The sequence below is a fragment of the Reyranella sp. genome (assembly GCF_030651995.1).
Taxonomy (GTDB): Bacteria; Pseudomonadota; Alphaproteobacteria; order Reyranellales; family Reyranellaceae; genus Reyranella.
The window spans coordinates 1-44469 of record NZ_JAUSBN010000060.1 but is presented as its reverse complement, the minus strand read 5'-3'; the positions used below and the strand labels follow the sequence as shown (position 1 = coordinate 44469).

Genomic DNA, 44469 nt, shown 5'->3' with positions numbered 1-44469 from the left:
GACGTGCTGAACGGCGGCGGCGGCAAGGACGTGCTGGATGGCGGGGCGGGGATCGACACGGCCGTCTTCAGCGACAAGGCGGGCCCGGTCGTGGTGACGCTGGCCGGTGCAACGCCCGTTGCCGTGACGGTGAACGGCGTCGTCCAGGACACGATCAGCAACATCGAGAACCTGATCGGCGGATCAGGCAACGACCTGCTGACGGGCGACGGCTTGGCCAACCGTCTCGAGGGTGGTGCAGGTGACGACGTGCTGAACGGGGGCGGCGGCTCCGACGTGCTGCATGGCGGGGCGGGCGTGGACACTTTCGTCTTCAGTACGGCGTTATTGGGAACCGATATCAATGTGATTCTTGACTTCACTTCGGGCATCGACCGGATCGCTCTCGATGATGCGATCTTCGCCGAATTCGCAGGACAGAGCTTGGTCGGCTCCTCCGCCTTCCATATCGGCGGCGCGGCACAGGATGCGAACGATCGTCTCATCTATGATTCCGCAAGCGGAACGATCATGTACGATGCAGACGGTACGGGCGCCGGAAGCGCTAAAGCGTTTGCTGCTCTTGCGATCGGCCTCTCGCTCACGGAGAACGATTTCCTCATTGTCTAGGCGAAGTGGGGCCGAGATTTCGAGTCGGCCTGGGACTGGCCCGTCGTCGTCCGAGCGGCGTTCTCTAACCCCCGTCGCTCTCGACAAGGGCGCGCTTGAGGGCGGCAAGACCCTCAGCAGGCGGCGTTCCGTTCGCACAAGCCCACTCGATCCCGTCGACGGCGTGGGCGATGGACGGCGCGCCGAACTGGGATGCCAGTCCGGCCAGCTTGTGGGCGTGTTTCTGGATTTCCATACGAGGGTGGTTCGATTCCACGAGGTCGATCAGTTCGGACGTCCGCTTCGAAATCTCCTGGTTTGCTTCGCGTGCCAGCCTGGCCATCTCGGCCTCGAAGTCATCGCGGGCCGACACAGCTTCCATGTCGCCGCACGCCCGGACAATCGCCGTGCGCAGATCCGCGGCGGCGATCGGCTTGCGCAGGACGGTGCCTCCCGCATGCGTCACGCGATCCTCTGTCTCGCGCGTGGCGGCGGCGGTCAGCACGATGACCGGCGGTCGTCGACGTTCCAACGGCCACCGTTCGACAAGCGACAGGCCGTCGCCGTCAGGGAGATGGAGGTCGAGCAGCAGAAGGTCAAAGCTGTGCCGCCGGGCCATCTCGAGCCCCTGTGCCAGGGTTTCAGCTTCGATCAGCTCATGACCATCATTGCCCAGCAGCCGTACCATCAGCCGGCGCACAAGAGACGTGTCCTCCACGATCAGGATCGTGAGGCGGCGCCCGATCGTCTGTGGGACCTTAGGCGGCAGGGCAGAGGCGGCGGGGTTTGCGGCGAACGACAGAACGAAGCGGGTGCCGCCCGTCGGGCGATTCTCCGCCGTCAGCGATCCTCCCATGCGCTCCGCGATCCGGCGCGACAGCAGGAGACCGAGGCCTAGTCCTTTGGCATCTTGTCGGCCGGCACGGTCGAACGGCTCGAAGAGATGGGAGAGGCGCTCCTCAGGGATTCCGGGTCCTGTGTCCTCGACCGCGAGTCGAACCATTGCGCCGGACCCGTCATCGACAGTCGCCCGCAGCACGACGTTGCCGTGGTCGGTGTACTTGACGGCATTCGACAGCAGGTTGCGCACCACCTGGCGCAGCCTGTGGGGATCGAGCTCGAAGTATTGTCCATGCACGCCGACGAGATCCGAGGAGAGCAAGAGCCCCTTCTGGCGTGCGCTCTCGTGCACCAGCGCCAGCTCAGACCCCAACAGCGACGCGAGGTCGGTTGGCCGCAGGTTGAGGGGGGCTTCCGCTCCGAGTGCGCCCAGCTCGATTAGATCGTCGACGACGGTTCTCAGGCTGCCGAAGACCTCGCGGATCTCGCCGACATCGATCTCCCCCGGACGCTCGGCGGCGAGGTCTAGCAGCCCCTGTATTGCCTGCATCGGTGTGCGCAGTTCGTGGCCGACCTCGGCAAGGAAGCGCGACTTGGCCCGTTCGCCACGCTGCGCCATCGCCGACTGCGCTTCCGCTTCCGCCAGCTGAGCCCGGATCGAGGCATCGAGCTGGGTCACGTGGTACATGGCGAGCTTGCCCAGCGCCCCCCAGGTGGACCAGGTCGTCACCGCGACGTCCCGAAACCGCTCGTGCGCGGCCTTGTCGCCCAACTCGCGTGCGGCAACACTGGCGCATTCCGCCGCCAGGCCCAGTTCGAGGCGTGACGAACCACTCCGCATCGCCTCGACGGCGGCGGCATAGCCAAGCAGACAGTCTTTTTCTCCCCGACGATAGGAGCGTTCGGCGCGCAGCAGCAGAAGCTTGCCGAGTTGGTCCGTCGGGTTGGCCCGGGCAGCACGCTCGATGAACCTGAGGTCCGAGCGGTCGAGCGGCAGACCGGTCTTCAGGCGCGCGAGATTGTCATGGAAGCGCCAGCTCACGCCGACCGGATGGGAATCGAGCGTATGGCGCTTGTTCCTGCACGCGGCGGCGATGCGCAGGATGGCCGGCCAATCCTCAACCAGGCTGAGATACTCGACGGCCACCATCGGCGGGTCGTCGATCTTTCCTGCAATGAACTTGTCGAGCAGGCTGGACGACAGTGGCTCCGGCCGTCGCAGCCGCTGAACGAGCTCGGCCAGCAGCGCCATCTCGGCGATGGCCCGCGTGGCGCCAAGACGCACGGCCTTGCTGTCGCAATCCACGAGCTTTGCCGCGACTTCCTCCAGAGTCGGCGCACTGCGCCAGGTCCACACGGCTTCGTTGAGAAGCGCATTGGCCGCACTGATCAGGTCGCTTTCGACGATGCACAAATCGTAGATGCGGCGGTTGCTGTCGATCAGCGACGCGCGCGGGTCGCGCCACATCTTGCCGAAATACACGGCGCGGTGGAGCGTCGACCCGCGTCCGACCTGTAGCTCCTCGAGGCTGGCCAAGGCCTGGTCACCGAAGGCCGCCGCGGCGCGATAGTCCTTGAGAACGGCGGCGATCAGCGCATCGGCACTCAGCCAAAGCGCGGAGTTGTAGCCCATCAGACGCGCGCGAATGGCGAGCTGGATGGACATATAGGCGACGTGGCGCGGGCTGCGTTCCCAGACGGTGTAGCCAGCAGAGCTGGCAAAGGAAGCGAGCGCTTGCTCCGTTCTCGCATCGTGCCGGAGCATCCGACGCGCCTTTCGTCCGACCAGCCGCCAGACGATCGAGGCCAGGACGATGTGCAAGTGGCCGACGCGATCGGGCAGGCGGACGCCAAAACGTGCGAGCCCTTCGCGACAGAAGACCCAGGCGTCGGCGGACGTTCCCGTCACGCGCATGGCGATGACGCTCCGTTCATAGGCATCGGCCGCCTCCGCGTCATCGACCGTCGCGGCGATCATCTGCACGCAGCGCTGCCGCGTCGTCTCGACCTGGCGGTTGTGTGCCGCAGCGAAGCAGGCCTCGCGCAGCACGCTCAGCCGCTGTCCGCGATCCGGGTCGGCGACGCGCTGGAAGATCGACCAGGCCGCCTCGCCGAAATCCGCGGCCAGGTCGAATTGGGCGGCGAGCCGCGCTGATGCCGACTCGGCAGCGAACAGGGCGGCAAGCCGGGCGTCGCGCACCTCTTCCAGTCCGCCGAGCAGCTTCAGCCGCAACGCGGTCTGCGTGTGGGCGCCCGCATTCCCACTCAGTACGACGTCGGCCATGGCGTGGGCGAGGGCGATCAGTTCCGCGCGCTGCGGCACCTCCAGCAGGCTGGTCCGGATCCGGTCGTGCGGGAAGGCGATCTCTTCGCCTTCCAGGCGCAGAAGCCCGTTGGCTTGCAGGATTTCCGCCGCCGACCTTGTGGCCGCGAGCGACAGGGCGAGACAGCTGCCAAGCCGATCGAGGGGCGCGCGATCGCCCCAAAGGGCGGCAGCGATGCCGAGACGCAGGATTTCCGGCGGCAGTGCTCGGGCACGCTGGACGATCAGCCTGTTGACGTCGCGATGGTCGATGGCGGCCGCGCGCGCGAGATCGATGCGATGCGCCTCGCCGGTCCCGACAAAGGCCCGCGTGCGCTCGAGCGCGAGCGCAATCTGGCAAAGGTCGAACGGGAGGCCGCTCGACCCGTCACCCAGCCAGTCCATCATCGCCTGTGCGCGCCCCGGGTTGCCCAGCAGGCCGGTCAGAAGCTCGAACTGCTGGTTGGCGCCGAGCGGCGCGAGTTGCAGGATGGAGGCGGTTGCTGGATAAGCGGCGGCGCCTTCGCCGCGCGCCGCGAGGACAAGCTTGAGCTGGCTGGTCTCGCCGCGCTGGCTGCAGGCATGGACGAAGCCTACTGCCTCGTTGGGCGCGCGGTGCCAGTCGTCGATGAACAACACGACCGGCAGGGCAAATCCTTCGAGCCACTGCAGCACGCGCACCAGCGCATCAATCAGACGCACCGTGCCTTCATGGCTCAATAGCGCGGTGGTCGCCGGTGGCGCAGCGCCACGGGTCAATCCTCCGGCATCGAATCCCGCCGCGACAAGGGTGCCGTACTGTACGCCCAGGAGTTTGCGCAGCGAAGCCGCGCCGGAGGCCGGATCGTAGAGGCGGCCAAGGGCCGCATCGACCGCCTGCGAGAGCGCATCGACGACCGGCCGCAACCCCGTGCTGACCGCCTGTTCGGCATACTTGGCACGACCCAGGATCGGTTGTGTCTGCGCTATGTCGTGCAAAGCGTGCTCGATCAGCGCCGTCTTGCCTACTCCGGACGGCCCGCGCACGATCAGCAGCTTCGACTCGCGGCCCTCGAGTGCCAGACGAAGGAACTGTCTCTCGCGCTGACGGCCGGCAAAGCCCGTCACATTTCCTCGGGCGGAGTCGCGAGGCGATAGCCGAAACCTGGGGCCGTGACGATCACGTTGCCGTTGTCCAGTTCGCTGAGCTTGCGTCGTAGCCGGCTCACCAGTGCATCGACCGATCGGAGGTCGGACTCCTGGGGCGAGCGGCTGATCACCGATTGCAGGGCCTCGCGGGCGACGATCTTGGTGCCGGCTTGCATCAGGCGGGTCAAGATGTCGAACTCGCCGCGCGTCAGGTTGGCAGACTCGCTGCCGTTGCTGACGGTGCGTGCATCGAGGTCGACGGTGCAGTGTCCCAACCTCTTGCGCCGCCCGTGCTCGCGGCTCGACCGGCGCAGCACGCTGCGGATGCGGGCGGCCAGTTCGCCGTAGTCGATGGGTTTGACCAGGTAGTCGTCCGCCCCGAGATCGAGCGCCGCGATCCGTGTCTCCGCCGCCGACTGGCGGGTAACGACGATCAGCCCAACCTGGGAGCCGCTGCGCAGCTCGCGCACGAAACTCATTCCGTCGAGGCCGGGCAGGCCAAGGTCGAGTACGACCAAGTCGAGGCGCTTCTGGCGAAGCAGAGCCCGGCAGGCTAGGGCGTCACTTGCCTCATGCACCGTATAACCGGCCTGTCGCAGGGACAGGGCGGTCGCTTTGCGTGCCAGCATCTCGTCTTCGACAACGGCGACGTCGTACAAAATGCTCCTCCCCCACGGTTCGAGACCTACCCTGCCGTACGCGGTTTTCCAATGGTTTCGTCATTCTGACGACGTCGTCGATCAACATCCCGTCAACATTGGCTCTGGCAAAAGGGATACCGGCCCAGGGGCGCCGGAGACATGCAGTCCATGAAGAGCCTGTCGAATGCTGGTCCGGCGGACGCAATCGCTTGCGTGATGGCATTGCCTGGATCCTGGTCGAAGGGAGCTATCGAGTTACGGCTTTGCCTTCAGGCGGCGACTGGCGCGTCTGTTCGCACCGGCGTCCTCGGAGGCGCTACACTTGCTCTGCAAAGCCTTGGAACATCATGCCGACTGAAGCTGTCGCACGTTCATCCAACTCATTGAACTTTAAGAGTTTGCTTGGCTCGTCTTGGGGCACCATTTCCAAAAATTCGACGTCCAGGCCACGAGCCTGATCATCGTATCGCCGTCGAGGTCGAGGTGGCTGCTGGAGAAGTGGAGGGGCCGACTCCCCACGATACGCCGCCTCACCTCGTCACGACGTCACCAACCTCTGCCCATGGCTCACTTTTGACTCTTGAAGGTCAAGTACATGAGCACCAGGTAGACGGTTGGCATGAGCACTACCACTATCGCCTGGACGAAGCCGGGAGCTTGGCAAGCGGTGGCAAACATCTGGTAGGCAATCCAAACGTCGGCAACGACCACAATTGCGAGGCCGATCAGCCACGGCATCAAGACACTGCGCTTCTTGGCTTCTTCCATGACACCACCCTGTTCAAACGAGAACTGAGACGGCTTTATCCGTTCAGATCACCAGAGGCGGGTGGCCAAGCCGCGACGTTCACCGGCCTCTCCGGCGTTCCCTGGCGTGTAGCGGTCGTGCGTCCCTTGGTCTGCCCGGGTCGCCGCCTCGACCTGTCTCGCGCTCGAGGCAGCGCTTGAATGCCGGCAGGTGCCGCTCCTGCGACGCTCGTTGGAGCCGGCGCATCACCGTGGAGGCCGCGGGGTCGTTGATCTGTCCGAGGAGCCGTTCGTACATGGCCTCGTTTTCGATTTCAGACTGTACGGCCACCCGACAAGCTTCAAGCAGCGAGGTTGATGCGGCGACACGCTCAGGCCATGTGTCCGGTGGCGGCTCGACCCCGAAGCGCGCGAACAGGGCGAGCAGCGCCTTGACGTGTCGATCTTCAGCTTCGACGATGTTGGCGAATGGGCGGACCGGCCCGAAGGCCTTGATCACCATACGGTACTTCGCTCGCGCCTTGTATTCATCGTCGAGTGCTTCGCGCAATGCCTCTATGGTCTTTGTGTCTGGGGGCATGGACCACCGAGCTGTGACCGGATTTTGGTGAAGGCGGCCTGGGATCAGGCGGCGGCTTTGGGCCGATGATCGGCAGTGTCGACCTCGACCCGGTTTCTGACCTTGGCACCGAGGACGAACTTCGGGAACCGGTTGTGCCCGTCGAGTCGTCGCCCGCTCTTCTGCGATCCACATTTCCCTCCTCGACACGGGCCTTGAATGGGCGCGCCTACGCCGGATCCAGGTCGACCGCGACACCACCCTGGCGATGTCCCTGTCGGTCCCGCTGTCCCTGACCAAGGTGCGGCATGTGCAGCCGGCCCGGCACGGGTCAACGAACCGACGCGGATCCTTCATGGCCCGGCAACACGTCCGGCATATGGGTTTTCGCGTGGTGTCCCGGAGTCGTAGCATCCTCGACCAGCACAGGTCGTCTCTCGCCTGCTGGATGTTCGTCGCCGCCGTGCTGGCCGGCGCCGCGATCGGCCGTGAGGCGAGCTTCGCAATATACCTCGTCAGCTTCGTCTATTACGGCCTCTACTGGTACGCCTTCGCCTGGGGCGTCGACTCGTTCCGCGTCTTCAAGCGGGACGCCCTCTTGTTGAAGGCCCTCTCGGTCGTCGCGCTCGCCTTCGTCTATCTGCAGGCGCCGCCCGACTTCCTTTCCCTGGGCGTGATCGCGCTCGGCATTCTGCTCAACGCCCGCGCCGCCTCGGTGCTGGGGATCGACCGGACCTATTACGGCCACGAGCTGGCCGGCCTGGCCGCGCGGCGGATCACGGAATTTCCCTATTCCCTGATGTCCCACCCGATGATCGTCGGAAACGTGATGGCCTTCGGCGGCACGCTGCTCAACCCGGAATTCCGGGCCGCATGGTGGCCGCTCGCCACGATTCATGTCGTGTTGAACCTCGGCCTGCTCGCGATGGAACAGGCCGGACCGCGACGCCGACCGGCCATAAGGCTGGCCGGACTCCTCGTCCTCGCGGCCACGGCGGCGACGGCGACGGTCGCCGCAGCCGACGACACCGTTTCGAGCCGCCTCAGCCAGGAAATCTCGTGACCGACATTCTCGACTCCCCCGCCCCGGACTCGACGCGGGGCGCGGTCTCGACCCTGTTTCCCGCCACGATCGGCCGCTTCGAGGCGCCCGACGATCGCGCCCTGATCGACGGCCTGTCGCGGTGGGTCGAGGATCATTTCCGCGAGGAACTCGGCCAGCGGCCCTCCTGCCACGTCTATGTGGAGACGCTTCCCGCCGAGATCGTCGCCCGGATCGACCGGCTGCGCGACAGCCCGGTCATCCGCGAGCTGATCGTGCGGCAGGTTCCGGCCGGCAGCGGCTTCGAGCCGATGAAGCACACCGACGAGCTCTACATCTCGCACTACAACAAGGACCGCGGCGGCGACCAGGGCCTATTCGACAGGCACTATGACGGCAACCTGCGCTTCCTGTCGTCGAGCATGGTCGTGCGGGCGCTGATCTACCTCCAGTCCGATGCGAGCTACAAGGTGGTGTTCGCCGACAGCCGGGTCGAGAAGGCCTTCACCACCTACGAGTTCGGCCTGCTCGACTTCCATCGCGAGCTGCATTGGGTCGAGGGCAGCTACACGCAAGGCGCACCGCAGCGCATCCTGCTCAAGTGCAACTACCTCGTGACCGTCCCGGACGCCGGTGTCCGCGGCCGGTTCGCGCTCGCGGCCAACACCGCCGTCTTCTACGTGGTCAAGGCGGCCATGGAATATTCGAAGAGCCCGCGCACGCCGGCGCAGAAGGCCGTGGGCTACCTCTGCAACCTGTTCCGTCGGCTCAACATCGTTCACCCGCTGGTTCCGCTCGCGGCGATTGCCGCGACCGCGATCGGCGTCGCCGCCCTCGGATATTTCGTCGTCAACCTGTAGCGCCCCCTCCAAACCCCGCCGAACAGAGGAAACCGCCATGACCGGACTGTTGCACGAGCTGAAGGTCCAGCGATGGGATGACCATCGCTACTACCATCACAGCAAGGTCAACCAGTCGCTGCACCTGCTGAGCGCGACCAGCTTCCTGTTCGCCTATGTCGTGGCCTTCACCGATCCCGCCATGGCGGCCCTGATCGGCTGGCTGGTCGCGATGACGACCCGCCAGATCGGCCACCTGTTCTTCGAGCCGCGCGGCTACGACACCGTCAACCAGGCGACCGACGAATACAAGGAGGAGATCAAGGTCGGCTACAACATCCAGCGCAAGCTGGTGCTGCTCGCGATCTGGGCGGCGTCGCCGCTCCTGCTGGTGGCCGACCCGACCCTGTTGGGCGTCTTCACGCCGCACGCCGACTGGACCGAATTCGTGACGCATGTGGGCGAGCTGTGGCTGGTCGTCGGGTTGGCGGGGATCGCCTTCCGCGCCCTTCAGCTGTTCGTGACCAAGGACCTGACCACCGGCCTCGTCTGGGTGACCAAGATCGCCACCGATCCGTTCCACGACATCAAGCTGTACCACCGCGCGCCGTGGGAACTCCTGACCGGGCGCTATAGCCGCCACACGCCGGAGACCGTCGCGGCTCCGATCCTGCCGGATGAACTGCTGCCCGAGGTCATTCCCGAGCTGCCCGCGACCGTCGTCGAGGACGCTGTCGCCCCGGCCTCAAAGGGCGGCGTCTAGGGGCTGCGGCCCCGCCAGGCGCTCCTTGCGTTCCCGCCCCGGGAAGCCCAGCAGGTGCGATGCCATCTCGCGCAGGATGCGCCGCTTGATCGCCCGGTCGGTGGCCAGCACCCCCGGCTCCCACCAGCCGTCGCGCTGCATCGCTTCGGCGGCCGCGACGAAGCGGTCGGCCACCGCCTGGAACTGCTCCTCGGTGAAGTTCAGGCTGAAGATCAGGCGCCCCGTGCCCACCCAGCTGAGGGCGAGGCCATGGGCCTTGAGGTAGTACTGGAACATCCAGTGGTAGCGCGCGGCCGTCGGGTAGCAGACCGTCCAGATCGACGAGAGGTGCCCGATGCGCACCGGCAGCTGCCGCTCCGCGAGCCGGCGGTTGAGTTCGGATGCGCGCCGGTCCCAGGTTTGATCGAGGTCGCAATAGACCTGCTTCATTTCGGGCGAGTCGAGATGGAGCAGGAACTCGTTCATCGCCCCCATCACGTAGGGATGGGCGTTGAACGTCCCGCGCGCGAAGCAGATGTCGGCCGGCCGGTCGTCCCGGAACCGCTTCATCAGGCGGTGGTCGCCGCACACGACGCCGATCGGAAACCCGCCACCCACCGTCTTGCCATAGGTCACGAGGTCGGCCTCGATGCCGAAATACTCCTGGGCGCCGCCGGCCGCGAGCCGGAAGCCGACGAACACCTCGTCGAGGATGAGAACGATGCCGCGCTCGGTGCAGACCTGGCGCAGGGCCTTCAGCCAGGCGGCATAGGTTTCCCGGCTGACGCCACGGTCGGGCCGGCTGGCGATCAGCGTGGAATCCGCCGGCGCGCCCTGGTTGGGATGCATGGCCTGGATCGGGTTGACCAGTACGCAGGCGATGTCGGTGCGGCGGCGCAGGACGGCGAGGGTCTTCTCCGAGAGATCGGCCAGCGTGTAGGTATCGTGGGCGGCCACCGGATTGCCGACGCCGGGTTGCACGTCGCCCCACCAGCCATTGTAGGCGCCGCAGAAGCGCACGAGGTGGGAGCGGCCGGTGTGGTAGCGCGCCAGTCGCACGGCCTGCATCACCGCCTCCGTCCCCGACATGTGGAACGACACTTCCGGCTTGCCGGAGATGCGGGCGAGCCGCCGGGCATTGTCGGCTACGAGATCGGGATAGGCTCCGAGAACCGGCCCCAGTCCGGCGACTCGCCGGGCGCCGCGCTCCATGCAGCCCTTGTAGAAGTCGTAGCCGAGCAGGTTCACGCCGTAGGAGCCGCTGAGGTCGTAGCGCGCCGTGCCGTCGAGGTCGGTGACCTGGACGCCCTCGGAGGAGGCCACGAAGGCGCCGGCGGGCAGCGCCGCCCGGACGCGCGGACTGAACTGGAAGGGGACCCGGTAGCTTTCGGTGAACTGCAGGTCGGAGATGTGGCGCGTCGCCTCCGAGGTCAACCGCAGCGTGCGCCCGTCTCCCGAGCGCAAGGTCTCGGCCAGCGCGTCGAAGCCGATCCTGCGGCGGGCCGAGACGGCCTCGCTGGCATCGTCGGCGCGGAAGAACAGGTCGCCTTCATAGACATAGTGCGGGACCAGCCCGGCGATGCGCCGAGACATCCGCGCATGGCCGGCGAGGGAGCGGTGCTTGGCCCGCGAGAGCATCAGGCGGTTGCGCACCCTGGGTGCCAGCAGGAACAGCGCCAGCCCCCCGGCCACCAGCGCCGCGACAGTCTCGCCATCCATCAGGTTCATCATTCAGCTTCCCCGGAGTTTTCGACGTGGCCAAAAGCGTTCATTCGCAACTGCTGAAGCTCCTCCAGCAGGAGAACATCAATTTCCTGCTGACCAACCGCATCCCGCGCCGGCTCGTGACGCGCTGGATGGGCTGGTTCAGCCGCATCGAGAGTCCGGCGCTGACTCGCGCTTCGATCGCGGTCTGGCGCCTGTTCGCCGATCTCGACCTCGCCGAGTCGAAGAAGCAGACCTTCAGAAGCCTGCGCGACTGCTTCACGCGCGAGTTGCGTGCCGGGGCCCGGCCGCTCGACGCCGATCCCTCGATGCTGGTCAGTCCCTGCGACGGAATCGTAGGGGCGTGCGGCACGGTTCGGGGGACCGAGCTGTTCCAGACCAAGGGCTTCCCCTACCGGCTCGAGGATCTGCTGATCGCCCCGGACCTGGTCGAGACCTACCGCGACGGCACCTATGTCACGCTGCGTCTCACCTCGAGCATGTACCACCGCTTCCATGCACCGCACGACGCGACGGTCGAGCGCGTGACCTACGTTTCGGGCGACACCTGGAACGTGAACCCGATCGCGCTCAGGCGGGTCGAGCGCCTGTTCTGCCGCAACGAGCGCGCCGTGCTGCGGCTGCGCCTCGCCGCGGGCGGCCACCCGGTGGCGCTGGTGCCGGTCGCGGCGATCCTGGTCGCCGGCATCCGGCTGCACTTCCTCGATGTCGTGATGAACATGAACTATCGCGGTGCGGCCGACATCGTCTGTTCGACGCGCGTTCGACGGGGCGACGAACTGGGCTGGTTCGAGCACGGGTCCACCATCATCGTCTTCGCCCCCCGCGGCTTCCGCCTGTGCGACGACATCGCCGAGGGCACGAAGATCCGGATGGGCCAACGCCTGATGGTTCTGCCCTGATGCGACCGGGGAGCGGGAGGCGGACACTCCCTTCCCAGTGCAACAGTCTCGTTGCCGTCTCGTGAGGCCGGCGTGTCAGTTCGGTGACCGGCCACTCCGGTCGTGGTCCGTCAGGACCAGCCGAGGAGGTCCGGGCCCATGACGAGGCTCGAGAAGGACTCGACCGTATAGGCGCTGTCGTCGTTGCGGATGGTGCCGACGGCCGACGCGGTATCGATGACGGCGCCCGCGCTGGCATTGGACAGGGTGACGACGAAACTCTCGTCTGCTTCGACCAGTATCTCACCGAGGACCCAGACCGTGACGGTCTTGAAGGTCTCCCCGTCGGAGAAACTCACGCTGCCGGACGGCATCACGCCACCGAACAGGGAGAAGGCCGGCAAGGCGTCTTCGCCGTCGGAGGGGATCTGGGGGAAGAAGGAACCGATGTAGGAGGCGTCCAGGGAAATCAGGTCGGCGGACTCCAGAAGTTCATCGAACGGGATGAAATCGGAATCGACGACCCCGGTCCCGGTCACGGCCCAGTCGACGCTGGCTGCGCCGCTCAGGTCCCCCGCGCGGGTGACGGTGAAGGTGAAAGGCGTGACGCCCAGATCGTCTTCGGCCTTGTCGGCGCTGGTGGCGGCGATCGACAGCGACGCATCGTCGTTGCGGATGATGCCGTTGGCCGAGGCCGTGCCGAGGCTGGTGCCGGCGCCGGGACTGGACAGATTCACTGAGAAGGCTTCGTTCGATTCGAACGCGCTGTCGCCCGCGACACCGATGCTGATGAGCTTCGAGCTCTCGCCGGCGGCGAAGCTTACCGTGCCGGCCGGCAACACGCCGCCCGTGAAGTCGGCGCCATCGACCGCCGGGCCGGTGACGGCCCAGTGCGCGCTGGCGACGCCGCTCAAGTCGCCGCTGCGGGTGACGGTGAAGGTGAAGGCCGTGCTGCCCCCATCGCCTTCCGCCTTGTCGGCGCCGGTGGCGGCAATCGACAGCGATGCATCGTCGTTGCGGATGATGCCCTTCGCCGAGGCGGTGCCGAGGATGGCGCCGGCACCGGGATTGGACAGCGTCACCCAGAAGGTCTCGTTCGCCTCGACGGCGCTGTCGCCGCTGACGTTGATGCTGACGACCTTCGAACTCTCACCGGCGGCGAAGCTCACCGTGCCGGTCGGCAACACGCCCCCCGTGAAGTCGGCGCCGTTGACGGCGGGACCTGTGACGGCCCACTGGGCGCTGGCGGCGCCGCTCAGGTCGCCGCTGCGGGTCACGGTGAAGGTGAAGGCCGTGCTGCCCGACTGGCCTTCCCGTTTGTTGGCGCTGGTGGCGGCGATCGACAGCACAGCCGTCGCGATATCGTCGTTGAGGATCGTGCCCACCGCGCTGCCATCGAGGATCGATGCGCCTTCCGACGGATCCGACAGGGTGACGGCGAAGGTCTCGTTGCCCTCCACGACCGCATCGCCGGCGATGGCGACGAGGATGTTCTGCTGCATCACCCCGGGCGCGAAGGTGAGGATGCCGCTCTGGGCGACATAGTCCTGGCCGGCGAGCGCGCTGCCGTTCGCGGTCGTGTAGTGGACGGTGACGGTCGAGGTGGAGGCCTCGGTCAGGAAGACCGGGATGCTGAGGTAGTGGGGATCGCCGCCGTTGCCCTCGTCGATCGCGGCGTCACCGGCGGTGATGCCCACCGTCGGCGCGCCGTTGCGTACCGAGAACACGAAAGTCCCCGGCGTGCCGACGTTGCTGGCGCTCTCCAGCGCGAGCAGTTCCGCCTGGTTGCCGGATTGCGGAAGCTCGAAGTATTCGACGCCGTCTCCCGCGCTGTAGCCGGCCCTGGCCGGCGTGCCGCCCAGGCCGTTGCTGCCGCCGGACGCATTGCCGGTGGTCCAGTCGACGTTCTCGTAGCGGAAGGTGATGTCGAAGTCGCCTTCCGCGTTGATCTGCTGGATGCTGAGCTGGAAGGCGTTCAGCTTGTTGGTCTGGCCGCTGTAGTAGCCGACATCGTCCCAGGTGGCGGTGAAGGTCTTGCTGACGGAGTCGAGATCGTACCAGAGCAGGTTCGTGCCGGCCGACGTGCCGCCCGGCGACGGCGCGACCGTGCCGCCGCGCGTATCGATGTCGGCCCAGTAGGCGGCGATGATGGGATTGCTGGTCGAACCCGTGATCGCACTCGGCGTGAAGCTGCTGGAGGCGGCGTTGAAGGTCACGCTGCCGTTGTTGTTGAGATAGAAGCCCGTGTAGTAGCGGCCGAAGAAGTTGATGCCTTGCGTGCCGAAGATCGGCGTGAGGTCGATGAACCCCGTCGAGCCATCGTCGTTCGCGGGGAGGGAGAACTCACCGAACCCGGCGGTGCCGCCCAGAGTGTTGACCAGCGACGTCATGATGGCCTCCCCAATGGCCTGCCTAACCTCTTCTCAGCCCTACGCACGACTATTCTATCGTCAGGTTTTTCCTGCCCATCCATTTGGCAAGGAAACCGCTCGTCGGCGAGTATTCTACGCATGTCGATGCCATTACTGACGGCACCATACTTGGCTCTGGCGACTCATGCATGGTGATATTGTAACATCGCTGCAAATAGTACAGTCCCAAAGCATATTAAGTTGGCCAGTTGGCCACTGGGATGAGTAGGGAGCATCGGCAATGCCCGTGCATTGGACGATCGATTCAGAGGCAAAGGTTTTCGAGGTCACCTGCTCGGGTGTCGTCCAGGCGGACGAAATCCACCGTATGCTGGATGTCATGGTCGGCTCGGATGCACTCGGCTATCGGAAGCTGTTCGACGGCAGTCAGGCGGATACGAATTTGGGACCCCTGGATGTCCTGCACATCGGAGTCCGGATGCGCACCCTCCATGGTGAGGGCGTGCCCCTCGGACCTCTCGCCGTGGTCATCCCCGCCGACAAGTACCCGCTGCTTTCCCGGGTCCTCGGGATCCTCGCCTCGCCCCGCCGTCCGATGCGCATCTTCACCGAAGTCGATCGGGCGCGAAGGTGGCTGAACACGGCGGCGGTCCGCCGGAGAGTGCCTGCCCCTCAAGACGACGTTGCTGATCGAGCCAACCAGCAATCGGTGAATTGCTGATCGAGGCGGGGCGGCCTGCCTTGCGCGAGAGCCGCGATGTCCGGAGAATTGCCGCCGGTTCAGGGAGCAGGCGGGGAATTCCAGGCAAATGCAGTTCGATGACGTCATTCTCGGTCGCCGGAGCATCCGGGGTTACAAGCCCGATCCCGTCCCCCGGGCGCTGATCGAGGAAATCATCGGGCTGGCGATGCGCGCGCCCTCGTCGATGAACACCCAGCCCTGGAACTTCTACGTCCTCACCGGCGAACCGCTGGACCGGATCCGCGCTGGCAACACCGAGCGGATGCTGGCGGGGGTCCCGCAGTCACGGGAGTTCCGGACGGGACAACCGTTCGCGGGTCCGCACCGCGATCGGCAGGTCGGCGTCGCCAAGCAGTTGTTCTCCGCCATGGGGATTGCGCGCGACGACAAGGAGATGCGCCAGGACTGGGTATTGCGCGGCTTCCGCCAGTTCGATGCGCCGGTCTGCGTGATCGTGACCTATGACCGCGTGCTGGACGGCAGCGACGATACGCCGTTCGATTGCGGCGCCGTGACGACGGCGCTGGTCAATGCCGCCTGGTCGCGCGGGCTCGGGGCGGTGATCAACAGCCAGGGCATCATGCAGTCGCCCGTGGTGCGCGAGCACGCCGGCATTGCCGACGATCAGGTCATCATGAAGAGCATCGCGCTGGGCTGGCCGGACGAGAGCTTCCCGGCCAATGCGGTCGTATCGGAACGGAAGTCCGTCGGTGACGCCACGGTGTTCGTCGGCTTCGGTGAATAGGCGCATTGCCGATCCCCCGCCATTGACCTGAATCAAGCGGGTTCCTCCATGGCGCTGATGGCAGGCGGCGATCCGTTGCGTGTCGATGGGGAGCGGTGCCGTCGTCCTTCAATGGAATGGAACGGCAGCTCTCGAGACCGGTCCAGCCTCCGCATCACGTACGGAGGCCGCGACCGATGTCGCGGCCTGTTCGAAGGACTCAGGGGCGATGCAGGGCGCAGATCTTGTTGCCATAAGGATCGCGCAGATAGGCCAGATAGAGCCTGGTCGCGCCGCCCTCACGCCACCCGGGCGGGTCCTCGATGCTCTTGCCGCCGGTCGCGACGCCTGCATCGTGGAAGGCTTTCACTTTCTCGGGACTGTCGCAGGCGAATCCCAAGGTGCCACCATTGGCATGGGTGGCCGCGTTCCCGTCAATCGGCTTGCTGATTCCGAGGATGCCTGTGGGCGTGCGATAGAAAACCCGACCCTTCGGATCGATCTTGCCTTCCGCCACTCCGATGGCGCCCAATACGGCATCGTAGAATTTCTTTGAGACAGCCACGTCGTCCGTGCCGACAAAAATATGCGAAAACACTTCCACTCTCTCCCTGGTACGGTCGGCAGCGCCGCCAACCGGCCCAGCCCCAGCGTCGCGGTTTCGACACCACCCATGAGCTGCATAACATCTGCTGCGGTCCTGCGAAAGAACGAGCCCTTCCCGGCCAATGCGGTCGTGTCCGAACGGAAGTCCGTCGGTGACGCCACGGTGTTCGTCGGCTTCGGTGAATAGGCCGGTCGATCCGTCCGGTTCGGTAAGGGCGCCTGTGGCCGTCCGGAATTCCTCCAGGATCTGGCGGTTATGCGTTGCGCGTCGTCGCGTTCCGCGAGACTTCTAGGTGTGACTTCGAAACTTCCCACGACCGTGCGTTCTCGTTCCCGCCTCCCGTTGACGCGTCGTCACCTGCTGGGCGGCCTTCCGGCCGCGGCCCTCCTCGCATCCTGTGACAGCCTCCCGGCCAGCGGTCCGACGACGTCGGAAATCGCCGCTGCCGGCCGGCCGGGACGGTCGGGTGGCACACGGTTCGCCCTGGTCGACGTGACGGCCGATACGGTCGCGATCATGCAGCGCTGGAGCGCTGCTTCTCTCCAGGGGAGTTTCGGGCAGCAGCGCCCCGCCGCCAGACAACTGATCGGCGTGGGCGACTACGTCCAGGTCGTGATCTGGGAAGCGGCCGCCGGCGGGTTGTTTTCCGGGCCCGCCAACGATCGCGGCGCCTCCGGCTCGCGCTCCGCCACGATCCCCGAGCAGGTCGTCGGCCCCGATGGCGCCCTGACGGTGCCCTATGCCGGCCGCGTGCGTGTCGCCGGGCGCTCGCCGGCCGAGGTCGAGCAGGCGATCGTGCAGGCGCTTCGCGAGAAGGCCATCGAGCCGCAGGTGCTGGTGACGGTGACCCGGAATGTCGCCAACACCGTCACGGTGATCGGCGAGGTGACCAACGGGGCGCGCGTGCCGCTGACCACGCGCGGCGACCGGCTCCTCGATGTCATCGCCGCAGCCGGCGGCACGCGGGCGGCGGCGCACGAAGTGTTCGTGACCCTGGTACGCGACGGCGCATCGGTGCGCATCCCGATGCAGGCCATCCTGAACGACCCTGCCGAGAACGTCTATGTGCAGGCGGGCGACGTGGTCAGCGTCGCGCGCGACCCGCAGACCTTCACCGCCGCCGGCGCCACCGGCGTCAACACCGTGATCCCGTTCGACGCGGTCGGCATCACGCTGGAGCAGGCGCTCGCCCGCGCCGGTGGCGTCAACGACTCGCGGGCCGACCCGACCGGCGTCTTCGTGATCCGATTCGAGCGTCCCGCCGACTACGACCAGCTCGGTCTCCAGCGGCCCGACCCGTCGGCGCTGCCCGAGGTCCCGGTGATCTATCGGCTGACCATGCGGGACCCAGTCGGCTTCTTCATCGCCCGGCGGTTTCCGGTCAGGAACAAGGACATGGTCTACGTCTCCAACGCGCCGTCCATGGAGATCCAGAAGGCGATGACGATCCTGCTGCCGTTCCTCGGCGCGGGCGCGACCGCGGTCACGGTTGGCGCGGTGACCACACGCTAGCCTGCTGCATCCCTCGTCAGAGTTTGGGGACCGTGGCGGGGAAGCCGGGGATCCGGCGGATCGCGGCCTTGACCTGCTCGGCGGTGATCAGGCGCGTGCACTCGAACTGGCGGGGCGTGTTCTTGTGGCGCGGGCACCAGAGGAAGTCGTTGTGGTCGAAGCGCAGCAGCTGATCGTTCCAGCAGCTGTTGCAGGCGTGATAGTTGATGACCCGGTAGGGGGTCGAGAATTCGTTGGTCGGGTGGGTGAAGCCGCTGATCAGCACGGTCGGGGTGCCGGCGGCCCAGGCCAGCCACGACAGGCCGCTCGACAGGCCGACGAAGAAGTCGGCGTGGCGCAGCCAGCGCGCGCGCTCCTGCAGCGGCTTGTCGCCGGTCTGGTCCTCGGCGCCGTAGGGAATGTGGTTCCACATGATGCCGTGGCCGTGCACGGGGCGCTGGTCGATGCAGATGACCCGGTAGCCGTGCTGCTTCAGGAACTCGACGATCTCCCGCCAGCCGGTCGGATTGTTCCAGTACTTCGCCTGCGTCGTGCTCTGCGCGGCGATGCAGACATAGCGCTCCGGAATCGGTCGCGAGGCGTCGGCCAGCGCGAGCCTGGGCGGGGTTTCCGAGGGATCGACGCCGAGGATGTAGCCGGCGGAGCGGTGCAGGCCGACCAGCCGGAAATCGCTCGGCTGCAGCAGGCCCTCCTTGTCGTCGAAGAACAGCCCGACATTGTAGGTGGCGTAGTAGCGCTCGGGCTTCACCTGATCGTGGTTCACGAAGGTGATGTCGGGGTGGGTGTCGCGGAACAGCGGGATCAGCCATTCGGCCATCGCCACGGTGAGGCGGCAGCCGTGATTCTCCTTGAAGCGCACGGCGTAGGGGAACCAGCCGAGCGTGTCGCCGAGCGTGCCCACCGGCAGCTGCACCAGCACTTCGCGGTCGGCGGCGGAATAGTCGTGCTGAAAGACCTTCTCCTCGCCCTCCCAGACCTCGATGCGGAAGCGCACGAAGTAGCGCTTGCTGCTGTTCACCCGGCCGGACTTGATCTGCGTCTCGAACAGGATGTTGTCGGTATCGATGTCGCTGAGCCGGATGCGGCGGAGCGGGCCGGTGTCGTCGATGCCGATGCGGCAGCCGTCGTTGAAGTCGAACCAGATGCCCTTGGGCCCCTGCAGCAGGGGGTTCTGGGCTGGTGGCGTGAACGCCCTCTTGGGAGGTTCCTCCGGGACGGCCGGCGACGGCGCGGCGGGCACCGGTGCGTTGGGCGCGCCGGGTGGCGGCGTGTCGAGCGTGACCGAGAGGACCGGCTGGGGCGGTGGTGCGGTTTGATCTGGCATGATGGGTGAGCTCGGCCGGTTCGGCAGGGGCGGGCGGGCCGCCCCTGCGCCGGTCTAGGCGTGCGGATTGGCGAGCAGGCTGAACGCGTCCGGCGGCGTCGTGTCCGTGATCTGCGTGCCGGTTGTGCCATAGCTTGCCAGCGTGAAGTCGCCGGCGACATAGTTGCCGAAGAGGTTGATGGAAGCCTGGAGCGTGCCGCTGGTGATCGAGAGGACACCCGCGCTGCCCGAAGACTGGTTCCATGTCGCCGACGTGACGCCGGACGTGAAGCCGATGTCGGCGAAGGCCAACGTGCCGCTCTGATATCCGTAGCCGGAGATGCTCAACTGTGCGTCGATCGAGACGGAGTCGTCGAACTTCACGGTGCCGCCCGCCGTGGCGAAGGTGATCTCGGAGCCGCTCGTCAGGGCGCCGCTGATGAACTGGAGGAAGCCGCCGCTGATGGTGGCGTCCTGCAGGGAGCCGCCGGACCATACAAAGGCCTGGCCGGTGCCGATTACAGCGAGATCGTCCGCAATGCCGCCGGCGATGACATGATACGTGCCGCCACTGTTGATCTGCGCGGAGGTCGTCGTGCCGCCGGAAAAGGTGATGGCCGAGCCCGCCGAATTGACGATCGTTCCGACCGCGTCGCCGTAATTGTACTGGAAGCCGCCGCTGTTGACCGTGGTGGCAAGGGCGGAGCCTGTCGCGCCGATATGCTGGCTGCCGACGTTGATGGTGGCATTGCTGTCGGTACCGCCGCTCCAGACGACCTGCAGGCCGCCTACGATCGTGGTGTTCACGGACGAGCCGCCATTGTGCACATGCATGAGCCCGAAGCTCTGGACCAGCGAGTTCGAGGCGATTGTCCCGGAGTCCCAGACGAGCTGCGTCCCGCCGGACTGGATGGTGGTGTTGCTGGCGTGAGCGCTGTCATAGACATACTCGTAGCCGGCACTCTGGATCGTGGCGCCGGAGGCCACGCTGCCGGAGCCCCACACGACCTCGAAGCCGCCCGACTGGACCGTGGCGGCCAGCGAACTGCCCCCCTGATAGGCGTACTGGGTCGTGCCCGACTGGATGGTCGTCGAGGCGGCACTGCCGCCGGCATAGACATTCAGCGCGCCACCGCTGCCCTGCAACAGCGTGCCGAGCGCGACGCCGCCGGAATAGACATAGCCGAGGCCGCCGGCGATGGTCGCACTGCCGGAAACCAGCGTCGCCGTCACCCAGTTGCCCGACACCAAGGAACTGCTGTTGTAGGAGCTGCCGGCACTGCCGCCGGCCGAGACGAGAAGCTGTCCGCCCGCCTCGATCAGCGAATTCATCGCAAATCCGCCACCACCGGACGAGGTTGCGCCGCCGACCACCTGCTTGCCGCCGCTCAGCACTGTCGTGCCCGACGCGAAGCCGCTGGCGAAGACGTACTGGTTGCCGCCGGAATTGACCGTCGTCGCGCTGGCAACCGACTGATGCGCCTGGCCGCCGACATACTGGAAGCCGCCGCCATTGATGGCGACCGCCGAGGTCGTGCCGTAGACATAGCCGCTGCCGCCGCTGGCGATGGTCATGCTGGTGGCGGTGGCGCCCTGCCAGACCTGATGCTCGCCGAGCACGATGGCGCCGCGGTCGACGCCGCTCGCGACGTATTCGATGCCGCCGGCGCTGATCATGGTCGCGCTGGCCGTGCCGCCGTTTACCGTCAGGGCTCCGCCGGAAGCGATCACCAGGCCGGTGCTCGTGTGTCCCGTTTCGAGGGAGAGGTTGTAGGTGCTGATCGTCGCACCCTGCGACACCGTGAAACTCTGGACCACGCTGGCGCTGTTGAGGGCGGAGGTCAGTCCTGAATCGGCGAACTCCTGCATCTGGACGGTGTAGGCGCCGTTGGCGAACGACACCGGCATCGATGTCGCCCAGTTGCCGTCGACATCGGCCTGCGCCACCAGATAGCCGCCGTTCGACACGATCTCTGTAGGCAGGGCGCCGCCGCTCAGGGCCGAGAAGGTCAGCTTGGCGTAGCTGCTGCCGAAGATCTTGTTGGTGTAGGAGGCGACGTAGAAGTTGCTGGCTGCGGTCTGCTGCTGCAGCGCGGCCTGGTCGGAACCGTTCCAGCCGAACACCAGCGCGCCGTTGTAGACGGTCTGGGCTGTCGTGGTGCCGGAACTCTGGGCGCTCCAGACCTCGTAGGATTGCAGGAAGGGCGCACCGCCGCTCGACGTATAGCCCGGCCGCATGCCGACGAGCGGCGCCCAGGGCAGGAGGGTCCCCGAGACGGTCGTCAGCAGCGACGGATCGAGTGTGTTCGTGCCCCCCTGGAAGAAGCTGATCGTCATCCCGCCGTTGGCCGCGGTTATGTACTGTCCTGTACCCGTGCCGGTGATCGCGGCGAGGCCGTCGATGGCGATGGAGCCGCCCTGGCCGGTGTAGGCGGGATTGAGGATATTGCCGCTCGAATCAACCGTCAGATAGAAGTTGAAGGTCTTGGCCGCCGCCCCCGTGCCGACGACGATCTGGTACCAGTTGACGCCGGTGCCCGAGGTGGCGGCGGTGACCGGCAGATCCAGCAGGGCGACGACGCCTGGCGAGGGGAGGCCGTACGTCGTCGTCGTGTAACCGCCGCTGCCGTTGCTGACGACCTGGTAATTGTTGAAACTGCTGATCGTGGGCAGTACGACATCGGTCGCCCCCTTCAGGACGACCTGGATCGGCGTGCCTTCGATGAGCCTCGTCTGTCCGACGTTGAAGTTCAGCGTCGTCTGGATGCCGCTCGAACTGACGCCGGCCGGGACCAGGTACGCGCCGCCGGTCGGGGCGATGTAGTTGGCGATGGTCGGCTGGGTGTAGCCGGTCGGCGTGTCGCCGTCCCCGAACAGCGTGACAGTGATGCTGCTCGTGGGCGAGCCTGTCGGGCTTTGGGTGACGTCGATCAGCGGGCCGACATTGTAGGCGCGGGTCAGGAAGTCCGAATAGCCGTTGCCGTAGGAGTTCGTGTAGTTGAAGAACACCTTGGCGTATTCGTCGTAGGCGACGTGAGACGCCGGGGTCACCGACCCGGTCCCGGATGTGATCGCCCCGCCGAAGGCGTAGGTTGGATCCTGGTTCCACTCCTTGTTCAGTATGATGGAACCCGACACCTGCGCGTTCTGCGACGTGGCGGTGGAATTCCAGTAGCCAGCCGTGAATCCCGCGAGGAAGTCGCGCAGGACGGTGCCCCATTCGTTGTTGGCGCCGGTGTTCATCGTCAGCGTCGTCGTCGACCCTGCGATGCCGTTGGGGTTCGCCAGCCCGGCGACGGTCGCATTGCCCAGCGTCATGTAGATGCTGTTGGCGAGATCGGCCGGGGTGATCGTGATCGTGCCCTTGATCTGGCTGGCGGCGTCCGGCGTCAGCACGAAGTTGACGCCGTTGAACGTCACCCGATAGGAATAGAAGCCGGCGTTGTGCCAGACATGGTTGCCGTCCGGCGCGCCGTTGAAATAGCCGGTGATCTGGATCTGCTCGGCGCCGGCAGCGCCCCCCGAACCGGCCGATACCGCCGTGCTGGACTGCAGGCCCGATATATAAGGGAGCCAGTTGGACGTCTGGTAGTTCGTCCCGCTGATGTTCTCGGAGATCGCGGTGGCCGGCGAGATGGCCATGCGCGGTCCGGTGAGACCGCCCGAGGTCGCGGACGTGAAATACTGGATGCTGCCGCTGCCACCGGCACTGACGAGTTCATTCCAGATCGTGTCGCTGGTGGCGACGCCGCCGCCCGAAATCGAATAGCCGCGTGTGCCGCTGGTGCCGTCCGCATAGACGACGTCGATCGCCATCGGGATGCCGAAGCCGTTGATGTCGGTCAGGTTGCCGGCATCGGCTGGAGCCGGGGTGAAGGTAACCTCGAAACTGTCGTAGCGGTAGTTCAGCGTCTGAGCGCTGGACGGAGTGCCCGTCGCAATGATCTGGCTTTCGGTCTGGATCGGGTCGGTTAGCGTCGATGCTGACCCGCCTGTATGCACAGGCGTTACGCCCGGAGCCAGGCTTTGCAGGATGAAGTAGACCTTCAGTCCTTGCTGATCCGGCAGGTTCAGGGATGCGCCCGAGCCGTTCAGGGGTGTCCAGAACGGGTTGTTGCCGTTCTTGTCGAAATAGACCGCCCAGCCCTGGACGTTCGCTGTCTCCAGCTGGGTCTTCATCCCGGCGCCGACATTGACCGCGACTGTAGGCATCCGTACCCCCGAGACCCCGATTACGGTATGGACGACCGTATCATAACAAACCTAACGTTTGTCCTTGGAAACACAATACACTCCTTTTCGACGCTGACGGCAGTCGGGAAGCAGAACCTCGAGCCATGGACCCTGACAAGGAGCTGCCCAACGATCCCGGCATCATTGCCCTGGTGATGCTGATGCGTCTGCACGGGGTGGCGGCCGACGGCGACCAGATCCGGCACCGGTTCGCGGCGCGGCCGGTCGGCGTGGCCGAGATGGTCCGGTGCGGCAAGGAATTCGGGCTCAGGACCCGGGTCGTGCGCACCCGGTGGGACAGGCTGCCCCATACACCCCTCCCGGTGATCGCGGCACTGCGGAACGGCAGCTTCCTGCTGATCGGTCAGGTCAACGCGGACGAGGGCAAGGTCCTCGTCCAGGAACCCACGGCCGCCCGTCCCCGGGTGATGACGCAGGCGGAACTCGAGGAGGTTTGGGACGGCCGGATCGTGCTGATGGCGCGGCGCAGCGCGCTCTCCAGCCTGACTCGCCGGTTCGACATCAGCTGGTTCGCCGGGGCCATCGCCAAGTATCGCGGGCTGCTGGGCGAGGTGCTCGTCGCCTCGTTCTTCCTCCAGGTCTTCGCGCTCGTTTCGCCGCTTTTCTTCCAGGTCGTCATCGACAAGGTCCTGTCGCACCGGGTGATCAGTACGCTCGACGTGCTGATCGTCGGCCTGGTCGCCATCTCGATCTTCGAGACGATCCTGGGCGGCCTCCGCACCTATCTCTTCTCGCACACCACCAACCGCATCGACGTCGAGCTGGGCGCGCGGCTGTTCCGTCACCTGCTGGCGCTGCCGATCAACTATTTCCAGACCCGCCGCGCCGGCGATTCGGTGGCGCGGGTGCAGGAGCTGGAGAACATCCGCAATTTCCTCACCAGCTCGGCGCTCACGCTGGTGGTCGACCTCTTCTTCACCGTCGTCTTCCTCGCGGTGATGTTCGTCTATTCGCCGCTGCTCACTTTCATCGTGATCGGCTCGCTGCCGGTCTATGTCGCCATCTCGGCCGGCGCCACGCCATTCTTCCGCCGGCTGCTGGACGAGAAGTTCCGGCGCGGCGCCGAGAACCAGGCCTTCCTGATCGAGACGACGACGGGCGTCGAGACCCTGAAGGCGATGGCGGTGGAGCCGCAGATGCAGCGGCGCTGGGAGGAGCAGCTGGCCGGCTACGTCGCCGCGAGCTTCCGTGTCACCAACCTCGGCAACTACGCCAGCCAGGCGGTGCAGCTCGTCAACAAGCTGGTCGTGGCCGCGACGCTGTATTTCGGCGCCAAGCTCGTGATCACGGGCTCGCTGACGGTGGGCGAGCTGGTGGCTTTCAACATGCTGGCCGGCCGCGTCAGCCAGCCGGTGCTGCGCCTGGCCCAGCTCTGGCAGGACTTCCATCAGGCAAGGCTCTCCGTCGCGCGGCTGGGCGACATCCTCAACACGCCGGCCGAGACCGTCTACAACCCGACCCGGACGGTGCGTCCGCCGATCCGCGGCGAGGTGACGTTCGAGCATGTCGGCTTCCGCTACCGCGTGGATGGCTCGCAGATCCTCCATGACGTGAATTTCACGGTGCCGGCCGGCCAGACCGTCGGCATCGTCGGCTCGTCCGGCTCGGGCAAGAGCACGCTGGTGAAGCTGATCCAGAGACTCTATGTCCCCGAAAGCGGCCGCGTCCTGATCGACGGCGTCGACCTCGCCCTCGTCGACACGTCCTGGCTGCGCCGGCAGGTCGGCTTCGTGCTGCAGGAGAACGTGCTGCTGAACCGCACGGTGCACGAGAACATCGCCCTGACCGACCCGGCGATGCCCATGGAGAAGGTGATCGCCGCGGCGAAGCTGGCCGGGGCGCACGAGTTCATCCTGGAACTGCCGGAAGGCTACGACACGATCGTGGGCGAGCGGGGCGGCAGCCTGTCCGGCGGACAGCGCCAGCGGCTGGCCATCGCGCGCGCGCTGGTGACCGACCCGCGCATCCTCATCTTCGACGAGGCGACCAGCGCGCTCGACTACGAGAGCGAACGCATCATCCAGGAGAACATGGCAGAGATCGCCCGGGGGCGGACCGTGTTCATCATCGCGCACCGCCTCTCGGCCGTCCGGCATGCCGACCGCATCATCACCATAGACCATGGCCGGATCGTCGAGGACGGCCAGCACGAGGACCTGGTGCGGACCGGCGGGCGCTACTCCCAGCTCTATCGCCTGCAGGGCGGCATCCAGGTCGTCTCAGAGGCCGGGCGCGACCGATGACGGCGGCCGTCACCCTGCCGCCGCCCAAGTCGTCGTCCAAGTCCCGGTCTGTCCGGCGTCACGCCCACGAGTTCGCGTTCCTGCCGGCGGCGCTCGAGGTCGTCGAGACGCCGCCGTCGCCGATCGGGCGGGCGATCAGCGGCCTCATCGTCCTGGTCTTCCTCGTGGCGATCCTGTGGGCGTCTCTCGGCCGAATCGACATCATCACCGTCGCGCAGGGCAAGATCATCCCGAGCGGCAGTACCAAGACCCTTCAGCCGCTCGAGAGCGGCATCGTCCGGGCAATCCATGTCAAGGATGGCCAGGCGGTCAAGGCGGGCGACGTCCTGATCGAGCTGGATTCGACCGTCAGCGTCGCCGAACGGACGCGCACCGAGGCCGACCTGGTGGCGGCGCGGCTCGACGTATCGCGGCTGCGCGCCCTGCTCTCGGACGCGCCCGATCCGGTCGCGCAGTTCGAGCCGCCCCCGGAAGCGGACCCGGCGCTGGTGGCCGCTCAACGGCATCTCCTCGCCAGCGAGATTGCCGAGCGCCGTGCCAAGATCGCGGCGGTCGACAACCAGCAGATCCAGAAGGAAAAGGAGGTCGCGACGCTGGCGGCCAGCATCGCCAAGATCGAGGCGATGCTTCCGATCCTGCGCCAGCGGTTCGAGATCCGCCGGGCGCTGATGGAGAAGGATCTCGGTTCCAGGCTGCTTTACCTGCAGGAGCAGGGCGAACTGGTCAGCGCCGAGAACGAGCTGCTGATCCAGAAAAGCCGCCATGCCGAAGCCATCGCGGCCCTGGGAGCCATCACGGCCACCCGCGACCAGGTGGTGGCCGAGTCCCGGCGCAAGACCGCCGATGAACTGTCTAAGGCCGAGCAGCGCATCGCTGCCCTCACCCAGGACCTCGTGAAAACCACCCAGCGTACGCGCGAGCGCTCCCTGGTGGCGCCGATCGACGGGGTGGTCCAGCAGCTCGCCGTGCATACGATCGGCGGGATCGTCACCCCGGCACAGCCTCTCCTCGTGCTGGTCCCGACCGTGAGCCGGCTCGAGATCATGGCGATGGTCCCGAACCAGGACATTGGCTTCGTCGAGGTCGGGCAGAGGGCGGCCATCAAGGTGAGGACCTTCGACTTCACGAAGTACGGACTTCTGGAAGGAATCATCGAGAGTGTCTCGATGGATGCAATCAAGCCGGACCCGACGCGCGACCTCCCGGACGGACGGTCGCCGGACGCGATGATGCCCGGCCCATCGGGCGCGACGCAGGACCCCGTCTACGCCGCGCGCATCTCCCTTGACCGCAGCCAGATCAAGGTCGGCGACAAGGTCGTCAATCTGGCGCCCGGCATGGCGGTGACGGTCGAGATCATGACGGGGGAGCGCTCCATCATCAGCTACCTGTTGTCGCCGCTTTCACGGCATGGCCACGAGAGCATGAGAGAGAGATAGGTCGCGGCGTCTGGCGCTGGAGATCGGTTCGATAACGTGCGAAGAATGCCACAGGGGAGTTGCTAACTCGGGGGCGGCCACAGGCCATGAAGCGCGATGCGGTGATCATGGTGACGGGCGCCGGCGGCCTGGTCGGCTCGACGCTGATGAAGCACCTGGCCCGCGAAGGGTTCACCCGGCTCGTTCCGGTGCTGCGACGGGACTGCGATCTTTCCGATGCCAGGAGTACTGAGTTGCTGTTCGCCCGCACGCGACCGACGCACGTTTTCCATGCAGCCGGCCGGGTCTACGGCATCCTGGGCAACATGATGAACCAGGGGCTCTCCTTCTACGACAACAGCATGATCAACACGAATGTCGTCGAGGCCGCCCGCCTGCACGGCGTCGAGAAGATCACCGTCATGGGGACGGGCGCGGTCTATCCCTATCCACCGCCGGGCGTCCCGCTCCGCGAGCACATGATCCACTTCGGCATCCCGCATGCGTCGGAACGCGGATACGCGAACGCCAAGCGCGCGATGCTGGCCATGCTCGAGGCCTATGAGGAGAGCTATGGCCTCAAGTGGGCTTATATCGTCTCCTGCAATCTCTTCGGGCCAGGCGACAGGTTCGACGTGAAGTTCGGGCACGTCGTGCCGTCGCTCATCCGGAAGTTTCACGAGGCCCGGTGCAATGGCGGCAGCGTGGAGGTCTGGGGCGATGGCTCGGCGCAGCGTGATTTCATGTACAGCCGGGATGCCGCCCGGGCCTTCCAGACGATCATGGAAAGCGTCGACGGTGCCGTGAACATCGGCAGCGGCGTCGTCTACAGCATCCGCGAGATCGTCGACATGCTGGGAGCGATCACCGGCATGGCGGACCGGGTGCGCTGGGATCCGACCAAGCCGAACGGGCAGGAGTATCGCGAGTACGACCTCAGCCGCATGCGCGTCGCGGGTTTCCAGTGCCGGCATTCGATCGCCGAAGGCCTGCGCGAGACCTGGAACTGGTATTGCCGCGAGTTTGACGGCCAACCGGCGGCCGTACCCGCGGGTGCCGAAGGAGTATCCGCGAGCCCTTGAGGCCCGGATACATCGACACATGGCGATCAGCACAGGCCCGGCAGTTCCGCCGGAAACACACAGGACACCGACAACCGAGGAGCGGTTGAGCGCACTCGGACTCGATGACCGGCGGCGCATGGTTCACAGGCTGCTGCCGCTGGAGACCGGCTGCGGCCTCGAGATTGCGCCCAACTGGGCTCCGGTCGTCACGAAGTCGGAAGGCGACGTGCTCTATTGCGACTATCTCACCTACGAGCAGTTGCTGGAGCGCGAGAGGACGAATCCCGGCCGCATCCAGCACGGGCTGCGCGTCCAGCGTCTCGATTTCATCTGGGAGATCGGGAAGACGCTGCAGGAATGCGCCGGGACCGCCGCGCCCTTCGACTATGTCGTTTCGTGCCATGTCTTCGAGCACGTGCCGAACTTTCTCGAATATCTCTACCAGGTCCGCGCCGTCGTGAAGGACGACGGCGTGATTGCGATGGTGCTGCCGGACGCCAAGGGCAGCGGCGAGTATTTCCGGCGCGAGACGAATGCGGCCGAGCTAATCAATTCCTACCTGCTTGGGCAGACGGTGCCTTCGCCCGGCCAGGTGTATGACGGGCTGAAGAATCTCTTCGATTTCCAGAACGTGCCCCTGGAAGGCCGCTCGCTCGCCGACGTGAAGCGACTCTTCACCGACTCCGACTCCTATGCCGCGGCGGTGCGCGCGAGCCAGGAGTACGTCGATGTCCATTGCTGGGCCTTCTCCCGCGACGGCTTTGCCGAGGTCGCGCGCGAACTGAGGGAGATCGGCCTTTTCGACTTCGAGATCGAATCGCTCGAGTCCAATCCGGCGACCCAGACCGGGCACGGCTCCGAATTCTACGTGAAGCTGCGACCGACGGCACCGCCGCGGCCCTCGCTGCTGCGTGCACGGACGCAGCCGATGTCCGCGCCGAATCCGGACCCGGACGCGGCGCCGGGACTGTCCGACATCGAGCAGGTCCGGGCCCACGCCGACAGGGCGTTCCGGGAGGCAGTCGCCGTCCAGGACGCGCTGAAGGCCGAGAAGGAAGCGCTCGAAGCCGCGATGGCCAGGGCGGTGGCCCATGGCGAGAAGGCCTTCCGGGAAGCCGTGGCCGCCCAGGACCTCCTCAAGGCCGAGAAGGCGCTCGCGGAGGACCGGCTCGCCCGGCTTGAAGCCAGCCCCCTCGTGAAGCTGGGCGGGCGGCTCGGCCTGCTTCCCCGATAGGCGATGACCGCGCGGAACCGAATGACCATGACGCAGAAGAGACTGGCGATCGTCTGTTCCTACAACGAGAGCTGCGGCAACGCATCGTACGCCCATGTGCTCAGGAACAAGTTCTCGGAGTACGTCCACTGTGACGTGATTCCGCTCGATCTGTTCCTGCTGCAGAAGTCCAGTCCCGCGTTCCAGTCGGCCGGCGACCGGCACATCGCCGAGATCGCGGCGCGCCTTTCGGGTTACGACTACGTCAACATCCAGTTCGAGGCGGGGCTTTACGGCGCGAAGGACAGCGACGTTCTGCGACGCCTGAAAATGCTCCTGGATGGCTGCCGGAACGTCGTCGTCACCATGCATCGCATCAACCCGCCGACTTTCCACCTGCCGCGCGTCCTCTGGCAGTTCGCAGAGACATTCGTCGCGGGGCATCCGATCATCGCCACGCGGGCGCTGCTCGGGGAAATTTTCTACATGCGTCCGGCGGCCAAGCTCTATTCCCGCATCATCGAGGCCTGCCGGGGGCGGTCGCGTTCCGCCAACGTCAGCATCCTGGTCCATACGAAGCGGGAGCGCCGCATCGTCAAGGAGATCTACAGGTTCGACAAGGTGGTCGATTTTCCGATCACCTTTCTGACGGAAGACCAGCGGCGCGAAGTCCTGGAGAACACCGATGTCGAGGCCTTCCGGCAGCGCCACGGGATTGCACCGGGCACCAAGGTGATCGGCGCCTTCGGGTTCATCTCCTCCTACAAGGGCTACGAGACGCTGATCCATGCGTTGAAGGAGCTGCCGGAGGACCATCACCTCTATCTGTTCGGCGGGCAGCATCCTGCTTCCGTCGCGGAGAACGTGCCTCTGGATCCTTACATCGAATCGCTGCTGAAACTCATCAGGGAGAAGAACGACGAGGTCGTCGGCGACGCCCGGCGGCGATTGATGCCCTTGGGACGTGGCAGGATTGCGCCGGCGGACACCGACCCCGAAGTGGCGGAGAAGGTGGAGGATGCGCTTTCCAGACTTCTGTCGTACGACCTGCTGAAGCGTGTCCATTTCGTCGGCGAACTGTCGGATCCGCATTTCATCGAGGCGCTGCGCGGCTGCGATGCGGTCGTCCTGCCGTATCTCGAGGTCGGCCAGAGCATGTCCGGCGTCATCGCGCTCGCGATCGAATGTGGCGCCAATCTCTATTGTGCCCGCAACAGGTCCTTCGCCGAAGTGATGAAGTACTACGGCGAGGTTTTCGTCTCGTTCGACATCGGCAACTACGTCGAATTGGCCCAGAAGATCCAGCGTGGCGGCAACCGCTTCGAGGAGGCTCGCAGCCGCGCCCTGGCGACTTACAACCTGCACAGCAACGTGGCATTGCATCTCGAGAGAATGGGCTTCGTCCTGCCGGCCGAGTCCGAGCTGCCACGGGCGGGGACAATGCAACCGGCGGCGTAAAGCCGCTCGACGGGAGCAGTTCCGATGGCGACACCGGACGGGCTGGACGAGGAACTTGCGCTGGCGCTGGCCGCCGTCGAAGCCGACCCGGCCAATGCTTATGGCCTCGCCGTGGTCGCCGAGCGTCTTCGCCTGGCCGGCCGGGAGGAGGAGGCGGCCGCGGCCGTCCGGCGGGCCGCCGCTCTCAATCCGGGCGACGACCGCGTGCTCAGGAAGTCGCAAACGCTCCTGCTCATGGTGGGCGATTTCGCCGCCGCCGTGGAACAGGGGCGGCTGCTGGTCGGCCGCGACCCCGCGGATCCGGAGGCGCGCTTCCAGCTGATCTTCGGACTGCTGGCGCTGCGGGCGCATCGCGAGGCGCTGGATCACCTCGACATCTACCTGCAAGGCACCCCTGAGTCGGCCCTGGGCTGGCGCAATCATGCCGGTGCGCTCGAGGCGCTGGGCGAGTTCCATCGCGCGCTCGCCTCCTCGAACAGGGCGGTGCTGCTCGAGGCGTCCAACCCGGAATTCCGCCTCCATCGCGCCGGCCTGCTCAACCATCTCGGCCGGACCGCCGATGCCCTGGCCGAGGTGCGCGCCGCCCAGGCGATCGAGGGCGACACCGCCCGGGTCGCGTGGTTCGGCAGCGTCATCCACGACGGTGCCGGCGATCTCGACGCTGCGATCGACCATGCGCGCAGAGCCCGGGATCTCGCGCCCGACAATCTCGATTTTGCCCGGTACGTCGCGGACCTCGAGAAGCGACGGGCGGCAAGATTGACGCTGACGCTCCCGTCCGGCGCCGGCGGACCGCCGGGACAGGTCGCGCCGCGCCCGGGCTGGCAGGCCAGAGCGTCCGTCCGTCCGGGCTGGCGCGCCGCGGCGAGCAGCCAGGGCCGCATCCTGATCGCGCTGCTGCTGCGCGACGCGCAGACCCGCTTCGGCGAAACGCGCCTCGGCTACCTCTGGGCCCTTCTGGAGCCGATCTCCCATCTCGCGCTCATCGCCAGCGTGTTCGCCGCCACGCATATCGGCGGAACCGCGCCGGTCGGCAGCAACCTAATCGTCTACTACTTCACCGGGGTGCTGCCCTACCTGCTGTTCTCCAACACGGTCTTCGGGGTGCAGCAGAGCCTCGTCGCCAACCGCCCCCTGCTGCAGATCCCGCTGGTCCAGCATGTCGATGTCCTGCTGGCGCGCGGCCTGCTTGAGCTGCTCACCCAGTTCTGCGTCGCCATCATCGTGCTGACGGCTTTCGTGCTGCTCGGCCTGCCGGCGGTTCCGAACGATGTATTCGATGCGGCCAGCGGGCTCCTGGCGATCTGGGTGCTCGGATTCGGCATTGGAGTCATCAATGCGACCATCATCCACTTCGTGAAGTCGTGGGACCATGTCTTCGCCAACGTCGTGCGCGCCCTCTACTTCACGTCCGGCATCTTCCTCAATCCGGCCGAGATGCCCGAATGGGTGCGCAACATCCTCGTCTGGAACCCGGTGCTGCAGGCCATCGACTGGATCCGCAGCGGCTTCTTCGACAGCTGGCATCCGGTCTGGCTCGATCGTGGATACGTCGTCCTGTGGGGACTTGCCGCCGTGCTGATCGGCTTCAGCCTGGAACGCGCCTGCCGCCGGCGGCTCTCGGTCGCATGATAACGCTCGATCACGTCCACAAGAGTTACCGCACGCCGGAATCCCGACGCACGGTACTGGATGACGTGAGCGTGGTCCTTGCCGACGGGGTGAACATCGGCATCCTGGGCGTCAACGGCGCGGGCAAGTCGACCCTGATGCGGCTGTTGTCGGGGACCGAACTGCCCGATCGCGGCGACATCCGGCGCACCAGCCGGGTGTCGTTTCCGCTGGGCTTCGGCGGCGCGATCCATCCCAACGCGACGGGCCGCGACAACGTCATCTTCCTCGCCCGTGTCTACGGCGTCGACCGACGGGCAGCCATCGAGTTCGTCCGGGAATTTGCCGAGCTCGACAGCTACTTCGACATGCCGACCCGGACCTATTCCTCCGGCATGATGGCGCGCCTGTCGTTCGGGCTCAGCCTCGCCATCGACTTCGACGTCTACCTGGTCGACGAGATCACGGCAGTGGGGGACGCGCGCTTCCAGTCGCGCTGCCACGAGGCATTCCAGCAGCGGATCCGCCATGCTAGCGTGATCATGGTGTCGCACAGCTTCGAGACGATCCGGTCCTATTGCGAGAAGGGTGCCATCCTCAACGATGGCAAGCTCGTGATGTACGAGAACGTAGAAGGGGCGATCGCGGACTACAGGAAACTCCTGGGCCTCGATGGGGGCCTCGACGGAGGCCCCGAGCCGGGCGGGTGAGTGTCACATGAGCCAGAGGGTCATCCAGCTGCGCAAGGATACGGTGGAGGAGCCGGACCTTCTCGCGCGTCCGCTGCCTGCCGTCCGGCGCAAGCGCGGCATGAAGGGCCATCTCCTGGCCTTCCTGCTGCTGGCGCTCGTTCCGACCGTCGCCGCCGGCGTCTACCTGTACGGCTTCGCCGCCGACCAGTATGTGTCCGAATTCCGCTTCAACCTGCGGCGAGCCGCGGAGCCCGTTCTGGCGGCCGGCGCCAACAGCGGAAGTCCCTCCGGGGCGCTGGCCGCCAGCGGGCTGACCGCGAGCCAGATCTGGGACTCGCAGACGATCGTCCAGTTCATCCGGAGTCGCGACGTGGTCGATGCGGTCGAGGCGGAGCTCGGTTTCGAGCGGCTCTACCGGCGGGACGAGGTCGACTGGTGGAGTCGCCTTGGCAGCGGACGCTCAATCGAAAGGAAGACCGAGTACTGGCGCGGCATGGTCGAACCGTTCTTCGACACCATGACGGGGGTCATCTCGGTGTCCGTGCGGGCGTTCACGCCCGAAGACGCGCTGGCCGTCGCGAATGCCGTGTTGAGGAGCGCCGAGAAGACGGTGAACGAGCTCTCCACGCGCGCGCAGAAGGATGCGATCGCGTTCGGCGAGGAGGAGGTGGGGAAAGCGGACCGCCGGCTGGTCGAGGCGAGGGTGGCCGTCCGCGACTTTCGCGACAAGGCCGAGATGGTCGATCCGGGGCGTTCGGTCGATGTCGACATCAACCTGCAGGCCCACCAGCGTGAGCGGCTGGCGACGCTGCAGGCCCAGTACAACTCCATCAGCAAGTCGGCGCCGAACGCGCCGCAGCTTCGTCACCTCGGGGTCGAGATTGCCGCCATCGAGGGCATCATCCGCGATCAGCAGGCCGGCATGACGCAGGGGCGGAAGGCGACGTCGGAGAAATCCGGTGGCCCGACGATCACGGCGCTTATGGGCGGATACGAGGCGCTGAAGCTCGAGGAGGCGTTCCGCGAAAAACTCTATCTCTTCGCGCTTCAGTTCGCCGAACAGTCGCGGATCGAGGCGATGCGGCAGAAGCTCTATCTCAATGCCTTCGTGAAGCCCAAGCTCGCGGAGGAGGCACTGTATCCGCGCCGCCTGCGCATCATTGCCATCGTCTTCTTCGTCGGGCTGGTCGCCTGGGGACTGGGATCTCTCGCCTACTATTCCATCCGCGACCATCTCTGACGGATCAGCGGTAGCGGTCGGCGGCACCGAGAAAGCCGGCGTAGCGTGCGACCGCCTCCGGGACGGGCGTAAACGGCCTGCGGTAGCCGGCGTTGCGCAACGCGCCGAGCGGCGCTTCGGTCGTATACTGATAGCGATCGCGCAGGTCCTCCGGCATCGGGACATAGGCGATGCGCGGCTCGCGCCCGACCGCGTCGAACAGGGCACCGATCAGGTCCCGGAACGATGTCGCATGCCCGGTGCCGACGTTGAGCAGCCCACACGCGGGGCCGTCGCTCATCGCCCAGAGCACGACGTCGGCCACATCGTCGACCAGCACGAAGTCGCGGCGTTGCCCGCCGTCCGCGAAGTCGCTGCGGTGACTCCTGAACAGGTTGACCTCGCCGCCGGCGGCCGCGATGGCGTGGTTCCTGGCGACCACGCTCATCATGTCGCCCTTGTGATACTCGTTCGGGCCGAACACGTTGAAGAACTTCAGCCCGACGCATCTCGGCGGCAGCGGCAATCCGCGTTCCCGTCGCTCCGCTACCACGAGGTCGAACTGATGCTTGCTCCAGCCGTAGAGATTGAGCGGCCGCAGCTGGCGCAGGCCGGAGAAGGGGAGATCGTCGGTGAATCCCTGGCTTCCGTCGCCATAGGTTGCGGCGGACGAGGCATAGACCAGCGGAATGCCGCGCGATGCGCAGATGTCGAGCAGCCCGAGCGAGAACTGGAAATTGTCCCGAATCACCGCGTCGCCGTCGCGGGTCGTCGTCGAGGAGATCGCCCCCATGTGGACGATGGCTTCGACATCCCGGGCCTTCGTGAGAAACTCGAAGAGTTGTTCCGGGAAGACGAAGTTGCGGAACATCCTCTTTCGGAGGTTCTGCCAGCGATCGTCCTTTCCCAGGCGGTCACACAGCACGATGTCGTCGCGACCGGCGTCGTTCAGCGCGGCAACGACGTTCGAGCCGATGAATCCCGCTGCCCCCGTGACGACGATCATGACTGCTTCCTCGTCCCGCGCCGAGCTATCGCCCGTTGATGAGGCGCGTACTGGAATGACCCGGCACGAGGTCGATGGTCAGCACACGCCCGCCGTTCTGCCGCACGATGTCCCCGCCGACGATGTCCTCGATCCTGTAGTCCGCGCCCTTGGTCAGGAGGTCCGGTTCCAGCCGCGCGATCAGGTCGAGCGGCGTATCCTCGTCGAAGACGACGACGAGGTCGACATGCCCGATCGCCCCGAGGATCTCGGCACGGGCCTCCTCGTTCTGCACGGGTCTCTTGTCGCCCTTGAGGCGTCTCACCGAAGCATCGCTGTTCAGGCCTACGATAAGTCGATCGCACTGACGGGCCGTCTCGCGCAGCAGGGAGACATGGCCGGGGTGAAAGAGATCGAAGCAACCGTTCGTGAAGCCGACGGTCAGCCGCTGCCGGCGCCACTGCGCGCGCAGCAGCATGGCGGTCTCGGCCGATACGCGCGAGCCCTTCGGGACCGGCAGCTGGCCCGCGAAGACTGCGCGCTCGTGCTCGATCTCCGAGCCCGAGACCGTGGTGGTTCCCGGCCTGATCACCGAAATGCCGGCGGCGATGTTGGCGAAGGCCATGGCTTCCTCTGCCGACCGGCCCCCGGCGATGGCGAGCGAGAAAGCGGCGATTGCCGCGTCTCCGGCCCCGGTCACGTCGACGATCTCATGCGCACGCGTGGGCATGTGGATCGCCGAGCCGTCCGGCCTGACCAGCGACATGCCGTCCTCCGAGCGCGTCACGAGAAGGGTGGCGCCCGTCGTCGCGGCGAGGGACGATGCGGCCACCTCGACCTGACGGTCATTGTTCACGGGAAGGCCCGTGGCCGCTTCCAGCTCGCGGCGATTGGGCTTGATGAAGCTGGCGCCGCGATAGTCCGCGAGGTTGCGACGCTTCGGATCGACGATCACGGGCAGACCGGCCCGGGCCGCCAGGGACAAGGTGGCTTCGATCACCCGATCCGTGACGAGCCCCTTGCCGTAGTCGGAGATCACCACGAGGCGGCACGCGTCCATACACGCTGGCAGCGCGGCAATGATCTGCTCCTCGCACACCGGCGTGACGGGCGTCGTAACTTCCCGGTCGAGGCGCAGGAGCTGATTGTGGCGGGCCAGGAACCGGGTCTTGACGGTCGTCGGCTTGCCCGGCGTCGCGACCACGTCGAGCGTGACACCGGCGAGGCGCAGGAGCCGGACCAGCCGCTCGCCTTCGGGATCGGCGGCGACACCGGTGATGAGATGGGCCGTTCCGCCCATCGCGACGACGTTGAGGGCCACGTTGGCGGCGCCGCCGCCGGATTCGGTGGTGTTCTCCTGCCGGATGATCGGCACCGGAGCTTCCGGTGAAATCCTGTCGACGCTCCCGAAAACGGAGATGTCGAGCATCGCATCGCCGACGACCAGAATCGGGGCGGCGGTCTCCATCCACGGGCTCAGCCGTGGAGCGAACGAGGCCATCGACCTCGGCGAGTGGTCGTTGGCCGGCGCTCCCGTCGGGGCGCTCCGCTGATGATGCCGTTCGGACTCCATTCCCCCGCCCCGATCGGACCATGTCCGGCCAGCCTACCCGGTCTTCCAAGACATGCTAGCTTGGCACTTGAGAGTCCGCCACTCGCGCCCGGCCGTCTCGTCGCTGCAGGTCTCGGGACGGGCGGCACCGCGGCCGTCTCGGCGGTACCGTGGCGCGCAAGTCTCGTCGGACCTGCGTCACCCGGTTACTTCAGTTCGGCGATGCGCAATTCCTCGGCGCTTTCGCATGCGACTGCGGCGTCCTTGTACCGCTTGAGGTCGAGGTAGGCGCGCGCCAGGAATTCATAGTGGGCAGGCTTCTTGTAGGGACCCGTTGGGACCCTCGTGAGCAGCTGACGCGCCGCGCCGCGTTCCTTGGCGGCGACAAGGGCGCGAACCGCGAGGCATGTTGCCTCCAGATTGATCGCGCGGTCGGTCTTGATGCCTTCCATCTGCTCGTAGGCGCTCGTCGTCCCGTCCCAGTCACCCCGGGTAAAGGCCGCGCGCATCTCCCCGATGAGCTGCTTGCCCAGTTCGATCTGCTCTTCTCTGGTCACGATGTCATACCCTCAAAATTTCACCGGCACTGTGGACATCCGTGGCGGAGCCAGAAGGGAAGGTTCCCCGCTGGACTTCTCCTCGGTGTCCGAGGCCGACGCTTCGACGCGGAACACATGGCTCTCGCTGGCGGCAGAGTCCGCAGATGCGTATAGCTCAAATCGTGCCATCGTAAATGGGCGCGAACCATGAAACTTCGGCGAAACAGCCGACCTTCAAGACCATGTGAAGAAGAGGCATTCTCCAAGACAAAGAGTGAGCCTCATTCCGTATATTGGACCCTGGAAGGGTTCGATCGTTGCTTCGTCCGGAGAGACTGAACGTCTCGGCTGCCGTCGCCCATCGACAGCAGGACGCAGCTCATTCTCAATGGCTTCCGTCTGGACCTCGAGCCCGCCTGCGAGGTTCAGGTATTCGCCATAAAGGGGCTCGCGCTCCACCGTGAGGTCGCCGATCTGGATGCCGATGCCGCATCCAGCGCGTCCTTGTATTGGCGACCCAAACGGGCGATACGTCTGCCGTCGAAAGACGGACATCTGATTTTGGTCCGTGCCCCGGTCGAAGCCCGGCAGCCCGCTCCACCGCGTTTGATCCTGAAAATTCGCAAGTTCGACACTCCTGCCGTCTGCCCTGCAGTCGCGGCAGGAACGCATGTCTACTCAAATGAAAGGGTGCCCCATGACGACGGGAACCGTGAAGTGGTTCAATTCCCAGAAGGGCTTCGGCTTCATCCAGCCCGATCAGGGCGGCGCCGATACCTTCGTGCACATCAGTGCCGTCGAACGTTCGACCCTCGGCATGCTGAGCGAAGGCCAGAAGGTCTCCTACGACGTGGTCGCCGATCGCCGCAGCGGCAAGATGTCGGCCGAGAACCTGCGCGAAGTCGAAGGCTGATCTGAGGCGGTCCCTTTGGACGCCGCACCACGAGAGTGGCGGATGACCGACGGGAGCCTGGAGTCCTGCACCATCACCCACCTGCGACCATGGATGCAATGGCGTCCGGCCGGAGGAGCACGAGGAGGCCCTGCACATCGCAGAGCCTCCTTTGTCGTTTGGGCCCTGCGCTCCGAATGGCGGACCTTCGGCCTCTCCATCAGCACGCCACGACGGGCATCCGCGGCGAAGGAACCCATGACAGTTCGTCCCGACTACGCCCTGAGCCGCGCCCGCTACACACATTTCCTTTTCACTGTCGTCGGAAGCGAGAGGCGCGGCACTCAAAACAGCGGCGAGGACATCACCGTCCTCACCGCGCTGGAGCGCCTCGGCATCGATCCCTGGCAGGAGGCGGCGCGCCTGTCGGTATTGCCGCGCGCCGAGGCGGCCGAGTCCCTGGCGGAGACCTTCGTCAACCTTCCCGACACGCGCTGGGCAGCCGGCGACGCGACAGGTGCGGCACGACGCATCATCAGTACGCTGCCGGAGCCGAGCCATCGCGCACCGGCTCGCCTCAGTCCTCGGACTTTCCTGACCTGGGGTCTCTGGGCTGCCGTGGGCCTCGCGCTTGCGCTCATCGCCGTCAACTACATGGTCAGTGCCATCGGCCCGCTGACTTCAAACTGAGCGGCGCTTATTCCGAAGCGTCTTGCTGGGATCCAGGGTCATTCCCCGGAGAGCAGCCGCCCGGCCTCACTCACCAGATCGTTGCCCCGCCTCGTGCGGATCGGCAGGCGCGAGATGCCGTTTCGTTCGATCAAGCCGAGCTGGCGCAGCCGGATCTCGACTTCCATCGAGGGCCGCCGTTAGGTGATGCTGCCATCGATCGCCAGTAACCCGGCGAACTCATCGGGGCTCAGACTGGAGGCGGCCACTCCGGGTCTCCTTCATCAGGACATGCAACTCTCAGCCGTCGCAAGCCAAGATGGGTGGACAATGGCGGCCCCCTTACACGCTGGGACAATCCATGTCGAGAAACGCCCGTCGCGGTACCCCTTGGCGTCCTCGGGCTAGTCGATGATGGGCAAGGTCACGACGGTGGAGGTCCCGTTCGGCGAGCTCTCGCGTTTCAGCTGCCCACCGATCTGCCGGGACAGCGAGTCGATCAGTTGCAGGCCGGATCCGCCAGGTGAGTCTGTCCGGATACCGCGGCCATTGTCGGTCACGGTCAGGCGGCCCTCACCGAATCCCACGTCGGACTGAAGCTTCACGACCACCCGTCCGCCCGCTTCGCCGAACGCATGCTTGACGCTGTTGGTGACCGCCTCGTTGCTGACCGGCGACGGCAGCAGTGGCAACGAGGGCGGCGGCAATGAGGGGGATGGCGAGGTCCACACCTATCGTGTCGGTGGCCCGGTGCCCGTCGTCATCTGGGACGCGGAGGCCGGCAGGCGACGCGTCGTGCCGATGCGCTGGGGCTTCCCGGATCCGAGGGACTGGCGGCGGCCGCGGCCGATCCACGCGCGCTCCGAGACGATCGATGCCAAGGAGCCGTTCCGCACTCCCTTTCACGCCGGGCAGCGCGGCATCGTCGCCTTCGAGACGTTCAACGAGGGCGAGGAAGTCACGAAGCCCTCGGGCGGGACGGAAGTGAAGCAGTGGACGGTCAATCCCGGGGATGGCCAGCCGCGCGGCTTTGCCTTCGTGTGGCGGCGCTATGAGATCGTGGGCCAGCCTGCGCCGCTGCTGTTCTGCGTCATGGCAACAGTGCCCGCGAGCGAGCTCATCCGCCGCTCGATCAAGCCGGTGGAAGACGAACCGCGCATGCCGGCGATCCTCGAGAGGTTTGACGTCTGGGCAACGTGGCTGGGCGAGGATGGCTCGCCGCCTGTGGGGGCCAAGGCGCTGCTCCGGACGATGGAAGGCGTGAACTGGACGGCCGCGCCGGAGCCGAAGAAACCGCGAGCACCCCGCAGGACCTGATCGGCGGAACTCCGTGCGCGGCGTTTCGTTGTCGTTGCCTCGCATGGGAGTGACTGCATGGCCACGAAGAAGAAGGCTGCAAAGAAGACTGTGAAGAGGTAGGTCGCGAAGAAGAAGGTCGGGAAGAAGGCCGCCAGGAAGAAGGTCGCCCGCAAGCGCGCCGCCAAGCGCGGACAGGGCGACAAGGGAGACCGGCGCCGCTAGCCGCCATGCCAGCCAGGGTTTTCTGCCGGAGTCGCGTTCCATCGTCGATGCCGGGATCGTCATCTTCGTCATCCTCTCCTGCAGCTACGCCGTCGAATGGCTCCAGTTCAGGCTGCCGGCGTTCGAGAGATTGACGCGCGAGCCGAAGCTGAAGCTGATCGACAATGAACGTTTCCTGCGGCGCAACATGCGTCAGGAGTTCGTGACCGAAGAGGAGCTGATGGCGCAGGTCCGCAAGGAGGGCCTGGAGGACTGCCGGGAGATCAAGGCGGCCTTCCTGGAGGCCGATGGGCGCATCAGCTTCATCCGGAAGAGCTAGCGGCACTGGCTCAGAGGTTCTGGAGCTTGTTCTCCACGCCGAGGATGTGGCGGCCGACCATCTCGGCATGGCCCATCATGCCCTGCAGATGCTGGCTGGCGCTCATGGCGTCCCGGAAGCGACGTTCGAACGGCGCCGAATTCAGGATCGCCGTCGTGCCCGCCGCGCGATAGGCCGCGATCGACACGTCGGTCGCCTCGTTCATGCCATAGGTGGTCGCCAGGCGCAGCCGCATGCGACCGTCGACATCGAGCGTGCCGTTCGCCGCCTTGTCGTAGGCCTCGCACACCTCGGCGTGCAGCCAGGCGCGGGCGGCCGACAGCTTGGCCTCGAGCAGGGCGATTTCGCGCTGGATCGCATTGTTGGCCGACATGGCGTTGATCGACGCGCGGCTGTGCTTGCCGCGCGCCAGGTCGATGTAGGTTTCGAGCAGGCGCCGCCCGAGGCCCAGCGTCACGCTGCAGAAGCCGCTGGCATAGAGCAGGGTCGAGCCGATCGTGTAGAGCGGCCCGGCCTCGCGCCGTTCCTGCAGCGCGTCACGCGCCGGTGCATGCGCGTCGGGGATGAACAGGTCCTCGACCGTGTAGGTATCGCTGCCGGTGCCGCGCAGGCCCAGCACGAACCAGTCGTCGACGATCCTCGCGTCGCTGCGCTTGAATACGAAGCTGCGGTCGTCGGCCTTGCCGTAGCGCTGGTGTGGGGTGCCGTCCGGGTTCTGCACGGCGCTGTGCGCGCCCATCCAGGTCGTGTGCCGCCCGCCGCTGGCGAAGCTCCAGGTGCCGCTCAAGCGATAGCCGCCCTCGACGCGGATCGCCTTGCTGGTGCCGTTGCGCGCGCCCCAGGCGAGGCCGACACCGGGACTGCCGAAGAAGGCGAGGGCCGCGTCGTGCGGCATGGCGGCGGCGGAGGTCGCCGAGGAGACGTTGGACTGGTTCACGAACCACCCCACGCTGGCATCGGCCCAGGCGATGGCCTCGACGGTCTTGCAGAACTCGATCAGCGGCAGCTCGGCGCCGCCCAGGCTCCGGGGCAGCAACAGCCGCAGCATGTCGTTCGCCACCAGCCCGTCGACCACTTCCGGCACGACCTCGCGGCGGCTGTCCATCTCCGCGCCGTGCCGGTCGATCAGCGGCTGCAGGGTGCGCGCCCGTTCGGGGGCGCTGAGGGTTGGGGTGGCGAGGGTGGGGGCCGGCTGAACGCGGGTGTCCATGGAATCCTCGGGGATGCGTTTTGCGTCTGCTTTCCTGCCGCATACTGGACCGCTCGGGCAGGCGGTCAATCGGTCGGCGGCGAGTGCCACTACCCAGCGAAAGGGGCGCCTATCCGGCGATGTCGGCGGCGACACGCCGGTCGCGCGCGACCGCCTCCGCGACGGCGGCCGGTCCGTCGAGCTGGAGCGGGATGTTGGCGAGGCGGGCCTGGGTCTGCACGGACTTGTCGTTGCGCAGGCCCAGCAGCGCGGCCGTCAGCCGGTGGGCCACCGCCGACGGCGTGGCCAGGGGCGCAAACAGGCCGAAGCTGATGGTGTAGGCGAGCTTGGGATCGCCCGCGAGCTCGGCGAGGGTCGGCACGTCCGGCAGCTGCGGGGAGCGGCGCGCACCCGAGGTCGCCAGCACGCGCAGTTTCGTGCGGTTGCGCCCATTGTGGAGCAGGGCGGTCCGCGTATCGACGACCGCGATGTCGGCGCGGCGCGTCAGCAGCATGTCCACGGCGGCATTGGTGCCGGATACCTCGATCGCCTCGAACGACAGATTCATGCGGCGTTCGACCAGCGCCAGCAGGAGGCCGATGGTCGAGTCGCGGCCCGTCGTCGCGGCCCTCAGGCGGTTCGAACGCGCCGCGGCGAGCAGGCCCGGCCAGTCGCGGATTTCGGAGAGTTCGTTTACGGCCAGCGCCGTCGAAAAGCCGCGCGTTATCTTGGCGATCGGCTGCAGGCGCGACAGGAGCGGCTCGGCTGGCGTCTCCTGCAGCACGAGGTTCAGGATTTCGGCGATCAGCAGCATCCGTCCGTCGGGCGCCGCATCGATCACCTCGAGCGCGGCCCGGCCCCCGGCCTGGCCCAGCGTATAGTCGAATTCCACCGGCTCGTTGAGCGCCGTCGAGAAGCCATCCTGGATGAGTTGGGCGCAGAGGTCGGTGGGATTGCCGACGCCGAAGCCGCAGATCAGGCGGATCGCGTCCGTCGCGGCAAGGGCGCGGCCGCCGATCAACGCTGCTGCGGCCATCGCAGCAGTCCCACGCAGCGCGTCGCGTCGGGCCAGCTTCATGCGCCGATGATACGTCAACGCGCCAGCGCGGTCTCGCTGGCCGGGTCGCCGGCGATGCGGCTGTGCCACATGATGCGCTTCTGGGTCATGTCCCACGGTGTCGCCTGGTGCAGCAGGCAGCGATTGTCCCACAGGACCGCGTCGCCCGGCGCCCAGTCGTGATGATAGACGCGCGGCGGCTGGCAGGCGAAGTCGATCAGTTCCTGCAGGAAGCGTTCGGACTCGACCGGGTCCAGGCCGGGAATGGCGTGGGCATGGCGGCCGATCAGCAGCGACTTGCGACCGGTCTCGGGATGGGTCTTTACCAGAGGTCGCAGCGGCACGGGACCGTCGTGCAGCCCGTAGCCGCTGTATTCGCCATCGGCCTTCTTCGTCTCATGGCCGAGCTTCGACTGGCTGTAGTGCAGCGAGTGACGGGCCTGCAGCGTCTCGACGCGTGCCTTCAGATGCTCGTCGAGCGCGTCGTAGGCCGCCCGCATGTCGGCGAAGCCGGTCTGGCCGCCGATGCCGGGAACCACCTCGGCGCTGAACACCGCGCCCTTGGCCTGGACCGGCATGTAGGTGCTGTCGGCATGCCAGCCCATGTTGCCCTTCAGGATCTTCATCATGTCGTCGTTGTCGGTCTCGACACGCAGGCTGCCGTCGGAGCGCACGTTGCTGATCGCGGCCATCTCGAACTCGAGCGGGCCGAAGCGGCGGGCGAAGGCGATCTGCTCGTCGCGCTTGAAATGCTGGTCGGGAAAAACGAGGAGTGCGTATTCGAGCCACGCGGCATGCAGTTCGCGCCATCCGGCATCGTCGAGGTCGGCGAGCTTCACGCCGGTGACGACGGCGCCGAACGTGGCGTCGAGCGGGGTGATGTCGAAGGCGCCTGCCATGCGAATCCTCCTGGTCATTTTCGCCAGTGTAGCGCACGCGGCCCAAAAGAGAACGGCCGGGCGATGCCCGGCCGTTCATGCCTTTGCGATGCGGATCCAGGATTACTGGATCACGATCTCGACGCGGCGGTTCTGCGGCTCGCGGACGTTGGGGCCGGTCTGCACCAGCAGGCCCTGCTCGCCACGGCCGAGGACGGCGATGTTGGTCGCCGGCACGCCCTCGCGGACCAGCGCGTCCTTGACGGCGTTGGCGCGACGCAGCGACAGCGCCATGTTGTAGGCCTCGGTGCCCGACGTATCGGTGTGACCCGTCGCCGTGATGCGGGCGTTGCCCTTCGTCTTGTAGGCCGAGGCGGCCTGGCGGATCGTGGTCAGCGCCTG

General features: G+C 66.4%; 38 protein-coding genes and 1 pseudogene. 21 read left to right on the top strand and 18 right to left on the bottom strand.

Annotated elements, in window-relative coordinates; genetic code table 11:
- Window positions 1-609: calcium-binding protein (locus Q7V45_RS18760; protein ID WP_304854799.1), on the top strand; the 609-nt coding region annotated here is incomplete at its 5' end.
- Window positions 610-673: 64 nt separating this feature from the next.
- Here Q7V45_RS18760 and Q7V45_RS18755 read toward each other — a convergent pair.
- The 4 genes from Q7V45_RS18755 to Q7V45_RS18740 form a co-directional block, all read right to left on the bottom strand.
- Window positions 674-4837, bottom strand: coding sequence for an ATP-binding protein (locus Q7V45_RS18755; RefSeq protein WP_304854797.1), 4164 nt, complete (start codon window positions 4835-4837; stop codon window positions 674-676).
- Window positions 4834-5517 carry a response regulator transcription factor gene (locus tag Q7V45_RS18750; protein WP_304854794.1) on the bottom strand — a complete coding sequence of 228 codons (684 nt, stop codon included), beginning with the start codon at window positions 5515-5517 and terminating at the stop codon, window positions 4834-4836. Before Q7V45_RS18750 ends, Q7V45_RS18755 begins: the two co-directional genes overlap by 4 nt.
- A 549-nt stretch (window positions 5518-6066) precedes the next feature.
- Window positions 6067-6267, bottom strand: coding sequence for a hypothetical protein (locus tag Q7V45_RS18745; protein ID WP_304854792.1), 201 nt, complete (start codon window positions 6265-6267; stop codon window positions 6067-6069).
- Window positions 6268-6346: 79 nt separating this feature from the next.
- A complete protein-coding gene (locus tag Q7V45_RS18740; RefSeq protein ID WP_304854790.1) occupies window positions 6347-6796 on the bottom strand; it encodes a DUF2202 domain-containing protein in 450 nt (149 codons plus the stop codon).
- A gap of 403 nt (window positions 6797-7199) precedes the next feature.
- On the opposite strand from Q7V45_RS18740, the gene Q7V45_RS18735 reads away from it, so the two are divergent.
- Genes Q7V45_RS18735 through Q7V45_RS18725 form a run of 3 tightly spaced genes read left to right on the top strand, consistent with a single transcriptional unit; the run spans window position 7200 to window position 9449 of the window.
- Window positions 7200-7868 (top strand): methyltransferase, encoded by a 669-nt coding sequence (locus tag Q7V45_RS18735; RefSeq protein ID WP_304854788.1) that lies wholly within the window; start codon window positions 7200-7202, stop codon window positions 7866-7868.
- Window positions 7865-8707: a hypothetical protein gene (locus Q7V45_RS18730; RefSeq protein WP_304854787.1), complete on the top strand. Its 843-nt coding sequence runs from the start codon at window positions 7865-7867 to the stop codon at window positions 8705-8707. The genes Q7V45_RS18735 and Q7V45_RS18730 overlap by 4 nt, the downstream gene beginning before the upstream one ends.
- Before the next feature lie 37 nt (window positions 8708-8744).
- Window positions 8745-9449, top strand: coding sequence for a hypothetical protein (locus tag Q7V45_RS18725; RefSeq protein ID WP_304854786.1), 705 nt, complete (start codon window positions 8745-8747; stop codon window positions 9447-9449).
- Here the strand turns inward: Q7V45_RS18725 and Q7V45_RS18720 are convergent.
- Window positions 9432-11156, bottom strand: a complete 1725-nt coding sequence (locus tag Q7V45_RS18720) for an aminotransferase class III-fold pyridoxal phosphate-dependent enzyme (protein WP_370692626.1) — start codon at window positions 11154-11156, stop codon at window positions 9432-9434. The two genes, Q7V45_RS18725 and Q7V45_RS18720, sit on opposite strands and share 18 nt — an antisense overlap.
- Window positions 11157-11182: 26 nt before the next feature.
- On the opposite strand from Q7V45_RS18720, the gene asd reads away from it, so the two are divergent.
- The gene (gene asd / locus Q7V45_RS18715) at window positions 11183-12055 is read left to right on the top strand and encodes an archaetidylserine decarboxylase (RefSeq protein WP_304854784.1); all 873 of its coding nucleotides are present in this window, start codon (window positions 11183-11185) and stop codon (window positions 12053-12055) included.
- Window positions 12056-12165: 110 nt separating this feature from the next.
- Here the strand turns inward: asd and Q7V45_RS18710 are convergent, their stop codons facing one another.
- Window positions 12166-14424: a Calx-beta domain-containing protein gene (locus Q7V45_RS18710; protein ID WP_304854782.1), complete on the bottom strand. Its 2259-nt coding sequence runs from the start codon at window positions 14422-14424 to the stop codon at window positions 12166-12168.
- A 262-nt stretch (window positions 14425-14686) separates the two neighbouring features.
- Between Q7V45_RS18710 and Q7V45_RS18705 the strand changes: the two genes are divergently transcribed.
- The gene (locus Q7V45_RS18705; RefSeq protein ID WP_304854780.1) at window positions 14687-15127 is read left to right on the top strand and encodes a hypothetical protein; all 441 of its coding nucleotides are present in this window, start codon (window positions 14687-14689) and stop codon (window positions 15125-15127) included.
- A gap of 88 nt (window positions 15128-15215) precedes the next feature.
- Window positions 15216-15893, top strand: coding sequence for a nitroreductase (locus Q7V45_RS18700; protein WP_304854779.1), 678 nt, complete (start codon window positions 15216-15218; stop codon window positions 15891-15893).
- A gap of 199 nt (window positions 15894-16092) precedes the next feature.
- Here Q7V45_RS18700 and Q7V45_RS18695 read toward each other — a convergent pair whose 3' ends face one another.
- Window positions 16093-16470, bottom strand: a complete 378-nt coding sequence (locus Q7V45_RS18695; protein WP_304854800.1) for a VOC family protein — start codon at window positions 16468-16470, stop codon at window positions 16093-16095.
- Window positions 16471-16590: 120 nt separating this feature from the next.
- On the opposite strand from Q7V45_RS18695, the pseudogene Q7V45_RS18690 reads away from it, so the two are divergent.
- Together Q7V45_RS18690 and Q7V45_RS18685 are read left to right on the top strand one after the other, a co-directional pair.
- A pseudogene (locus tag Q7V45_RS18690) lies at window positions 16591-16665 on the top strand (nitroreductase); the annotation flags it as partial.
- A 156-nt stretch (window positions 16666-16821) separates the two neighbouring features.
- Window positions 16822-17991 (top strand): polysaccharide biosynthesis/export family protein, encoded by a 1170-nt coding sequence (locus Q7V45_RS18685; RefSeq protein ID WP_304854777.1) that lies wholly within the window; start codon window positions 16822-16824, stop codon window positions 17989-17991.
- A gap of 16 nt (window positions 17992-18007) precedes the next feature.
- Here Q7V45_RS18685 and Q7V45_RS18680 read toward each other — a convergent pair whose 3' ends face one another.
- Both Q7V45_RS18680 and Q7V45_RS18675 read right to left on the bottom strand, forming a co-directional pair.
- Window positions 18008-19315 carry an autotransporter strand-loop-strand O-heptosyltransferase gene (locus tag Q7V45_RS18680; protein WP_304854775.1) on the bottom strand — a complete coding sequence of 436 codons (1308 nt, stop codon included), beginning with the start codon at window positions 19313-19315 and terminating at the stop codon, window positions 18008-18010.
- 54 nt (window positions 19316-19369) lie between these two features.
- Complete coding sequence (locus Q7V45_RS18675; RefSeq protein ID WP_304854774.1) at window positions 19370-23506, bottom strand: hypothetical protein; 4137 nt, start codon at window positions 23504-23506, stop codon at window positions 19370-19372.
- Between the two features lie 125 nt (window positions 23507-23631).
- On the opposite strand from Q7V45_RS18675, the gene Q7V45_RS18670 reads away from it, so the two are divergent.
- The 8 genes from Q7V45_RS18670 (at window position 23632) to Q7V45_RS18635 (ending at window position 34487) form a co-directional block, all read left to right on the top strand.
- Window positions 23632-25791, top strand: a complete 2160-nt coding sequence (locus Q7V45_RS18670; protein ID WP_304854772.1) for a type I secretion system permease/ATPase — start codon at window positions 23632-23634, stop codon at window positions 25789-25791.
- Window positions 25788-27230, top strand: a complete 1443-nt coding sequence (locus tag Q7V45_RS18665) for an HlyD family type I secretion periplasmic adaptor subunit (protein ID WP_304854770.1) — start codon at window positions 25788-25790, stop codon at window positions 27228-27230. The genes Q7V45_RS18670 and Q7V45_RS18665 overlap by 4 nt, the downstream gene beginning before the upstream one ends.
- An 86-nt stretch (window positions 27231-27316) precedes the next feature.
- Window positions 27317-28291 carry an NAD-dependent epimerase/dehydratase family protein gene (locus Q7V45_RS18660; protein ID WP_304854768.1) on the top strand — a complete coding sequence of 325 codons (975 nt, stop codon included), beginning with the start codon at window positions 27317-27319 and terminating at the stop codon, window positions 28289-28291.
- Window positions 28292-28376: 85 nt separating this feature from the next.
- Window positions 28377-29507, top strand: a complete 1131-nt coding sequence (locus tag Q7V45_RS18655) for a methyltransferase domain-containing protein (RefSeq protein ID WP_304854767.1) — start codon at window positions 28377-28379, stop codon at window positions 29505-29507.
- Between the two features lie 27 nt (window positions 29508-29534).
- Window positions 29535-30944, top strand: a complete 1410-nt coding sequence (locus tag Q7V45_RS18650) for a hypothetical protein (protein WP_304854764.1) — start codon at window positions 29535-29537, stop codon at window positions 30942-30944.
- Between the two features lie 24 nt (window positions 30945-30968).
- The gene (locus tag Q7V45_RS18645; RefSeq protein WP_304854761.1) at window positions 30969-32576 is read left to right on the top strand and encodes an ABC transporter permease; all 1608 of its coding nucleotides are present in this window, start codon (window positions 30969-30971) and stop codon (window positions 32574-32576) included.
- Window positions 32573-33265 carry an ABC transporter ATP-binding protein gene (locus Q7V45_RS18640; RefSeq protein WP_304854758.1) on the top strand — a complete coding sequence of 231 codons (693 nt, stop codon included), beginning with the start codon at window positions 32573-32575 and terminating at the stop codon, window positions 33263-33265. Before Q7V45_RS18645 ends, Q7V45_RS18640 begins: the two co-directional genes overlap by 4 nt.
- A gap of 7 nt (window positions 33266-33272) precedes the next feature.
- Window positions 33273-34487, top strand: coding sequence for a hypothetical protein (locus tag Q7V45_RS18635; RefSeq protein ID WP_304854755.1), 1215 nt, complete (start codon window positions 33273-33275; stop codon window positions 34485-34487).
- A gap of 4 nt (window positions 34488-34491) precedes the next feature.
- Here Q7V45_RS18635 and rfaD read toward each other — a convergent pair whose 3' ends face one another.
- The 3 genes from rfaD to Q7V45_RS18620 all read right to left on the bottom strand — a co-directional run bounded on the left by rfaD (window position 34492) and on the right by Q7V45_RS18620 (window position 37560).
- On the bottom strand, window positions 34492-35472 hold the full coding sequence (gene rfaD / locus Q7V45_RS18630) for an ADP-glyceromanno-heptose 6-epimerase (protein ID WP_304854752.1): 981 nt from the start codon (window positions 35470-35472) through the stop codon (window positions 34492-34494).
- A 25-nt stretch (window positions 35473-35497) separates the two neighbouring features.
- Window positions 35498-36919: a D-glycero-beta-D-manno-heptose 1-phosphate adenylyltransferase gene (rfaE2, locus tag Q7V45_RS18625; protein WP_304854750.1), complete on the bottom strand. Its 1422-nt coding sequence runs from the start codon at window positions 36917-36919 to the stop codon at window positions 35498-35500.
- A 290-nt stretch (window positions 36920-37209) separates the two neighbouring features.
- A complete protein-coding gene (locus Q7V45_RS18620; protein WP_304854747.1) occupies window positions 37210-37560 on the bottom strand; it encodes a hypothetical protein in 351 nt (116 codons plus the stop codon).
- A 679-nt stretch (window positions 37561-38239) separates the two neighbouring features.
- On the opposite strand from Q7V45_RS18620, the gene Q7V45_RS18615 reads away from it, so the two are divergent.
- Both Q7V45_RS18615 and Q7V45_RS18610 read left to right on the top strand, forming a co-directional pair.
- A complete protein-coding gene (locus Q7V45_RS18615) occupies window positions 38240-38455 on the top strand; it encodes a cold-shock protein (protein ID WP_304854744.1) in 216 nt (71 codons plus the stop codon).
- Between the two features lie 237 nt (window positions 38456-38692).
- On the top strand, window positions 38693-39124 hold the full coding sequence (locus Q7V45_RS18610) for a hypothetical protein (protein ID WP_304854741.1): 432 nt from the start codon (window positions 38693-38695) through the stop codon (window positions 39122-39124).
- A gap of 38 nt (window positions 39125-39162) precedes the next feature.
- Here Q7V45_RS18610 and Q7V45_RS18605 read toward each other — a convergent pair whose 3' ends face one another.
- Both Q7V45_RS18605 and Q7V45_RS18600 read right to left on the bottom strand, forming a co-directional pair.
- The gene (locus Q7V45_RS18605; protein WP_304854739.1) at window positions 39163-39291 is read right to left on the bottom strand and encodes a hypothetical protein; all 129 of its coding nucleotides are present in this window, start codon (window positions 39289-39291) and stop codon (window positions 39163-39165) included.
- Window positions 39292-39507: 216 nt separating this feature from the next.
- Entirely contained in the window at window positions 39508-39708 is a 201-nt protein-coding gene (locus Q7V45_RS18600; protein ID WP_304854737.1) for a hypothetical protein, read from the bottom strand.
- A 34-nt stretch (window positions 39709-39742) separates the two neighbouring features.
- Between Q7V45_RS18600 and Q7V45_RS18595 the strand changes: the two genes are divergently transcribed.
- Both Q7V45_RS18595 and Q7V45_RS18590 read left to right on the top strand, forming a co-directional pair.
- Window positions 39743-40420 (top strand): SOS response-associated peptidase family protein, encoded by a 678-nt coding sequence (locus tag Q7V45_RS18595; RefSeq protein WP_304854734.1) that lies wholly within the window; start codon window positions 39743-39745, stop codon window positions 40418-40420.
- Window positions 40421-40754: 334 nt separating this feature from the next.
- A complete protein-coding gene (locus Q7V45_RS18590; RefSeq protein WP_304854730.1) occupies window positions 40755-40943 on the top strand; it encodes a YetF domain-containing protein in 189 nt (62 codons plus the stop codon).
- Window positions 40944-40953: 10 nt separating this feature from the next.
- On the opposite strand, the gene Q7V45_RS18585 is transcribed toward Q7V45_RS18590, so the two are convergent.
- The 4 genes from Q7V45_RS18585 to Q7V45_RS18570 form a co-directional block, all read right to left on the bottom strand.
- Window positions 40954-42153 (bottom strand): acyl-CoA dehydrogenase family protein, encoded by a 1200-nt coding sequence (locus tag Q7V45_RS18585; RefSeq protein WP_304854727.1) that lies wholly within the window; start codon window positions 42151-42153, stop codon window positions 40954-40956.
- Between the two features lie 109 nt (window positions 42154-42262).
- On the bottom strand, window positions 42263-43210 hold the full coding sequence (locus Q7V45_RS18580; protein ID WP_304854725.1) for a tripartite tricarboxylate transporter substrate-binding protein: 948 nt from the start codon (window positions 43208-43210) through the stop codon (window positions 42263-42265).
- A gap of 14 nt (window positions 43211-43224) precedes the next feature.
- On the bottom strand, window positions 43225-44088 hold the full coding sequence (locus tag Q7V45_RS18575) for a TauD/TfdA family dioxygenase (RefSeq protein ID WP_304854721.1): 864 nt from the start codon (window positions 44086-44088) through the stop codon (window positions 43225-43227).
- A gap of 102 nt (window positions 44089-44190) precedes the next feature.
- Window positions 44191-44469, bottom strand: a 279-nt coding sequence (locus Q7V45_RS18570) for an OmpA family protein (protein ID WP_304854718.1), incomplete at its 5' end; no start/stop codon positions are given.

Bases quoted from the DNA above. Each gene is read 5' to 3' on its own strand.
- Q7V45_RS18650 (WP_304854764.1), top strand. From the start codon at position 29,535: ATGACGCAGAAGAGACTGGCGATCGTCTGTTCCTACAACGAGAGCTGC.
- Q7V45_RS18660 (WP_304854768.1), top strand. From the start codon at position 27,317: ATGAAGCGCGATGCGGTGATCATGGTGACGGGCGCCGGCGGCCTGGTC.
- Q7V45_RS18615 (WP_304854744.1), top strand. From the start codon at position 38,240: ATGACGACGGGAACCGTGAAGTGGTTCAATTCCCAGAAGGGCTTCGGC.
- Q7V45_RS18675 (WP_304854774.1), bottom strand. From the start codon at position 23,506: ATGCCTACAGTCGCGGTCAATGTCGGCGCCGGGATGAAGACCCAGCTG.
- Q7V45_RS18645 (WP_304854761.1), top strand. From the start codon at position 30,969: ATGGCGACACCGGACGGGCTGGACGAGGAACTTGCGCTGGCGCTGGCC.
- Q7V45_RS18670 (WP_304854772.1), top strand. From the start codon at position 23,632: ATGGACCCTGACAAGGAGCTGCCCAACGATCCCGGCATCATTGCCCTG.
- Q7V45_RS18635 (WP_304854755.1), top strand. From the start codon at position 33,273: ATGAGCCAGAGGGTCATCCAGCTGCGCAAGGATACGGTGGAGGAGCCG.
- Q7V45_RS18665 (WP_304854770.1), top strand. From the start codon at position 25,788: ATGACGGCGGCCGTCACCCTGCCGCCGCCCAAGTCGTCGTCCAAGTCC.
- rfaE2 (WP_304854750.1), bottom strand. From the start codon at position 36,919: ATGGAGACCGCCGCCCCGATTCTGGTCGTCGGCGATGCGATGCTCGAC.
- Q7V45_RS18580 (WP_304854725.1), bottom strand. From the start codon at position 43,210: ATGAAGCTGGCCCGACGCGACGCGCTGCGTGGGACTGCTGCGATGGCC.
- Q7V45_RS18640 (WP_304854758.1), top strand. From the start codon at position 32,573: ATGATAACGCTCGATCACGTCCACAAGAGTTACCGCACGCCGGAATCC.
- Q7V45_RS18585 (WP_304854727.1), bottom strand. From the start codon at position 42,153: ATGGACACCCGCGTTCAGCCGGCCCCCACCCTCGCCACCCCAACCCTC.
- Q7V45_RS18720 (WP_370692626.1), bottom strand. From the start codon at position 11,156: ATGAACCTGATGGATGGCGAGACTGTCGCGGCGCTGGTGGCCGGGGGG.
- Q7V45_RS18575 (WP_304854721.1), bottom strand. From the start codon at position 44,088: ATGGCAGGCGCCTTCGACATCACCCCGCTCGACGCCACGTTCGGCGCC.
- Q7V45_RS18610 (WP_304854741.1), top strand. From the start codon at position 38,693: ATGACAGTTCGTCCCGACTACGCCCTGAGCCGCGCCCGCTACACACAT.
- rfaD (WP_304854752.1), bottom strand. From the start codon at position 35,472: ATGATCGTCGTCACGGGGGCAGCGGGATTCATCGGCTCGAACGTCGTT.
- Q7V45_RS18680 (WP_304854775.1), bottom strand. From the start codon at position 19,315: ATGCCAGATCAAACCGCACCACCGCCCCAGCCGGTCCTCTCGGTCACG.
- Q7V45_RS18710 (WP_304854782.1), bottom strand. From the start codon at position 14,424: ATGACGTCGCTGGTCAACACTCTGGGCGGCACCGCCGGGTTCGGTGAG.
- Q7V45_RS18700 (WP_304854779.1), top strand. From the start codon at position 15,216: ATGCAGTTCGATGACGTCATTCTCGGTCGCCGGAGCATCCGGGGTTAC.
- Q7V45_RS18705 (WP_304854780.1), top strand. From the start codon at position 14,687: ATGCCCGTGCATTGGACGATCGATTCAGAGGCAAAGGTTTTCGAGGTC.
- Q7V45_RS18725 (WP_304854786.1), top strand. From the start codon at position 8,745: ATGACCGGACTGTTGCACGAGCTGAAGGTCCAGCGATGGGATGACCAT.
- Q7V45_RS18745 (WP_304854792.1), bottom strand. From the start codon at position 6,267: ATGGAAGAAGCCAAGAAGCGCAGTGTCTTGATGCCGTGGCTGATCGGC.
- Q7V45_RS18605 (WP_304854739.1), bottom strand. From the start codon at position 39,291: ATGGAAGTCGAGATCCGGCTGCGCCAGCTCGGCTTGATCGAACGAAAC.